The following is a 44964-nucleotide window of genomic DNA, read 5'->3' as shown; positions in this document are numbered from 1 at the left end:
AGCGCTACCGCAGGCTCGACACCCCGGCCCTGATCACCCGCCTGGCTCGAACTCGTCCCACCAGAACCATCACCACACCCCAGCAGGCCGCCACCAGCGCCCTGCACCACATGGCCCGCACCCACCAGGACCTGCACCACCGAGCCGAACGGCTCAACCAGCAGATGCATCACATCCTGACCACCCACTACCCCGGCCTATTAGCCGTCTACGGCGCCGGCACCACCGTCGCCGCACAGCTCGCCGTCACCGCCGGAGGCAACCCCGGACGCATCCACAACGAAGCCGCCTTCGCCCACCTGTGCGCCACCGCCCCCATTCCCGCATCCAGCGGTAAAACCACCCGTCATCGCCTCAACCCAGGCGGCGACAGACGAGCCAACGCCGCCCTGCACCGCATCGCCCTGGTACGCCTACGCCACGACTCCACCACCAAGAACTACGCCGACCGACGCACCCAAGCCTCGGGTTTTCATTGTTGAGGTGTTGAAAGTGGGGTGAAGGTGCTCCTTTTCCTGGGATAATGCGGATTGCTTAGGTCCGTGCATGACCAGGAGAGGAGCACCTTCGTGGTGAAGAATAGCGGGTTGTACCCGTCTGTGGTGGCGGAGTCGGGGGACGTGCCTGCGGTGGGGCTGGCCGGGGCGAGGCTGCTGACCGAGACGAGCAGGGTCACGGGCCTGGGCGACGAGCTCTCGCGGGCCCTGTCTGCGTGGCGACGGTCGTGGGCGGTGCACGACCCGGGCAAGATCATGGCGGATCTGGCGGTGTGCGTGGCCCTGGGCGGCCGGTGCCTGTCGGATGTGGCCCTGCTGCGATGCCAGGGGGAGGTCTTCGGGCCGGTGGCCTCCGACCCCACAGTCTGTCGGCTGGTGGGGACCCTGGCCGACCACGTCGAGGCGGTCGAGGCCGCCGTGAACCGGGCCCGCACAGTGGTGCGGCAGCGGGCGTGGGCCCTGGCCGGAGCGGACGCCCCCACGGCTGGTATCTCGGCGGCCCACCCGTTGGTGATCGACGTCGACGCCACCCTGGTTAATGTCCACTTAAGACAAGGAGGGCGCGGCCCCGACCTTCAAGAAGGGGTTCGGCTACCACCCCCTGACCGCCTGGATCGACCACGGAACCGGCCAAGGTGGGGGTGAGTGCGCGGTGATCATGCTGCGGCCCGGTAACGCCGGGTCGAACACCGCCGCCGACCACGTCGAGATCATCCGCCGAGCCCTGGACCAGGCCGGACTGGGACCCCGGCCCGGGCGGCGGGTCCTGGTGCGCATCGACGGGGCCGGAGGAACGAAGGAGACCATCGAGCTCCTCACCCGCCGGCGGGTGTCCTACAGCGCGGGGTTCACCCTGCCGGACCACACGCCGCAGATCTACGACACCATCCCCGAGGCGGCCTGGACCCCCGCGTACAACACCGACGGTGAGCCCAGACAGGGTGCGGACGTCGCTGAGACCCGCCGACCTGCTGGACCTGACCGCCTGGCCCAAGGGGATGCGGGTGATCATGCGCCGAGAGCGGCCCCACCAGGGCGCCCAGCTGCGCTTCGAGGACGTGGGCGGCTACCGGCTCACCGCCTTCGCCACCAACACAAAAGTGGGCCAGCTCGCCGACCTCGAGGTCCGCCACCGGCTACGGGCCCGCTGCGAGGACCGCATCCGCTGCGCGAAAGACACCGGGCTTGACCGCTTCCCCTTGCAGGGGTTCGCTCAGAACCGTATCTGGTGCCTGATCGTGGCCCTGGCCTGCGACCTGCTGGCCTTCTCCCAGCTGCTCGCCATGGCCGACGCCCCCGCCCGCGCCTGGGAGCCCCGGACGATCCGGTTGCGGCTGATGGCCATCCCCGCCGTCATCGCCCGCCACGCCCGCCGCACCGTCCTGCGCTACAAGGCCGACCACCCCTGGACCGACCTCCTGCTTGCCGGGCTCGGGCACCTCCAGGCACTCCCCGCCCCGTAGACACGCGGAACTCATCTCCTGCCCGCCACGATCCTGAAGGACCCCCCTGGCCCCTGGAAAGGCCCGACCACCGCGAGACGACACGCGGCAGACCGCCACACCCAACCGGCATAATCAACCCCACGACACCGGCAACGACGCCACCCAAACCCACTCAACCAGACGACGAAAGATCGAGGCAAGAAGGCAAAACCACCAACGAAATCATCCGCTGCCTCATCCACACCGGACGCCTCAAAGACCACCTGACAACAACCACCTAAACCAGCCGATAAGCCCCACCTACCACACCCTCAAACACGAAGAGCCACTTTGCCGATCCCCTGACGGAATGGGGAGAACTACCATTGACGTGAGTGAGTACGGGTGAGCACGATGTTCGTGAACATTCCTTCATATGTTCTCGGAAGGTGGAGCCGTCGCGGTGGCCTCGGTTGCTGTGGTCGGCTTCCGCGACGGTCGCTTCACGCGTCCAACGTCTCATCCGAGTCGCCTTGATCGGCTTGTGCTACGGCAGTTTGGGAGGCCAGACCGACTGCTACAGTGCGAGATCGATGAGGTAACGAGCATTACTGGCGAATGGCGAAGACTCGTACGGGACTCATTCTGGCACTGAGGTTCTCCGAGGATGGGACATATCCGCCGGCGAGGCTTCTGCACTCCACCGGAGTGCGGCCTCAAAGGGACTGGACGCAATGGTGACGGTAGACGGCCGGTCCTGAGTACGGACACCGAGAATCAACTAAAAGAGAGAAGGTGACAAGTAGTATCGCAAGAGCGGTTCTTGTTGATGTAACTCACTGAAGGCCGTTCGCAGGTGTAGTTATCCCCGGCGTTCGTTCAATTCAGAGGAGAGTGATTTCTGTCATGTGAATTGAGTGTCAACCACTCAAATGTTGATTGACGCAAGTACAGAATGCCGCGACATGAACGAATGTATTCTCGAACTCACTTTCGTAAGGGGAACAGGAAATCGTGCATGAACCAGAATTCAACCAGACGTCGGCCTCCGTCCCTCACGCGGCACCTCAGTGTGAGCCGCAAGTCGTGAACGAAAAGAAAATGGCGCTGAAATGCGTGCTAGATGCAGTTGAAGAAGCTGTTGAAGATGTCGGAGCGGATTCTGCTAGAACAGGAAAGAAGCCTCCATCAGAAAGTCTCACAAATGGCCTCGGTGGTGATGGTAGTGCATGGAAATCGGCACTCGCCGACAAAATTCATACCGACCTCGCCGGAGTACTCGGAACCATTTCTTCATGCTTCTCCTCGGAAGAGGATAAGGTCAGAGCTGAATGGAATAGTGAGCCTCAGTACGTCGACAAAACTGACCCCAGAGCGAAGTGGAGAGGAATATGACTTACATTTCACTCGATCCCGCGCGGTTGCAGGAACTGATCACTGACCTCAGTGAGTATGCATATAAAACGCGCAAAAATCACGATACCGTGCAAAATGTTAACTTTTTTAAGAAGTTTCCGACGGATCTCACTGACTTTCAGAACAAAGGTTCGAGTGCGATCGCATCTTTGGAGGAGAAAACAAAAGAGCTTCAGGCGCGCCTGGATTCCGCTAAAGCCGCGAATGAAAGCGGTATCACCTCCATAGGGGCGAACGGGATGATCTCCTATTTCATTCCTGATGGTGAAGAAGATACGATGAAGAATGCGCTGGAACACAATCATGTGGAAACGGTCAAGCAGGCCAAGGAAGACGCCCGGAAACTCAAGGAATACTCTACTAGCAAAAAAGGTCCTTCTGATGAGAAGTGGAACTCTTTAGTTAGGAGAATGAAAACTCATCAGGATGATTCCGCGTACGCCAATACGATTGTAGCTAACATTGACCCAAAGAATTTGCGCAACATTCCCATTCTTCCCTCTGAAGCTTTCAGCAATATTAATCTTGGTTATGGTAAAATCGGGAGTACTGCAGTATTGTATGGAGGATTGTCAGACAAACAGAGAGGCGAGTCAGCAGATGTGCTCGGACATCTTGTCTCAACCGCGTCTAATACCTGGCCTGAGAGCAAGGCTAAGAAATATGCGAAACAGCTCACTGAAAACATAGATCGTAGAGGTGTGTTGGGTTTAAATAGAATCTTCTCTTCGTCGCGAAGCGTCGATATCGATGGGGATGGGAAGAAAGAAAACATTGGCTTAAAGTATAATGATAGCATGTTGGTAGCCGTGGCAACAAAGCTTGAGAAACAGCGTGCGAGAATTTCTAGTGACGATCTGTATGGTGTACGATCCGGGGACAACTTGTACGGCGTTGTTCATGCCATGACTGGAAACACTAGTGCTGCTACAAAGTGGCTTGCGGTAAGGAAGTCCGGTAGTGGCGGCAAAGGGTCTGAAGGCGAAGTGGACGCTGAAAAGACAGCGACACGCACCAAAAAACTTGTCGAACAAAGTTCCATCGGTGATAACCAATGGACAGACGACTGGACGCTACTGGCAGCTCAGCAAGCAGTTTCAAGTAGCGATGCTCCCTCTCACGGAACCGCTCAGGCCGGAATCGTGTCAGGTGCCCTTAATGCCATTGGAGAAGATGATAATAAAATTAAGATGACTGATAAGGCGAGAAACGCTGCCTCCATCGCTATGTCAGCATATCCCTACGGCGTACAGCGGTCAGCTGAAACAGACGATCTTCCATCGATGGTGTCTGGCAATATGGGGAAGTATGGTTGGTCGAAGAATCTTCCCCGGCAACCATTACTGACAAACAAGGCACTCACCAACGTCCTTGGACAGATCGGTCAGAATGATGCAGCGCTTGCCCGCCTAACCGGTTCTCAAGAGGCATTCAACAAAATGCAGATAAGCCCCGGAAATGTTCCTCAAGGGAACAGTCAGTATCTCAGTAACACTTTAACGTCGCAAAGTAGGATGCGTGGGTTCATGCAAGGGGCGATCGCTAGGCAGGCAGAGATTGATGGGGCGGATGCCGATGCAAGAACGGCTGCCTGGGCTAATGCGGCATCGACGGCGATTGGCGGTATTCCAATACCTGGATTTGACCAGTTGGGCAAAACTCTTGAGATCGGCTCTAAGTTCGCGGCGAACGTGGGCAAGAGTGCTGCCTCCGAAGGAGCCAAGAATGGGATGACTAAACTGTATGGCGGCCAGGAACTGAAAGCCAAGGATAAGAATTCGGCGTTGAAGGCCGCCGGATTGAATGCCAATCGGCAAATCTCGGGGATGGTGCTTCTTAAAAGTGGACTGTACTCTCAAGATGAGCTGAAGGCCGTGGCCAAGATTCCGGGAGTTGATGTAGGTGAAGTGCTGTCGCCGGACGGCGAATTAAAAGTCCACACAGGGGGGCCGTTGAAAGGAACTCAGTCGGAGGCGCTTATTCATGTGGTCAAAAATTTGCCGGCAGAGAATCATGGTGCGCTGAATAATGTCGATAAGAACATGTCTGATTCGTACGAGTCTGCGTACGATGCGGCGCATGAGCAGCCGAAATGAGGACGAAGATAATCAGTCATCTGAGCCACAAACGCGTACAGCGGTACGGCGGCCCGTAGTGCACGCCCGCTCCTACGCTCTCCAGTCGCCCATGGCTCCCTCCAGGCAGCCCAGGGCGGCATCGATGAGGCTGTGGCGCTGGTCGTTAGGGCAGCCAGCGTGCACCCAGCGTAGGCAAGCGTCGTCGAGGAAGCCCAGGTAGCCCCAGAAGGCGAAGTCGTCACGGTGGCCTCGGTTGCCGCCGACGACCTCCGCCAGTGCCCTCACGGCTGCCTCGCGCGCCTCCTGCCTCACTCGGGCCGCCTCACCGGGCTCATGCCCGGCCAGAATCTGGTACGCCATCCACCCGGGGGAGCGCTCGGCGATGAAGTCCAGGTAGGTCAGTACCGAGGCCCGCACTCGGTCCCGGGCCGACGACCCCTCCGGCAGGGCGTCGTCGGCCCGACGGGTGCGCTCGGCGAGTTCGTCGACGGCGCCCTGGAGCACCTGGGCGTAGATGCCGGCCTTTCCCACGAAGTACTTGTGCACCAGCGCCTCGGAGGCCTGCGCCTCCTCGGCGATCTCGGCCAGTGAAACCTCCTCGTAGGGGCGGCTCGCGAAGGCGCGGCTCGCGGCGGACAGGATGAGCTCGCGGCGCTCGGCGGGGTCCATACGCAGGCGTGGGCGCTTGTCGGTGCGGGACGGCATCTTGACATGTTATCGGGTCCGGCGGCACCCTTAGAGGCATGACTAGTGAGTCAACTGGAATAAGCCGCCCTGCAACCCCTGCCTGGATCGATCACGCCATCTGGTGGCAGGTCTATCCCCTCGGCGCCACCGGCGCCCCCATCCGCCCCGAACCCGGTGAGCCGCTGACCGAGCCCGGAGCCCCCGCGCGCCTGGACCGCCTGGAGCCCTGGCTCGACTACGCCGTCGAGCTCGGCGCCAACGGCCTGTCCCTCGGCCCCATCTTCGCCTCATCCACTCACGGCTATGACACCACCGACCACCTGCGCGTCGACCCCCGCCTGGGGGACGACGCCGCCTTCGACCGCCTCGCCGAGGGCTGCCGCGCCCGCGGCCTTGCCCTCATGCTCGACGGCGTCCTCGGGCACGTCGGCACCGAGCACCCCCTCTTCCAATCCGCCCGCGCCGGGGGAGAGGAGCGCAGCCTCTTCCACTTCGACGACGCGGCCGGCGGGGAGGACCACGGGCAGGCCGGACCCGGCTACGCCACCTTCGAGGGCCACGAGGCCCTGCCCGCCCTCAACCACGGCTCCACCGAGGTGCGCGACCTGGCCGTGCGGGTCCTGATCCACTGGCTCAACCGCGGCGCGAACGCTTGGCGCCTGGACGCCGCCTACGGCATCGACCCCGCCTTTTGGGCGAGCGTCCTGCCCGCCGTGCGCGAGCACCACCCCGACGCCTGGTTCATGGGTGAGGTCATCCACGGCGACTACGCCGGATTCGTGGAGGCCTCCACCGTTGACACCGTCACCCAGTACGAGCTGTGGAAGGCCACCTGGAGCTCGCTGGCCGACGTCAACTTCTACGAGCTCGACTGGTGCCTGAAGCGCCACAACGAGCTGCTGGATCGCTTCATCCCGGCCACCTTCGTCGGCAACCACGACGTCACCCGCATCGCCAGCAAGGTCGGGGCCGCCAAGGCCGCGCTCGCCGTCGTCCTGCTCATGACCGTCGGCGGCGTGCCCAGCGTCTACTACGGGGACGAGCAGGCCTTCCGGGGGGTGAAGACCGAGACCCTCGGCGGCGACGACGAGGTCCGCCCCGCCCTGCCGGCCGCGCCGTCCGAGCTCGCGCCGCAGGGCGCCTGGATGCTGCGACTCCACCAGGACCTCATCGGACTGCGGCGGCGCCACCCCTGGCTGGTGCGCGCCCGCACCGAGGTCACCGAACTGGACAACCCGCGGCTGGCCTACGACGCCGTGGGTGAGCAGGGCCAGAGGCTGCACGTGAGCCTGACCCTGGATCCGGCCCCCCGAGCCGAGGTCCGCGCCCCCGGCGAGGCTCCGATCATCGTCGAGCCGCCCGCGGAGTGACCCCGTCCGGTCTCCGTCTCCCCTGTGCCGAGCCGGGCAGATTTCGCGTAGCCGGGCAGAATTTCTGTAGGGCTACGCGAGAAATGCCCGGTTCGACGCCCCGCCGCGCAGGATCGTCCCCGTCGGTGCGGCCTCAGACGTCGGTGGGGTCGGGAGAAACTGTGCGGAACCGGCGTCGGTAGGCCGACGGCGTCGTGCCGAGCACCCGGGCGAAGGCCTGCCGCAAGGTGACGGCGCTGCCGAAGCCGCAGATCGTGGCCACCTGCTCGACCGTCAGGTCCGTGCTCTCCAGCAGGCGCTGCGCCTCGCGTACACGTTGGGCGCGCACCCAGGCGGCCGGCGCCGCGCCGGTCGCCTCCCGGAAGATGCGGATGAAGGAACGGGTGCTCATCTGCGCCGTTCTCGCCAGTCGCTCCACCGGCAGCGGCTCGCCCAGGTGCTCCAGCGCCCAGGCGGCGGTGCGGCCGATCGGGTCGTCATCGGGGCGCTGCGGCACCGGATGCTCGATGTATTGGGCCTGGCCGCCCTCCCGGTGCGGTGCGATGACGAGCTGGCGTGCGACCTCGTTGGCCGCCTGCGCCCCCAGCCGCGTGCGCACCAGGTGGAGGCAGGCGTCCAGGCCCGACGCCGCGCCCGCCGAGGTCAGGACGTCGCCGTGATCCACGTACAGGACCGACTCGTCCAGCGTGATCTCCGGGTGCTCGTGCGCCAGCGGTTCGAAAGCCCGCCAGTGCGTCACGGCCCGGCGTCCGCCGATGAGACCGGCCTCGGCCAGCGGAAGCGCCCCCAGGCACAGGCCGACGATGCCGGCGCCCCGAGCGTGCGCCGCCTCCAGCAGCGAGCACAGGCCTCGTCCTGCGGGGCGCCCGTCGGCGAACCACGCCGGTACCACGACGACGTCGGCCTCCTTCGCCAGGTCTGGACCGCCCAGACCGCCGAGGACGTAGCCCTCCGAGGTGCGGATAGAAGCGGAGAACGACGATGGGGCGGACGGCGTCGGGCTCGTGCTCTCCGTATAGTCCGCAGTGCTCCCGGTGGGCGCCGTCTGCCCTGAATCGAGGGTGAACAATGAGACCCGCCAGTCGGCCAGACCCAGTTGTTCGACGGTTCTGAAAACCATCTGGGGGATCGACAGGTGGAACATGGTGATGCCGTCGAAGGCGTAGACGGCGATGTGCATACGGCCTCCCTGGGCGATCCCGGTCCGGCTCGACGTCGGGCACGCTTCGAACCGATTGGCGTGAATTCATCGGTGAATAGCATATGCGCCACTGGTGGGTGATGCTCTGTCCTCGCATCCTGAGCGGGACAATGTAATCGACGCGCCGACGCGCGTACTTCTGGAGGCACTGTGCCCGCTTCACAGGACGAATCTCGACAGACCCTTCAACCCTTTCACGCCGGGTCACGGCCGCGGCCCGGGTCCCAGACCAAGATCCCGTCGGGCCCTCGCCGGGCTCTCGTCCTCGTCGACGTGCAGAACGAGTACGCCCGCCTGCCGCTGCGCATCCGCTACCCGCGCCTGGGCGACTGCCTGGAGCAGATCGAGCGGGTGCTCGACGCCGCCGCGAACGCCGGCCTCCCCGTGGTCTGCGTGCAGCACGCCGGCCGGCCCGGCGGTGCGATCTTCGACCCCGAAGGAAAAGGCTTCGCGCTCTGCCCGAGCATCGAGCGCAGGCGAACCCCGCAGTGGAAGCGTGTCGTCAAGCACCGCGGTTCGATCTACGCGGACACGGACCTGGCGGCGTGGCTGAGTGAGCGGGGCGTCGACACTGTGACGCTCGTCGGATTCATGGCGAATAACTGCATCCTGGCCTCGGCGGCCTGGGGTGAGACGATCGGCCTGACGACGGAGGTGCTCTCCGACGCCGTCGGCGCCATCAACCTGCGCAACCGCGCCGGAAAGGCGAATGCTCGCACGGTGCACACCACGCTCATGGCGCTGTTGCACTCCAACTGGGCGGCGGTGGCCACCACCGATGACTGGTGCCGGGCGCTGACTCGTGACGAGCCACTGCCGCGCAGCAACCTCGTCGTCTCCGCAATGGCTCCGTTCTGATAGCGCTGTTGACGGTGACAGGGACAGTTGGCGCCGGCGGGTGCCATCGACGCGTACGGAGACAGAATTCCTGTTCCTGTTCGCGTGGGATATCCCCGGCCGTGGGGCTAACAGCAACGTGGATCGGCCTTGACCCTCACGTAGCGTGAGGGATGAGGCTGCGCGCATGAGCACCTTCAACGCATTCGAGATGAGTCCGGTCCCCACACCCAGCGAGGACGCCAAGCCGCCCGAGCCCTTCCATGGCATCTACGGGATGCCGATGTTCGTCACCGTTCCGACGTCGGACCTGGACGCCTCGGTGGACTTCTGGACGGAGGCGCTCGGCTTCTTCTCCCTGTTCAGCATTCCCGGCCGGCTCGTGCATCTGCGCCGCTGGGCCTTCCAGGACGTCCTTCTGGTGCCGGCCCCGCAGGAGCCCTCCCCGGTCCCTGGCCCCGCGATGAGCGTCAGCTTCGCCTGCGTCCTGTCCCAGATCGACGAGATCGCCGCGGCCTGCGAGCAGCGCCGACCGGGCAGCGTCACCGGCCCGCGCATCACGCCGTGGAACTCCTCCGAGGTCGAGGTCACCACCCCCGAGGGCGTGCGCGTCGTCCTCACCGCCGCCAGGTCCCTGGACCCTGACAGCGAGCAGGCCGACAACTTGCGGCGCGTCGGCATCGAGGTGCCCGAGGCCTGACCGCCGCCGTCTCACCCCTGTCGCAGCCGGAGGCATTCAACGCGTGGAATGCCTCCGGCCGGAAGACGGCGCGGGGTCAGGGCGCGGGATGGAAACGCGCGCCGGCGGACGGATCGGCCAGCCATGCCAGCGCCGCCTCAATGCGCCCGGGAGTCGAGCTCAGCAGCGGCTCGGGCAGTGCGTCGGGCTCGAACCAGCCCACGTGCGTCGACTCGTCGTCGGCCGCATGGGCCCGGGCCGCGGTGCCGGGCCGCGCCCGCCCCACGAAGTTGATGTCCATGAACACGCAGTTGTCCCCGTTGGGGAAGGCGAAGGGCTCGCCCGCGGTCACGTCCGTGAGCGCCAGCACCTCCACGTCCACGCCGGTCTCCTCCAGGCACTCGCGCCGGATCGCCACCGCGGGCTGTTCGCCGGGCTCGGGGATGCCGGAGACGACCGCCCACCTCCCGTTGTCTGCCCGCCGTCCCAGCAGGAGCCGGCCGGCCTCGTCGACGACGACGATGCTCACCCCCGGCAGCCACAGCATGTCGTGCCCGATCTTCTGCCGCAGGGAGACGATAAACTCAGGAGTCGCCATACCGCGAGCCTAGACGATCACTCGCCACGGATGAGCCCGGCAGGCGCGGGGTGCCTGCACGCACTGAGCACAACAAAATCTTCATAAACGACACGGCTCCGCGTCGCCTATGAAGATTCTGTCGAAGTGGGTGGGTGCAGCCCGGCCCGGGCCCGGCTGGGCCGTCTACACGAGCATGGCGACGATGAACCGGGTGAGCGTGGCCATGATCCAGGCCGTGGCAAACATGTAGGTGTAGGCGATGATCGGCCACTTCCAGGTGCCGGTCTCGCGGCGCATGGCTCCTGCCGTGGCCATGCACTGGAGGGCGTAGACGAAGAACACGAGGACCGCGATGACGGTGGCCGGGTTGAACAGCTGGTCGCCGGCCTTGTTGGTCAGCGTGTCCTGCTGGTAGGTCATGGTGGCCAGGTGGGCGCTGGGCTCCTCGGGGTCCTCGGCGGCGGCGATCTGGCCGAGTGTGGCCACGAAGGTCTCGCGCGCGGCCAGCGAGGAGAGCACCGCGACGTTGATGCGCCAGTCGAAGCCCAGCGGTTCGAAGACCGGTTGGACCGCTTTGCCCCCCTTGGCCGCCCAGGAGTTGTCCATCGTGTAGGAGGTCTTCTGGGCCTCCAGCAGCTTGTCCAGCTCCTCGGGGTCGGTGATGATCTCGCCGTCGTCGCCCTTGACCGTGGACGACGACGGGTCATCCACCGCTGCTGCCACGGCTGCGCACTCGGCGTCAGTGGCGCAGTGGGCATTGAACTGCTCCTCGGAGCGCATAGGCACGTTGAGCAGCACCCACAGGATGATGGTGGTCAGGGTGATGATCGTGCCGGCCTTCTTCACAAAGCCTTTGCAGGCGTCCCACACCATGAGCGCGACGGCGCGTGGCCGCGGCAGCCGGTAGGGCGGCATCTCCATGTAGAAGGGCAGGAGCACCCCGCCGCGGTCGGTGAGCTGCTTGACCACCCAGGCGGCCGCCATCGCCGAGACGGCCCCCAACAGGTAGAGGGCGAACATGACGGTGCCGCGTGCTCCCAGGGGCCCGATCTTCGCGTCGCCGGGCACCATGATGGAGGTGAGCAGGACGTAGACAGGCAGTCTCGCCGAGCAGGTCATGAGTGGGGCGGCCAGCATCGTGGCCACGCGGTCCTTGGCGCTGGGAAGCGTGCGGGTGGCCATGATTCCGGGGATCGCGCAGGCCAGCGAGGACAGCAGCGCCACGAAAGCCCGCCCCTCCAATCCGGCCCGACTCATGACCTTGTCCATGAGGAAAGCCGCCCTTGACATGTACCCCACGCCCTCCAGGACGGCAATGATGAGGAACATGATGATGATCTGGGGGATGAAGGTGAGCACCGCCCCCACGCCCCCGATGAGGCCGTCACCCAGAAGGCCTGCGATGAGCGGGTGGGAGTCGTCCAGCCAGCCGTGAACCAGCTGCCCCAGTGCCCCGAAGCCGTCCTCGATGGCGCCCTTGAAGGGCTCGGCCCAGGTGAAGATGGCCTGGAAGAAGACGTACATGATGGCGAAGAACACCAGGGAGCCCAGGACCGGCTGGAGCAGTACTCGGTCGATGACGGCCGTCACGCGGTCCTGCTGGGGCGCTTCGTAGGCGGCGGCGGCCAGGATTGAGTCGGCCCAGGAGGCGACTTCGCCGGGCGTCGTCGGTGGAGCCAACGGTGGGCGCTGCCAGTCGGCGACCTCGGTGAGACGCTCGCGCAGATCGGGTATGCCGATGCCCCGGTTGCCGACTACCCGCACGGCCGGAATCCCCAGGGCCTGGCCCAGGGCTGCCACGTCGAGGTGCCCGGAGCGCCGGGTGAGTTCGTCGGTCATGGTGACCACCAGGCAGGTGGGCAGGTCCAGGGCGAGGGCCTCGGCCACGAAGTTCAACCCCCGCCGCAGCGTCGTGGCGTCGACGACGACCACCAGGGCATCGGGGACGGAGACGGTCTGCGAGGAGTCGGTGAGCACATCGCGCACCACCTGCTCGTCGGGGCTGATCGGGTCCAGGGAGTAGGCGCCCGGCAGGTCCTCAATCGTCAGGTCGGTCTCGCCGATCCGGCAGGTCCCCAGCGATCGGGTGACGGTGACACCGGGATAGTTGCCGGTCTTGGCGTGCAGGCCGGTCAGGGCGTTGTAGATGGAGGTCTTGCCGGCGTTGGGGCCCCGGCCAGGGCGATGCGCCGGGCCCCGACCACCAGTGTCTTGGAGCTGGAGGAACCGCAGTGGCAGTCCGGGGCGCCGGGGACGTCATGGGCGGCGCAGTGGTCGCTCATAGGTGCTGTTCCTCTCCCAGAGGCTGGGCGACCGGCTCGGTGGAGGAGGTCTCCTCTTCCACCTCCGCCTCGGCCGCGGTGGCGGACTCCGCCTCGGCCGCGGCGTCGTCGTCGGTCTCGGCGGTGGTTTCGACCCGGACGATGCGGGCCTCGTGGCGGCGCAGGCACAGCTCGTAGTCGGCGACGCGGTAGACCACCGGATCGCCCAGCGGGGCCCGGCGCAACGGGGTGACGACCCTTCCGGGGACGAAGCCCAGGTTGCTCAGCCGTCTGATGATGGGGGCGCTGGCCGTGTCCTCCACAAGGCCGACCACGCGGCCCGTGGCGCCCAGGCGCAGGTCGGAGAGGGAGCTTTCCGCCGGAGGTGGGGTGCCCGTGGAGGCCGATGTGCTGTGCTGTGAGACTGCTGTCGTCATGATGTCCTCGAATATCGTCGGGGTTCCTCAGAGTCCTGTTCCGTCCTTGGGCTCGATGCGGAAGAGGCGCATCGCCCATATCAGTCTAAGGTGAGGCTTCTCTATGGTCAGGTTTTCAGGGCGTCCCTGACACAGATCGGAACGTGTACGCGGTGCTCACAGTCTCGAGCCGGGCGTTTTTCGCGTAGCCCAACGGAAAGACGGTAGGGCTACGCAAAAAACGCCCGGCTCGGCGAAAGGAGGACGGGCCGGCAGGATTGGCGGGGACGGGCGGCTACTCGTCGACCCGGCGGACCTCGACCAGCCAGGGGCAGCGACGCCGCAGCAGGTGCTCGAAGCGCGCGTGCATTGTGATCTCGGCGGCGGGGCAGTCGTCGCAGGCGCCTTCCATGGAGATCTCGACGACGCCGTCGCGCACCGAGCGCACGGCGAGTGAACCGCCGTGGCTGTTGACGAAGGACCCCAGCGAGCCGTCGGCGATCTGCCGCGCGGCCGCCTCCAGGGCATCGTCGGGCCCGGCGGCGTGGGCGGTCTCCCCGCCCTCCCAGGAATCCGGGGCTCCCAGGGCGTCTACCAGCGCGCTGCGCACGCGGGCGCCCTCCTGCCGCCAGCTGCGGCCGGGACCCAGGAGTGTGAGCACGGCCCCGCCGTCGACCCTCACCGAGCCCAGAGTGCCGTCGTCGATGAGCGATTGGAGCATCGCCGGCGCCTGGGCCACCTCCCCGGTGAAGGGCAGCAGGCCGTCGGGGACGACCCACCGCAGCACGTCGGGATCTGGCGTGGTCACCGGGTGCGTGGGAACGACGGGCATGACTACCGCACCTCTCCTGAACGTCCTGTTATCCGTCTGCTTTCCATTGTGACCCTCATCGAGATCATATGAATAAGGTGACGAGCGCGTGAGACACCGCCGCCATGATCCAGGCCGTGGCGAACATGTAGACGAAGGCGATGATCGGCCACTTCCAGGTGCCGGTCTCGCGGCGCATGGCTCCTGCCGTGGCCATGCACTGGAGGGCGTAGACGAAGAACACGAGGACCGCGATGACGGTGGCCGGGTTGAACAGCTGGTCGCCGGCCTTGTTGGTCAGCGTGTCCTGCTGGTAGGTCATGGTGGCCAGGTGGGCGCTGGGCTCCTCGGGGTCCTCGGCGGCGGCGATCTGGCCGAGTGTGGCCACGAAGGTCTCGCGCGCGGCCAGCGAGGACAGGATGGCAACGTTGATGCGCCAGTCGAAGCCCAGTGGCTCGAAGACCGGCTGGACCGCCTTGCCCCCCTTGGCCGCCCAGGAGTTGTCCATCGTGTAGGAGGTCTTCTGGGCGTCCAGCAGTTTGCTCAGCTCCTCGGGGTCGGTGACGATCTCGCCATCGTCGCCCTTGACCGTGGATGATGCCGGGTCCTCCACGGCCGCAGAGACGGCTGCACATTGGGTATCGGAGGCGCAGTAGGTCTCGAACTGGGCGTCGGAGCGCATGGGGACGTTGAGCAGCACCCACAGGATGATGGTGGTCAGGGTGATGATCGTGCCGGCCTTCTTCAAGAAGCCCTTGCAGGCATCCCACACCATGATGGCGATCGTGTGCACGCGGGGCATGCGGTAAGGCGGCATCTCCATGTAGAAGGGCAGCAGGATATGGCCGCGGTCCGTGAGCTGCTTGACCACCCACGCGGCCGCCATCGCCGAGACGGCCCCCAACAGGTAGAGGGCGAACATGATGACGCCGCGCGCCCCGAAGGGCCCGACTCTGGCGCCGCCATCGACCGTCAATGAGATCATGATGACGTAGACGGGCAGTCTCGCCGAGCAGGTCATGAGTGGGGCGCCCAGCATCGTGGCCACCCGGTCCTTGGTGGAGGGAAGCGTGCGGGTGGCCATGATTCCGGGGATCGCGCAGGCCAGCGAGGACAGCAGCGCCACGAAAGCCCGCCCCTCCAATCCGGCGATGCTCATGACCTTGTCCATGAGGAAAGCTGCTCGCGACATGTACCCCACGCCCTCCAGGACGGCAATGATGAGGAACATGATGATGATCTGGGGGATGAAGGTGAGCACCGCCCCCACGCCCCCGATGAGGCCGTCACCCAGGAGCCCAGCGATGAGCGGATGGGATGCATCGAGCCAGTTGTGAACCATGGTCCCCAGCGCCCCGAAGCCGTCCTCGATGGCGCCCTTGAAGGGCTCGGCCCAGGTGAAGATGGCCTGGAAGAAGAGGAACATGATCGTGAAGAACACGATCGTGCCCGGGATGGGGCGCAGCAGGACCTTGTCGATCGCCGAGGTGATCTGGTCGCTCTGGGGCGGCTGGTAGTCGGCGGCCGCGAGCACCGAGTCAGCCCAGGAGGTGATCTCGTCGGGGTCGGTGGGCGGCGGCAGGGGGGTGCGCTGCCAGGTGGCCACCTGGGCGAGCTGGGCGCGCAGGTCGGGCATGCCGATGCCCCGGTGCCCGATGACCCGTACGGCCGGGACGCCCAGTGCCTGGCCCAGCGCCGCCACGTTGAGACGGCCGGTGCGACGGCTGAGCTCGTCGGTCATGGTGACCACCAGGCAGGTGGGCAGGTCCAGGGCGAGGGCCTCGGCGATGAAATTCATCCCCCGCTGCAGCGTCGTGGCATCGACGATGATAACCAGGGCATCCGGGGCGCTGACCGTGGTCGAGGTCCCGGTGAGGACGTCGTGGACGATCTCCTCGTCGGGGCTGATCGGGTCCAGGGAGTAGGCGCCCGGCAGATCCTCGACCGTCAGGGTCTTGCCCCCGATCTTGCAGGTGCCCAGGGACCGCTGGACGGTGACGCCGGGATAGTTGCCGGTCTTGGCGTGCAGGCCGGTCAGGGCGTTGTAGATGGAGGTCTTGCCGGCGTTGGGGCCCCGGCCAGGGCAATGCGCGGGGCTCCGGCCGTGAGGGTCTTGGAGCTGCCCGAGCCGTTGTGGCAGTCGGCGCCGTCATAGTGGTGATCGCCGCGGGGCGGCTGACCGGTGGCGTGCTGCATGGTGTCGTGGGTGCTCACAGGGTCCCTCCTGCTTCTGCCGTGTCCGCGGCCGCGTGCCTCCCGGCCGGTCTGGGATGAAGGATGATGCGGTTCTCGGCCTCGATGGTGGTGACCTGGATGAGTCGGGCCTCGTGGCGGCGCAGGCACAGTTCGTAGTCGGAGACACGGTAGACCACCGGGTCGCCCATGGGGGCGCGGCGCAGGGGAGTGGCGATCCGTCCGGGGACGAAACCCAGGTTGCGCAGCCGCCTGATGAGGACTCCGCCGACGCCGTCATCGAGCAGCCGGATGATGCGTCCGCTGGTTCCGGGGCTGAGGTCCGACAGCGCGAACGTGGGGGTTCCGGGATCGGGGAGGCGGGCGGTACCGGCGGGGGCGCGGTGTCGTGGAACGTCAAAGGCCATGGTGTCCTCAGCTCGGCATGAAGGGAACTTCGTCATTGGGAGTGTAAGGCGATGCTTCTCAACCTCGCAGGAAATCAGGACAGACTCTGTGTCAGTGTCGACAGGTCACTCCGGAGATGTTACGGGGAATGAGCAGGGAATTGGGTATGCCGTGCGCCGGAGCTCTGGTGTTCGATTATCCAGTTGTTCCGAGGAGAACGGTTGACAATGGGAGAAGACGTATAAAATACTTCATGACCATTTCCCGTCACTGCAAGATATCGCGCTTGCGGCGACGGGAAATGGTCGGTAGATGATATTTCGGAGTGGTTGTGTCGGAATATTCCGATCGGAAGTCGGGAGCTATCTCGCCGCCCAGAGCCTTCTTTGGGATGTGTGGGGCGCTCAGGGGCGTCTGGCGAGGTGGGGAGTGGTTAGCGGACGGTGGGGCTGGGCATGTTCTGGGCGCCCAGGTAGTAGACGTAGCCGAGCGGCACGACGAAGATGAAGAAGGTGATACGAACCACCCAGGCGTTGATGTTCCACTTGTCGGCAAGGCCTCCGCAAACGCCAAGCCAGACCTTGTCGTTAGAACGTGCGGGCCAATCGAAACCAGAAGAATTCTGTGCTGTCATGGCAGATATTCTGCAATGCCTGAGCCCTGATGTCACATTGTGGTTCCACCCTGAATAAATCAACGTCCAATAAGGGGGTGGCGGCGTGTCGGGCGGGTGTGGTGCGAGATTTCGACGAAAGTCGGGAGCAGAAGTGTTCTTCCGGTTTTCTACGGTTTCTATGTGGTCGACCTCGAAAAATACTCCGCATCCAATAAGCGTGATGAGGCTCTCTTTATGTTCTTGCATATTAGGAATGTTGTGACTCACTAAAATAGATTAGGTGAGCCTATGTATATTGGCGACGAGGGCTCACTTCCCCGGCGGCCTGCGCTGTCATCAGGAGACTCAGCGGGGTCGGGACATGGCCACCGTGCGGGCGCGCTCGGCCCAGGCGTCGTCGAGCGGTTCGGGTTCCCAGGTGGCGCCGCTGTGCTCGACGGCCCTGGCTAGCAGCCAGTCGGCCACGGCCGGGTTCTTGGGCAGCAGGGAGCCGTGCAGGTAGGTGCCGATGACGTGGTGGACGCGCCCGCCCTCGGTGGAGTCCTTGCCGTTGTTGCCGTCGCCCACGCGCACGGTGCCGAAAGGGCGCGCGCCCGGCCCCAGGGTGGTCAGGCCGGAGTGGTTCTCATAGCCGACCACCGCGCCGAAATCCTCGGTGCCCAGGGTGATGTTGCCGATGAGGCGGGTGTCTCCGGCCACCGTGTGGGCGTCCATGAGACTGATACCGGGAATCTCCTGGCCTTTGGCGGTGGTGAAGCCGTGTCCGAAGAGCTGGTAGAGGCCGCAGATCGCCAGCATCGGGACGCCGTCGGCCGCCCACGCCTTGAGCGCGGGGCCGACCTTGACCAGGTCCTCCTTGATGCGATCCTGACCGGAGTCCTGGCCACCGCCGCCCACGAGGATGTCGACGTCGCTCGGCAGCTCGTCGCCCGGATCGTAGGAGAGGAGTTCGACGTCGTAGCCCTGCCACTGGGCGCGCCGTGCCAGCACGAGCGTGTTGCCCCAGTCGCCGTAGATGTTCATGTCCCGCGGATAGAGCTGGAGCAGGCGCAGGCTGCCGCGGGCGGGGCCGTCGGTGGTGTGCTCGTAGCGCGCGGTCATGACATGACCTCCTCAACATCTGTCATCTCGCCCAGGATCGAGCGCAGTGCCAGCATGGCGGTGTAGGTGGTGAAGATCCGCATCGGGCGGTCGGTGTCGGCGGCGACCCTGCGCATGAGGGCCACAGCTTTGCGCAGGTCGGGCTCGACGTCGGTGACTTCGACGTCGTCGTAGCGCAGCCGCAGCGCCATGTCCCAGGCGCGTACGCCGGTGACGACGGCGACCCCGCCGGGGCGCAGGGCGGAGAAATCGACGTCCCACAGCCAGGACATGTCCCGTCCGTCGGCGTACTCGTCGTTGATGGCTACGACCACGACCTCACCGGACTGCGCCTGGGCGGCCGCTGAAAGCAGGCCCATGCGGAAGCCGGCCGGGTTCTTGACCAGGGAGAGCTGGACGGGGCGGCCATCCAGAGTGAGGACCTCGCCGCGGCCGAAGGCGGCCTGTACGGTGCCCAGGGTGGTGAGCAGTCCGGGCAGGTCGGCGTCCTCGCCCAGCACCTCCAGGACCACCCCGAGGGCGGCGCAGGCGTTGAGTAGGTTGTGGACGCCAGGAATAGCGAAGTCGACCTCGTGGGAGGCTCCATCGACGCGCACGGTAGCGCGCTGACCGTCAATGGCCTCCAGAGTGACGCGCGGGCCGGGGATTTGGGATTCGTCCTGGTGCGCCCGGGGGCCGGTCTGGCCGGTGCGCAGATCGTCGTCGGACAGGAACAGGGAGCGCAGGTCCTCGCCGGTGCCGAAGGAGACGACGCGGGCGGAGACGCCCTCGAGGAATGCGGGCGCGGCCAGGCGCGGGTCGTCGCCGTTGAGGACGACGACGTCGCTGGTGGCCTTGGCGATGGAGTGCAGGAGGGAGGCCGTGTAGTCGATCTCGCCGAAGCGGTCGAGCTGATCGCGCATGACGTTGAGCAGCAGGCAGGCGCGCGGGCGGACCCTGGCCACGAAGTGCACGGCGTGGGCCTCGTCGAGCTCGAGGACCGCGATGTCGGCGTCGAGGCGGCCGGCGGCGTCGACCTCGGTCAGCAGGGAGGCGAGCACGCCGCGCACGAAGTTCGAGCCGGTCCGGTTGGTGAAGACCTTGAGGCCCTGCTCGCGCAGGAGCTGGACGACCATCTTGGTGGTCGTGGTCTTGCCGTTGGTGCCCGAGACCACGATGACGCCGCGAGGCAGGCGGCTCAGCGTGCGCTCCAGGAAACCGGGGTCGGTGCGCTCCATGACCAGGCCGGGGAAAGCGGTGCCGCCGCTGCCGCCGCCGCGCAGACGCGCCGCCAGCCGCGCCGCGTGGCCGAGGGTGACCGTGAGTCGAGAACGCATGGGACTCCTGCCGACTGAAGAGGGGCGCGCCAGGGGCGCGGACGGAGCGTTGGTGCTCATATGGGCACCAACTGCGCGCCAGTCTAGGGCAGCAGATCGGTTACGGACGCGTCACGATGCTCACGTGGAAGGTGTGAGGGATCAAGGGACGCCCCGCGTGCTCGTGCGGGCGGGCGGGTATGGAAGCGGGCGTGCGGGCCGCAGGCCGGAGCGGGCCCGGGGCGGCTCACCGGGGGACGATGACGTGCAGGGCGGCCTGATCGACCTCGGCCCGCAGGGTGCGGGTGGAGCCGGCCGTGTCTCCGTCGAGCTCGAAGGGGACGGGACGGTCGGCCTCGATGAGGACCGTCCTGGCGCGGGTGAGCGTGAAGCCCTCCATCTCCTGGCCGGTGAGGATCTGCGCGCCCAGGCGCGCCCAGTCCACGACCTTGCCGGGGTTGGCCAGGAGCAGGTCGACCATGCCGTCGGTAGGGGTGGCCCGAGGGAAGAGCGTCATGCCGGCGGTGATGGTGCCGACATTGCCCATGAGCGCCATGACCATCTGGCGGCGTACGGGAGGTGCGTCGTCGAGCGTGATGGTGGCAGTGAAGGGATCGGGGACCGCGTTCTGGACAGCGGCCACCGCGTAGGCGCCCGAGCGGATGACCTTCTTCAGGCCCGAGTCAGTGGACTCCATGATCTGGGCGTCCAGGCCCATGCCGGCCATGACGACGAAGCGCTCCTGGCCGTCGTCGAAGGTGCAGGTGACCATGTCGATGGCCTTCCGGCTTCCGTGCAGGGCCAGACGGATGGCGGCGTCGGTGTCCAGGGGGACGGAGAGGTTGCGGGCCAGCAGGTTGCCGGTGCCGGCGGGGATGAGGGCCATGGGCATGTCGGTGCCGGCGAGCTGGGAGGAGACGGCACGCACGGTGCCGTCGCCGCCGGCCACCATGACCAGGTCGACGCCGGCCTCTAGGGCTCGGCGGGCCATGGAGCGGCCGGGGTCGTCAGGTGTGGTCTCCAACCAGACGGTGGGGCGCCAGCCTGCGGCGCGCACCTCCGCGGCGACCCTGCGGCGCAGGAGCGAGAGGTCGTCGAACTTGGTGGGGTTGTAGATGACGGCAGCCCGCTTCTCGCTGCTGGAGCGCGATAGGCGGCGGTTGACCCAGCTGGTGAGGATCGCGTCGATGCCGCCGACCCACAGGGCCAGGTTCGCGAAGGCGGCGCCCAGAAGGAATCCGCCGATGAGGTCACTGAGCGTGGCCTGCCCCATGTACCACTGGCCGACGGCGCTCGCGGCGACGGCGGCGTAGCCCAGAACGGTGCCGGCGGCGACCATGGCGCTGCGGTGGTGGGCGCGCGCGAGGGTCACCAGGACCCATGAGGCCAGCGTTATGGCGGTGATGTGCGCGTTGGGGTAGGAGTAGGTGAAGGCGGCGATGGAGTCGGAGAAGGCGGAGCCCGGGGCGGGGTGAGCCAGGTGCAGGGCAATGAGGAACTGGGTGGGAATGCCGGCGGCGGCGATGGCCAGTGAGACGCTCAGACGGCGCATGCGGGCCGTGTAGGCGTAGACGACCCAGGCCGCGATGAGCCCGAGGATGATGATGGGGTGGGTGAAGGTGGCGAAGGCCTCTGCGAACTGTCCGGCGACTGACCGGGGCTGGGTGTCGGGGATCGGCAGGAGGGCGTCGATGGCGGGAGGGTGCTGTTCGGCGCAGGGGACGAGCGGCCCCGGGGCGCTCAGGTAGGTCCAGACGATGAAGGCCAGGGCGAATCCGACGCAGAGGATGGCCTCGACATACTTCAGGCGCAGTGGGGGGCGAGAAGAGGGGGCGATGCCGCGTGCGGGCCTGCTCGCGCTCATCTCGTCCTTTCTGCTGGGTGATTGTCCTGAAGGCAGCCTAGCCGGTGAGGCTGTGGACGGCATATGTCCGGGCTGAGGAAACGAGCCGGGCGGGGTGCACGAGGCGGGGCGGACGGAACGGAGCTGACGTGCCCGAAGCCTGCTGCCGAGGTCACGATGGACGGGGGAGAGGCGAGTGGGCTGGGAGGGGTGTTTCGGATGCACGACGGATGCTCGAGTTCGGTGAGTTGAGATGATGCGATGTGAACGGAGTGCGACTTTCTCGATCACTCGTGTGTGATGTCTGATGAATGCGGTGGGGTACGTGTACGGATGAATGGATAGCTCGGGCGTCAATCCCCTGCGGGGCGGCGGGGGAATGGGTACATTGTGCTGGTTGGTTGCGGGCGCCTCTCGGCGCTCGTTCCCCGATCTACCTCGAAGGACGTATGTCATGCGACAGCAGATTCGGTTCCTCACCCATGCCCTTGGCCGTCGTGAAACGATCAAGTACCTGTCGATCGCGGCTGTTGGTGCGGCTATCGCTCCTCTAACCGGATGCTCCGGATCCACTTTAGCGTTCAAGAAGTTCGCCGCCGGGACCTGGGAGATCACTGTCTCGGGTAACGAATGGAGTAACTTCAAGATGACCTTGGTCGTCGACGAGAAAGGCACGTGGAAGGCCGATGTCTCCGGCGATGACAAGCAGCCCAGCAGCTCGGCTGGAAAGTGGAGCCTGTCAGGGGGGAATCTTTCCGTTTCGGAGAACGATGCCGTGGACAGTGCTGAGTTGATGCGCGTCTACCACGGCGAAGGTACTGCCAGCTCGATCCCGGAGACGGTCGATCAAGAGAAAATGATCTCTTCCATCCACTGGGATATTGAGAATGGGGCTTTCGATGTTCCGGTGAACTGGGATCGGGATTCCCAGACCTTGACGTTGACGGGGCAGGACTATCACGACGATCCTCTTCCTATCCTCGCCAAGAAGAAGTGATCAGCCGACTATCGGTGGCAGTTCCATCTCATCGCGGATGACTTCAGACGTGTGCCCCGTCCGCTCCTATGGGCGGGCGGGGCACACGTCGTGAGATACGCGAATCGATGACCCAGTGGAGGCGAGCGAGGCGCTCCGGCCTGAGATTCGGAAGAGATTTCTCCTGCAACGGCTTGAACGGCATCAGGCCTGCTGGCGATTATCGAACCGCAGAGCGGCGGCCTGGCCCATCTCCTCGGCCAGTCGGGATTGAGCGTCGACTAGGCGGATGATGGCCTCTCTGTTGGGGAAGATGCCTACTGAGTCGGTGCGGCGGCGGATTTCTTTGTTGAAGCATTCGGCGGGGGTGTCGGACCAGGCCTGTCTCCATACCTCGACGGGGAAGGTGGCGGTCGGCTCCCTCGACCAGGCCGGCGTGGGTGACGGAGGTGACGCGCCTCGGTGAGTTCCGGCCGCCACGAAGGTGAAGAGGCCAGCCTCACCCAGGAGCCGGATGTGCTCGTCGAGCGCGGCCGCCATGCGCGAACTGTGACTCCGGGCAGAGAGCGCCCAACAGCTTGTCCGTGCGCCAGGTGGAGACTCCAGCCAGGTAGGCCAGAGCAAGAGCCCCGCTATGAAGGTACTCAGGATTGAAAATATGGAGCGTGGTCGTTGTGATGGCTCCGCTTAAGTGGGTGCGTGCGTTCCGAACTGCGTTTGCTGACATGGGTGGTCGTGTCTAAGAGCAGATTGCTGAAGGAGACGTTGTGGTGATACGTGTGCGTTGCTTTGGTGTCCAAGAAGGGGCGTTCTGCAGACCACTTCCTAGCAGTAAACGTGCAGATTTAACTGCGATCGGCATCGATCGTTTCGAAGGAGACTACATTATCGAATGTCCTGCTCACTCGCTCCCGGCGTAGCCAGGCGGCGAGCAGCTTGAACGATGGCTGCTCGCCGCCTGGCATGCTCTTCTTCGGAGAGCGGCCCACAAAGCATACGCGCGACTTGAGGAACGGTCGACCACCAGCCTGCGATCGAGAGTATGAACATCATCAGTTGTGCGGCATCAATGTCTTTGGTGACTACTCCCGCCTTCTGGCCTTCAAGGACAGCGGCAGTTTTATCGTGGTAGAACGTCCTGCGCAGGTCTTCGTCTGGTACTTCATTGTCAAACACCAACGCCTCCCAGCGGAGAAGACGGATGAGTTCAGGTCGCTCGCAATGGTAGTCATAGACACGCCCTGCGTAGTCACCGATATCCTCCGTCGCGAATGAGGTAGCTGGAACCGCTTGAGCGACCGTCGCCAATTCGTCGCGAAGTATGGTCGCGAATAATTTACGTTTGCCACCGAAATAGTTGTATACACGTTCTTTGTTGACGCCAGCCTTTTTCGCGATGTGCTCGACTGTGGTGCCGTCAGGGCCGTACTGCGCAAACTCAGCCGTCGCAGCTTCCTTGATCTTACGTTTAGTGCCTTCTGTGTCCCAAGCCAAGGGAGGCCTCACTTCCATCTCCAACGTTGTGGTTGCATCTTTTCGTTCATTATACTACACTAACTCCAACGATGGCGTTGGGAAGGAGCTTCGATATGGTCGAGCGGCCACCTCATTATGGAGACCGTATTGCGGTAGACCAACAGGAAGGCGGTGGTTATCCTACAGTAATCTATCCGGGTAATGGGGTTGCTATCTCCGTCCTGGTTATCGCCGCACTATTTGTCTTGACTCAGTTGTATGCGGCTATTCCGTTGCTTGGCCCAGTTGGGATCTCGATGGAGGCTGATGCAACCTTTGCATTATCGACGTGCTTTAGTGTGACTTATGCTGTTGGGTTCCTGATATGGGGGCCTATCTCGGACCGCTATGGACGCAAGAAGGTGATGACGGCGTCGATTGGAGTACTGGCGGTGGTGACACTCCTATGCTCGGGAGCTTCGTCGCTTCCGATACTGGCCGGGCTGCGTGCGCTCCAGGGGGCGGCTGCGTCTGGGTTTGCGCCGGTGGCGTTGGCGTATTTAACAGAGGCTGTTGTACCTCGGTGGAGGGCGAGAGCAATTGGCGCGATGTCGGCAGCATTCTTGGTGGCAGGAATTTTCGGGCAGGTACTGGCATCGACAATAGCTCTACGCGCAAGTTGGTCATGGTTTTTCTTTGCATGCGGCGTCGTCCTGGCGATGATCTTTACGATCATTCTCTTTTCTGTTGTAGAAGTTCCCAATCACACGCCATCGATGACGTTGCTGCAGCAGTTTGGTAACCTCGTCGTGCTTCTGTTTCGGCCGGCGATCGTATTGCTTGGCATAGCCCATATCACGCTGCTGTTATCGTTTGTGGCGTTATATACTGGCATTGGTCACCATCTCGAAGATCTTTATGTTGCCGCGTCAAACATCATTCTCATTCGCCTGGCTGCGCTTCCGGCGATGTTCATTAGTTTAGGGGTAGGTGCTTTGGCTGAGCGTATCGGCGCAATTCGTGTCGCTCAGGTGGGTTTTGGCTTAGCTGCAGTAGGTATGTTGGGAGGGACGTTCACGGCTCAGACGATTTCTGGTGTCGTCGCGTCCAGTATTGTCTACGTCTCGGGTGTTGCGCTGTCTATTCCCTCAATGATCATGCTGTACGGCGAGACTGCAGCGCCGCACCGGGGAAGCGGTATGGCGATCAATGGTTTCGTTCTGTTCGTCGGTGCAAGCATCGGCGCTCTGGTTGGTAAGGCGATCGGTGGGTTTGGCACTCTGACACTCACATTAGTTGCCCTGCTGGGACTAGCAGCAATTTCGCTCCTCACGCTTGGAGCTATCCAGCGAAAGGACTCGTCATCATGAAAACCATTCTTGTTCTTGGGGCTACGGGGCGGACTGGCCGTCTTATCCTTAAGTATCGGCCAGATAATGCTCCAGTTTATGCCGGACTGCGGCAGGCGAGTTATGCTGAAGGGCGACGATCATTGCCGGATGGCGCTGATGCCTCGCGGATTGTCAACATCGACGACCAAACGAGTTTGTCGACCGCGCTAGAAGGTATTGACATCGTGATCAATGCGATTCGCCTGCGAGATGATATTGCTGCATCAGCGCTGGTTGAGCTACATCAGTCTATTGTCGCCGCACGCGATACAAGCCGAGAGCTCTATGTCGTCCATGTTGGTGGTGCAGGAGCTCTGCATATGGACGATGGACGACGATTCTGGGAGACGCCAGGATTCCCGGCCGTCACCTTACCACGGGGAATCGGCCACGCACATTTGCGTGATTATCTGGAACAGCATGAACAGCAGTGCCAATGGGCGTATCTTATCCCTCCACCTCGGTATGTACCAGACGGCCCATACCAAGGACGATACAGCAGAATACCTCCAGGGAATCGCGAGCAGGCCTTCTTAACTGATGGCATTAGTTATGAAGACTTCGCCGTTGCGTTGGTTGATGCGGTGCGTGAAGAGTGGTTCGGAGTGTGGCTGATCGGAGGGTAGAAGCGACACCCCCGCAGTCCCCGCGAGACGATGACGTCACATCGAGTCGGCAGTGCAACATCGTCGTCTCGGTGCCAGAAGCACCAGGCTTGCGTGGTCTGCTGGATGATGCCCTGACTGCCACGAAATCCGGCAAGAACAAGCAAATTCTCACGTCATGGGACGTCCATGACGTGAGTTTGAGCGATGACTCCTTGGTCGGGGTGGCGGGATTTGAACCCACGACCTCTTCGTCCCGAACGAAGCGCGCTACCAAACTGCGCCACACCCCGTGTGCAGCAGGCGACAGCATAGCCTCCACCCACCGCGGGGAGGAAATCGGAGCCGCTGAGTCGTCCGTCACGTAGGCGCTCTGGCCTACAGACCGCGGTTGGCTTCCGCCCGTCCCCATGACAGGCTGCCGATGACAGGCCCGGTCACCGGCGCCCCGGGGCGCCTGCGCGAGCCCGCGACCCGGCGACCGGCCCGAGTATCCGCCACGGAACAGAAGGAACCCCATGCGCATCGAGGCCGTCGTCGCAGACATCACCACCGAGGAGGTCGATGCCATCGTCAACGCTGCCAACAGCACCCTCCTGGGAGGTGGAGGAGTCGACGGCGCCATCCACCGCGCCGCTGGCCCCCGCCTGCTCGAGGCTTGCCGGAAGCTGCGCGACACCGAGCTGCCCGACGGCCTGCCGGTCGGCCGCGCCGTCGCCACGCCCGGCTTTGACCTGCCCGCCACCTGGGTCATCCACACCGTCGGCCCCAACCGTCACGCGGGCGAGGACGACCCGGCCCTGCTGGGCGCCTGCTTCGACAGCTCCCTGGCACTCGCCATCGACCTCGGCTGCTCCTCCATCGCCCTTCCGGCCGTCTCCGCCGGCGTCTACGGCTGGCCCATCGCACAGGTCGCCGAGATCGCCGTGGCCCGCGCCTGCGCCGTCGAGCAGCGCTCCCGCACTGAGCCCGACGCCGTCGGCCGCCTCGAGCTCATCCGCTTCGCCCTGTCCTCGCAGGCCAACCACGAGGCCTTCGCCCACGCCCTCGAGCGCGCCGAGCACTGACCTGGGCTGAAGCGGCCTGCCCGTGCTCCGCATCAGCGCCTTCGGCCCGGACGATCTCCGGCCTGCTCAGGCGCCCTTCGCCTCCGCGGCCGCCTGCTCGTCGGCCCACCTGCCCAGGTCCTCGCCGTGGATCGCGGCCGCCAGCAGGCCGGGGAAGGCGTCCGGCGTGCATCCGAAGGCCGGCACCCCCATCCCTGCCAGCTGCTTGGCGACATCATGGTTGTAGGCGGGGACGCCGTCGTCACTCAGGGCCAGCAGCACGACGACCTGCACCCCGCTTCCCAGCAGCTCCCCCACCTGCGCCAGCATCCGCTTCGGGTCGGAGTCGTACAGGTCGCTGATGAGGATGAACACCGAGTCCGCGGGCTGCGTGATCGTCTGCCGGCAGTACTCGATGGCCGGTGAGGTGTCCGTGCCGCCGCCGAGCTGGGTCCCGAAGATGACGTCGACCGGGTCTGACAGCAGCGGCGTCAGATCCGTCACGGTGGTGTCGTAGGCGACGAGCGTGGTGCGAAGCGAACGGATCGAGGCCATGACCGCCGCCATGATGGAGGCGTAGACGACCGAGGAGGACATGGACCCGGACTGGTCCATGCAGATGGTGAACTCCTTCTGGATGCCCCGATGGCGCCGGCCGTGCCCGATGAGCCTCTCCGGGACGACCGTGCCCAGCTCGGGCACGTAGTTCTTGAGGTTCGCGGCGATGGTGCGGTTCCAGTCGATATCGGCCGGCAGGGGCCGAGACGTCCTCGTGGAGCGGTCCAGCGCGCCGCGCACCGACTGCTGGAGTCGGTCGGCGATCCGCTCTTCCACCTCCTTGACGACCTTGTCGACGACCGTGCGCGCCGTGGCCTTGGCCTCCTGCGGAATCATCTCCGACAGGGTGGCCAGCGTCGCCGCCAGGTGCACGTCGGGCTCCACGCCCTGGAGCACCTCCGGCTCCAGCAGGAGCGTCTTGATCCCCAAGCGGTTGATGGCGTCGGTCTGCATGACCCGTACCACCCGGGAGGGGAAGTACCTGCGGATGTCCCCCAGCCAGCGCGCCACCTTGGGGGCGGAACCGTCCAGGCCCCCGCGCCCCTTGTCCTGTGGGCCGACGTCGTACAGGTCCGCTAAGGCCGTGTCCATCGCCCTGTGCCCGTCGGACAACGAGGTGGGGTACCCGCTCGGGTCCACGCCCAGGGCCAGGCGCCAGCGCTGCTCGATGCTGGTGGGCTCGACGTCGTCGGGCCGGTCCGTCTGAACTGTCCGACCCGCCTGGTCGGAGTGGTCGCGCGCGCTCATCGGGTACCTCCAAGGATCATGCTCACCGTGTCCAGAACCGTCTCGACGTCGTCGAATCGCTCCTCGGTCGGGCCGTTCCCGTGCGGGGCGGGGGAGCCGAGGTCGCGGATCTGCCGGGCCAGGTCCACCTTCTGGGGGTTCGGCCACTGGCCGAAGGCCCGTCGCAGCGCGGGCAGGACGTCGACGAAGGACCGATCCCCGATGCGCCGAAGCCACTCGTCGAGCACCTCGAGCAGGACATTGTCATAGCTGAGCAGGAGGATGTCCCCAGCGAGGAACCCCTCGATCCACTCGGCCTGCTCCTCAGGCTGCGTGCCCTGCGACAGCGCCCGGGACAGCCTCAGAGCGGCGGCGTCGCGGGTCAGCTCCCCGGCATCCAGGAGCATCCGGGTGATGCGTCCGGCCAGCAGACCGGGCAGGCTGCGGGTGGCCAGCGCGGAGCGCAGCGCGCCGTTCCACAGCGCCGCGGCCCGTTCGTCCAGAAGACCGATGACGCTCTGGACCTCGTCGATCGTGGAGCGCAGCGTGCGGGCCATCCGGGCGTCCACGTTCGCGGCCGCCGCCGACATCCCCGCGCACCCTCGCACCAGGACGGCGCGGGTCACCGCCCCCAGGCTGGAGGCCTCCGTGCCGCGCACGTCCCCGTATCGCTGGGAGCGGGCCAGGGCCGGCACCGAGCCCAGCAACCGGACGATATCCATCTCGCGCGCGGCCTGCTCATCGAGGATCCGCAGCAGCTCGGGCACGACCCCGGACAGGCCTGCCACCAGCGCCTTCTCCACCGACCCTGTCACCTGCGGCAGCGAGTCGGTGGCGGCCAGCAGGGCGTTGCCGGCAGCGGAGGCCACGGTAGTGCCGAAGGCCGCCGCCTCCACCACCTGCACGGACATCTCCGGGTCCCACTCGAGCTCCCAGACCTCCTTGAAGGTGCCGCTCGATGAGACCCGCTGCCGCTTCCCCCAGGTGATCCCGAGGATCTCCAGGCGCAGCAGCAGCTGGGACTTGGCCAGGTCCCGGGGCTTGCGCAGGTCCAGCGTGAGCGTCTTGGGAGCCGCCGCGAAGGCCATGCGCAGACTCTTGGCGGCCGAGCGCAGATCGGCGTCCAGGGGAACCATGGGGACGCCGTCGGGCACGCTGCCGAGGGCCTCGCCGATGAGCACCTCACGGGTCGCGGCGGCGGCCCGCACCGCACTGCCCTCGCACATGACCGACAGGACCGCCTCGCCAAGCTCATCGAGGCCGGCCATGGGACGCCCGCGCAGGGCGGCGAGGCTCTGCGCCAGCCGCGCCGCCTCGATGATGTGGGCCGAGGAGACCGGCAGATCCTGGCGACGCAGGGAAGCGGCCACCTGCGTCAGCCAGCGCACGACCGGTCGATCCGGGGCGGTGAAGAGCAGGTGGTACCAGCCCGGCGACTCCACCCCGGCTCGATAACCGCTACCCCCGGCCAGGCGCCGGTGCGTCCACGGCACCCAGGTCAGGGACGTCCTCGCCTTCGCCATGCCCTTAAGCCGGGCGTTGTCCTGCGAGACCTTCGGCGGCTTGCCGACCAGCGCCGGGGCGTGCCAAGCCCCGCACACGACGGCGATTCGCTCGTGGCCCGCCCTTCTGGCCGCCCGCAGGACCTTGCGCATATGCGCTTCGCGGCGCAGCGTGGACTCGTCGGTCTCCGGGGACGCTTCCCGCAGGAGACCGATCGCCTCGGCCAGCGCGTCGAAGGGGTCGCCCTCCATGCGCAGCTCGACGACGTCCTCCCACCAGGCCTCCGGGTCCTCGTAGCCGGCCAGGCGTGCCAGTTCCGCGATTGGGTCGGTGCGCTCCGGGCGGGCGGCGTCCTGAGCCGCGGCGCCACCGTCCCCCGAACCGCCCGTCTCCCCCGAACCGTCAGAGTCGCCGGAGTCGCTGGAGTCACCCGGGTCGTCCGCATCGTCGACGTCCTCCTCGGTCCCCGCCTTGATGCCGGCCCGTGCCCGCTCGCGCTCGGCCTTCCGTTCGGCCAGGACGGCAGCCGCGGGCAGATCCATGAAATGGGCCTTGGCCCCGTGCGCCACCGCCCAGGACAGCGCCTGCCATTCGGGGGAGAAGACGGCCATCGGCCAGAAGGAGGCCTCCGAGGGATCGGTGTTGTCCCAGGCGAGCAGGGCCACCGGCGGCTCCAGGCCCCGGCCCGCCCACTCGATGAGGCCATCGGCGTCGGCCGGCCCCTCGATGAGGACGCAGTCGGGCCGGTAGGCCTCCAGCGCCGCGGCCAGGGCCCGTGCCGAGCCCGGGCCATGGTGACGGATCCCCAGAACCCTCACGGGCGGGCGCGCGTCCTCGGCGTCGTCGACGACGTCGTTCTCGGCAGCGGCTTCAGCGGTACCCTCGACGGCTCCTACGCTGACGGTCACTGCCCCACCTCACGGCAGGCGCGGTAGAAGTCCGACCAGTCGCGGCGCTCGCGGACCACGGCCTCCAGATACTCCGACCACACCACCTGATCGGCCACCGGGTCGCTCACCACCGCCCCGAGGATGCCGGCGGCCACGTCCGAGGGCCGCAGGACGCCGTCGCCGAAGTGGGCGCTCATGGCCAGGCCGTTGGTGACCACCGAGATCGCCTCCGCGGTGGACAAGGTGCCCGACGGCGATTTCAGGCTCGTGCGCCCGTCCTCGGTCGCGCCCTGGCGCAGCTCGCGGAAGACGGTGACCACGCGGCGGATTTCCTCCAGGGCGCCTTCGGCGGGCGGTAGCTGGAGCGCCGAACCGAGGTCCTCCACGCGGCGGGCCACGATACTTACCTCCTCCTCGGCCGAGGCCGGCAGCGGCAGGACCACCGTGTTGAAACGGCGCCGCAGCGCCGCAGAGAGGTCGTTGACACCGCGGTCGCGGTCGTTTGCGGTGGCGATGAGGTTGAAGCCCCCGTGCGCCTGCACCTCGGTGCCCAGCTCCGGCACCGGGAGAGTCTTCTCGCTGAGCACCGTGATAAGGGCATCCTGGACGTCGGAGGGCATGCGGGTGAGCTCCTCGACCCGGGCGATCCTGCCCGTCCCCATGGCCGTCATAATGGGGGAGGGGACGAGCGCCGCCTGCGAGGGCCCCTCGGCCAGGAGCCGGGCGTAGTTCCAGCCGTAGCGCACCGCCTCCTCGGAGGTGCCCGCCGTGCCCTGCACCAGGAGCGTGGAGGTGCCGCAGATCGCGGCGGCCAGGTGCTCGCTCACCCAGGACTTCGCCGTGCCCGGCACCCCCAGCAGGAGCAGAGCCCGGTCCGTGGCCAGGGTCGCCACGGCCACCTCGATGAGGCGCCGGTTGCCGACGTACTTCGGAGTGATGACGGTGCCGTCTTCCAGTGTGCCGCCCATGAGGTAGGTGACCACCGCCCAGGGCGACAGCCTCCAGCTCGCCGGCCGGGTGCGCTCGTCGAGACGCGCCAGGGCGGCGAGCTCCTCGGCGTAGCGCTGCTCGGCGTGAGGGCGCAGCAGGGGTGCGTTGTCGGTACCGGTGTGGCTGTTGGTCTGAGTGCTGGTCACGGGTGCTCCTCGGTGGCTGATGGGCGGGTAGTCGATGGGTGGTCGGGAAGAAACAGAGCGTGGTGCGTGCGTGCGGGCGCGGCTAGGCGGTGTGCGTGCGCAGGGCCTCCAGCCGGAGTCGCAGACGCAGCCCCTCGACGGCGTCGGTCACGAAGGCCGGTGCCGAGTCGGGACGGGAGACCTCCTCCATCAGAGCCAGTGCCTCGGGCAGGACCGTGGCGTGGCAGGAGACCGGCAGCCTGGTGGTCTCCTGGGAGGTCCAGTAGCCGATGTCCTCGGGTCGGTGCGATCCGAGGGCGGACCGGAGGAAGGAGACCATGCGGCGGGAGTGCTCCGCGGAGTAGGGGCGCGGCCAGAAGCGGCGCATGTCGGTGAAGCGATCAAGATCGCCACGTTTGAAGGCGTCGGCCGTGCAGGCCTCGATGAGGGCGCCACTGCCACGACGGTCCGCGGTGAACAGGGCGCTGCTCAGATCCAGCGGTTCGCCCTCGAAGGTCACCTCGGCCTCGAGGAGCTGACCGGCGGACAGCCCGATGAGAGCCGGCCAGCGGTCGATCGGGACGCGTCCGACCACCTCCTCCAGTAGAGCGGGCGGGTATCCGGCAGCCGTTCTCCTGGCGGATGGTGGGCCGACGTCGACTCGGGAGGGGTCCCCGGTGCCGCGCTCCCCGTACTCGTCACGCAGGACCTCGTCGGTCACCTCGATGGGTCGGCAATCCACCCGGGTGGTGCGCAGGAACCGCTTGGTGACGCTCATGTGGGAGGCGGCGAGGGCCTCGGCGCGCTGGACCAGCCCCGATCCGGGCAGGAGGAGGAGCACCTGCGCCGCCGCCTGGCGCACGCCCCCGGAACGATCCGTCAGGGCCATCTCGAGGAGGGGCAGGTCCGCCTCACTCAGGTTGGTGGCCAGCGCCTCGACGATCCCCCGGCGGGCCTCGGCCTTCTCTTCCTTCCACGACGCCACCATGAGGGTCCGCGCTGCAGCTGGGTCCTGGGCGCGCAGCCGCCTGAAGTAGGCGAGCCGCTGGGCGGTGGTGCCCAGTCTCCACACGGAGTCGTCCCCGGAGTCGCCGCCGGGCAGGGACACCAGGGGCTCGACCCGCTTGCCCCACACCGGGTGGTCGCGGAGCACCGCCGCGGCGCGCTCGTCGATGACGGCCAGGACCGCATCGCGGTCCTCGTGCCTGTAGGCGGTCTCATTGAGAACGCGCATGAGGAGCGGGGCGGGTAGCCGCCAGCCGCACTCGGCCACCATGCCCAGCGCCGTGGCGAGCAGGTGCTCCTGAGGCCTGCTGAGCAGGATCTGTTCCAGGATTGGGCGCAGGCCCTCGGGTGCCAGGGGACGCGATGAGGCCGCCCAACCGGTATCCCTTGCGGCGGAGGAGGGGATCGCCGGGATCGTGGCGCGGTGCACCGCACCGTAGGCGGCGGCCGCATCCAGGAGCGCTTCGGTGCCCTCGGACGTATCCTTTGCATCCCCCGCACCTTCCGTACCCCTCCGATGAGGCGGGAGGGCGCTCGTGACGGCGCTGGGGAGCGTCCCGGGGGAGAAGGGACGCGTGCTCGTTCCGATGACAGCGGTCTGGGCCAGTGGGGACAGATCACTCACAGGGCACGCACCTCTCCGGCGGTCAGGACGCTCAGGGCTCGCAGGCCCTCGGGGGATAGCTCGCCGGCCACGACGGTCTCATCCCCGTCGGCCAGGAGCGGCAGGCCCCATCGGGCGTCGTCGGGCGTGATGAGAGGCAGTGCCCCGTCCGCATCCCCGATCGCCAGCCGATCGCCGTCGAGCAGGCGGAAGCGTCCGGAGACCAGAATCGGTGTGGCCTCCACCCACGGGTCCGCGGCGACTGCCCGCTTCCAGATCTCCCGAGCGGCAGCCGTTCCCACGGCATCGGGCTCCCATCCGGTCACCGGCTGCGGGAGCTGCTCGTCGGACAGGGCCACGCGCACCTGGCCGCGCCCCGGGTAGAAGTGTGCGACGGCGTCGAGCCGGGTTCCCGGAACAAGAGCGGTGGAGAAGCCGCTGGAGGCGGGGGCGAAGAGGAGAACGAGCCCCCAGCGCCGCGTCGTCGTACCGTAGAGCCACAGGCGGCGCTCGGTGAGCCTGCCCTCCACGGAGTCCCGACCGGCGACGACCACCCAGGTGTCTCCGACGCCGGGCGAGGCCAGGACGTCCTCGGTGCGCATCGTGAGCCCCAGGTGGGAGCGGACAGTGGCCATGAGATCGTCGGGAAGCTGGTTGCGGCGGTTCCAGGCCCGGATGAGCAGGTGGAGCAGCCCGAGCTCGTCGACCAGCCGCTCGGGCCAGTCGGGGGAGGAATCGCTCAGCCTCGACAGGGCGGTCAGGCGGCGGGCGACTCCGGGAGCCTGGGCGTCAACCATGCGGGAGGCGAAGGAGGTCAGCTGTTTGGAGCGCTGGGCCGAACCGCTGGCCAGCCCCTCGCGGAGCTGATCGGTCAGCCACCGGTCCAGGTCCGCCAGTCCGTCGGTAATGCGCCGTTCACGGGTGCGGGCACGCGAGGCGGCGCTCTTGGCCGAGGCGGCCGCCCTGGCCGGATCGTCGGGCCGGTCCGGGGCCTCCTGCCGTGCGGCCTTCTGCCGGGCCCGCTTGACGCGGCCCTCCAGCCACTCGGCGGCGAAGGCGGCCGGCTCCCCACCCGCCACCTCGCCCCCGGCTCCACAGGTGCAGCAGGCCGATGGCATGTTTGCAGGGGAACTTGCGGCTGGGGCAGGAACACTTGAAGGCCGGGCCGGACAGATCCACGCACACCCGATAGGGCCTCTTGCCCGACCCCGCGGCACTGCCCCACACCAGCGCCTCGTGCACGCCGGCGTCCGACCAGGTGGCCGGTGAGGCCAGCTTGAGGCCCGCTGAGGCGACCTGCTTGTCCGGCGCCAGCGCGGTGACCTGCTCGGTGCTCCAGGGCGCGATGGTCGGTGTGCTCATGAGGCCGAGGATAGGTCAGGGCTGTGACGCCGATGGGCCCTCTTTGAGGGGAATACCGGTGAGCGCATGGGGAGGCCTCCCCGTGGCGAGCGTCCTTCTAAACTGCCGGTTATGAGCACTGACGCCCAGCACCCGCACGACCCCGGCGGTGACGCCCACTGCGGCGGCCGCGACCCGTTCCCCCTGGCCGGCCGCACGGTGCTGGTCACCGGCGTCAGCCGCCGCATCGGCATCGGCCACGCCATCGCCTGCCGCGCCGCGGACTACGGGGCGAGCATCGTCGCCCACCACTACCGCCCGCACGACGCCTCCCAGCCCTGGGGCGCCGACGACATCGAGGCCGTCATGGCCTCCATCCGCTCCCATCTGGTCGGCCCGGCCCGGCTCATCGACATCCCCGCCGACCTGGCCTGTTCCGGGGAGCCAGCCCGCGTCGTCGAGCGGGCCGTGGCTGCCGTGGGCCATCTCGATGCCCTCGTGTGCAATCAGGCCATGAGCAGTCCTGACGGCCCGCTCTCCGAGATGACGGAGGCCGTCCTGGATGCCCACTGGGCGGTCGACGCCCGCGCCTCCATCCTCCTGGCGCAGGCCTTCGCCGCCCAGGAGGGCTTCGTCCCGCCCGCTGTGCCGGACGCCGGCCGCCGCCGCGGTGCCATCGTGTTCCTCACCTCCGGCCAGGGCCTGGGACCCCTGCCCGGGGAGATCGCCTACGCGGCCGCCAAAGCCGCTATCGCGGGCGTCACTCTGACCATCTCCGATGAGCTCATCGACGCCGGCATCACCGTCAACACGGTCAACCCCGGCCCCGTCGACACCGGCTACGTCACCGAGGCGGACCGCGAGGCGACGGCCGTCATGTTCCCCCAGGGGCGCTGGGGCGAGGCTGACGACCCTGCCCGCCTCATTACCTGGCTGCTGACCGACGAGGCCCGCTGGATCACCGGTCAAGTCATCAGCTCTGAGGGAGGCTTCGCCCGCTGGCGCCGCTGACGGCGTGCCGAGACCCCGAAATCGACCACAACTTCATAGACGACACGGCTCCGCGTCATCTATGAAGTTGTGGTCGAAGTTGGTGACGCGCACCATCCGTCAGGCCGGCAGCAGCCGCAGCAGCGCGGCCTCGGGCCGGCAGGCCAGGCGCACGGGTGTGTAGGGGCTCGTGCCGAGCCCGGCGGACACGTGCAGGTACATGTGGTCGGCGGCCCGCGGATCCCCGAGCCGGCCCGGCCACTGCGACAGCCCCGAGGCCCGACCCCGGTCCAGGTCGCAGTTGGTCACCAGCGCTCCCGCCCCGGGCACGCACAACTGCCCACCGTGCGTGTGCCCGGCCAGGACCAGGTCGACGTCGTCGGCCGACATCGCCTCCAGGACCCGTCGGTAGGGGGCGTGCGTGAGCCCCAGTCGCAGTGCGCGACCCTCTCGGTTGCGGATCGCCGGCAGGGAGAGGGCCGAGTCCGCCGACCCGGATGATGCCGTATCGCCGCCCGCCCCGGGGGCGGGGAAGACGTCGCGGTTGGCGTGCGGGTCGTCGACGCCCACCAGTTCGATGCGCCGACCGCCCACGGTGAGTGAGTCGCGCCGGTTGGTCAGATTCGCCCAGCCGCCTGCGGCCTGCAGATCGCGGACCTCCTCCCATGGCAGGGCCTCGATGTCCTCATCGCGCACGCGACTGGAGGCCTTGCGCGGGTCGCGGTGCAGGTAGCGCGTCGGCAGGCGGAAAACAGTGGTGCGGTAGTCGTGGTCGCCCATGACGAAGGCGCCGGGCAGTCCCGTCAGCGGCTCGAGGGCCCGCCGCAACGGCTCCAGCCCGCAGGCCAGGGACAGGTTGTCGCCGGTGTTGACGACGACGTCGGGCCGCAGCTGCGCCAGCCGCTGCACCCAGGCCACCCGTGCCTCGGTGTGGTCGGTCAGGTGCAAATCGGACAGGTGCAGCACCGTGAGGGGTTCCTCATCGGCGGCGAGGACCGGCACGTCGATGCGCCGCAGAACGGGGCACCGGGCCTCGATGAGGCTGTAGGCCAACGTGGCCGCCCCCAGGGCGGCGGTGGCCCCAACGACGGACAGAGCCGAGCGTCCGGCAGGGGATGGCGTCATAGGGAGTCGGGTCCTCTTCTGTTCAGTTGTTCGCGGGTGGCTGGTGCTCACTGGTGGGAGGGGATTGGCAGAGTCGGATCCCCCTCGAGCGCCTGGGACATGTAGTCGCGCCACATCGGCACGGCGATCGTGTTTCCGTACATGATGCCGACGCTGTGCGGGCCGATCTGCTGGCCGTTGAGGGTCCTGGGGCTGCCGGCGTGGCCGATCCAGACCGCGGTGGCCAGCTGCGGGGTGAAGCCGACGAACCAGGCGTCATAGTTGTAATCCGTGGTTCCGGTCTTTCCGGCGATCGGCCGGTTGATGGCGGCCTCATAGGCCGTTCCGCCCTTTTGCGACGTGGCGGTCAAAGTCGTCGCGGTTTGGTCTGCGGCGCCCTGATCCATTGCCTGCGTGCAGTCAGCGCTGGGCACCGCCATGGAGGTGCCGCTGGCGTCCAGGATCTGGTCAATGGCGATCGGCTTGCAGTACTTGCCTCCGGAGGCGAAGGTCGCATAGGCGTTGGCCATGCTCAGCGGAGGCACGTTCTGCGAACCCAGCACGATGGAGGGGCGCGGGTCCAACGGTGTGCCATCGGCCTTCGTCACTCCGATAGAGGCGGCGAAGTTGGTGACGTCGCAGACGTTGAGGCGGCTGAGCATCTCGGCGTAGGCGACGTTGATGGACAGTTTTGTTGCCTCGGTGACGTTGGTGGCGCGGTTGAGGGAGGCGTCGACGTTCTTCGGGGCCCAGGTCGGGTCGTTGTTCTCCGGGGCGCAGGGGATGTTCCACCGGAAGGTCCTGGGGACGGCGCTGAGACTGGCGCCGGCCGGGTTCCCGTCCTTGAACCACTCGGCCAAGATGAGGGCCTTGAAGGTCGAGCCAGGCTGGAAGCCGACAGTGCCGTCACTGAGTTCGATACCGCCGTGCTTGGCGTCGGCGGCGTAGACGAGCTGGGTTTCACTGCTGTCAGGGCCGCCGTCGCCGTAGCCGTAGTTGCTGTTCTGGGCAAGTGCCTGGATCCGGCCCGTGCCGGGCTCGATCGAGGCGATGGTCGTGTCGGTGCCCGACTCGTCGCCGGTGGGGACATTGGCCTGGATGACGTTGTCCGCGGCGCCTTGCCGCTTGAGGTCCAGGGTGGTGGTGATCTTCAGGCCTCCGCGCGTCAGCAGCTGGCGCCGCGAGGCGACATCGGGGCCGAAGTTCTCCGACCCGAGGATCTCGTTGACCACGTAGGTGCAGAAGTAGGCGGCGGTACCCGCGGCGCCGCAGCCGGCCGGGGAATCCGAGACATGGAGCATGCTCTCGATCGGGGTGGCCACGGCCTCGTCGTGCTGCTCCTGGGTGATGAACTTCTCCTCCAGCATCTTGGCCAGGACCCAGTCCATGCGGTTCTTGGCCAGCTCCGGCTGGGTGACGGGGTCGTAGGCGCTGGGGGCGTTGGTGGTGCCGGCCATGAGGGCCGCCTCTGCCACTGTCAGCTCACTGGCCGACTTGCTGAAGTAGTGCCGGGCGGAGGCCTCAACCCCGTAGGTGGAGGGGCTGAAGGCGGCGATGTTGAGGTAACCCTCGAGAATCTGCTGCTTGGAGTACTTCTGCTCCAGGCTGAGGGCGTACTTCATCTCGCGCAGCTTGCGGGCCACGGTGCTCTCGGTGGCGTCCCGGATGATCTTGTGGTCATCGTTCTTCAGGCCGGTCTCGATGAGCGTGTTGCGCACGTACTGCTGCGTGAGTGTGGAGGCGCCCTGGCGCGAGCCGCCGGCGTTATTGGAGACCAGGGCGCGCACCATGCCGGTGGGGTCGACCCCCTGGTGCTGGTAGAAGCGCTGATCCTCCACGGCGACGATGGCGTTCTGCATGTTGACCGAGATCTGGCTCAGGGGCACCACGATGCGGTTCTCTGCGTAGAACTTGGTGATCTCGGTCCCATCGGACGCCAGGAGGGTCGAGATCTGGCTGGGCTGCTGGACGTTGAAGTCGCTGGGGAGCTCCTCGAAGAGCTCGGCGGAGGCCTTGGTCAGCGCCGCCGTGACGCCCACGAAGGGGGTGGCGAAGCCTGCGGACAGGACACCGCCGACGCCCGACAGTGCCAGAAAGACCACGAGCATCGAGACGACCTGTGGTGGTGTCAGAGAGCGTCCGCGCGCAGAGGAGTTCGCCATGGCGCCAGCCTACGTGGAATCGATAGGAGGATGCAGTGGCGTAGGCCCTCTTCGGCCTGAGAAGACCCTAGGAGAGTGCCGCGATCGGTCTCCGGTCGGCCCCTTTCCGGCTCGTGGTGCGGGGAGGCCCGACGACGTCGGCGCGGACCTCAGACGCGGTCGCCCGGCCGGATGGTAAGACGGCCCGGAATGCTCAGTAATTTCTTAAGAAATGCCCAGGATCGGGTCACGGTGGGATCACGGTTCGCCCGCGGCGTTCACGGTCATGAGGCATCCCCTCCGGCTGTGTGAAGCGGATTTCCCAACCTTGCGAAAGGTGAGATCCCGTTGGACTCGAAGTCCACTTAAATGGCTCGCTATCAGAGAACTCCCCTTGAATGCGGTGGTGCGGGCCGATCTTGCCGGGGTCGGGGACGCTGAAGCCGCCTGGAACACATGAATGGGATTTGGTGCGCGGCGCTCGGTTGCCATACGGTAACGGCTGTGACGTGTCTGACAACGGCGTCGGCCGTTGAATGAATCGGGAGTGAGTATGACTCAAGACGACCAGACCTGGGCGGCCCAGGCGGCCTGCGCAACCGTCGAACCCGACCAGCTTTTCGGCAAGGGAGCTGAGCAACGCGATGCCAGGTCGCTGTGCTTCGCGTGTCCGGTCCGTATGGAGTGTCTGGCCGAGGCACTCAACTCCGAGTCCAGTTTCGGTGTCTGGGGCGGACTGACTGAGCGGGAGAGGCGGGCACTGCTGCGGCGCTTCCCCGAAGTCGACGACTGGGGGCTGTGGCTCCAGCGCGAGGACGACGAGCTCGTCGCCGAGATCCACGCCCGCCGCGCCCCCCGCATCCTGGCCCGGGTGCGCTGCGCCTCCTGAAGTCTCCTGCGGCCTGGCTTCCGGTGCTCCGGGGCGGGCTCTAGGCTGAGCCCATGACTGCATCTTCCGACCACGTATCCGGCGCTCCGACCGCCTGGGAGTACGCCACCGTTCCCCTCATCACCCACGCCACCAAGCAGATCCTCGACCAGTGGGGCGCCGACGGCTGGGAGCTCGTCCAGGTCGTGCCCGGTCCGTCCGGCACGGAGAATCTCATCGCCTACCTCAAGCGCCCCCGGGCCTGACGGCGCCGCTCCGCCTCGAGCCGGTCGGCCCCGTCCGGTGCGGCCTCCCAGACCCTTGAACGGTTTCGACGTTGCGTCCGCGGTCCGTCGTGGTGGACCGCGGACGCAACGTCGTCAGTTCGGTGGATGCGGTTGTCGGCGCTCGGTAGATCGCCCGGCGTGCTGCGCGGAGGGCTCTCGTGACCCGAAACGGACCCTCAGCGGGCGCGACGGCGCAGTCGGTCGACGTCGAGCAACGTGACGGCCCGGCCCTCCAGGCGGATCCAGCCGCGGGAGACGAACTCCGCCAGCGACTTGTTGACCGTCTCGCGCGAGGCGCCCACCAGCTGGGCGAGCTCCTCCTGGGTGAGGTCGTGGGGGACGTGAACGCCGTCGTCGGTGGGTGAGCCGAAGCGGTCGGCCAGGTCCAGCAGGGCCTTGGCCACGCGGCCGGGCACGTCGGAGAAGACGAGATCGGCCAGCGCCGTGTTGGTGCGGCGCAGGCGCTGGGCCAGGGCGCGCAGCATGTCCTTGGCCAGCTGCGGGTGGGACTCCACGAAAGTCATGAGCTGGTTGTGGTCCAGCGTCAGGAGCTCGGTGGGGGCCACAGCGGTGGCGGTGGTGGAGCGCGGGCCTGGGTCGAACAGGGTCAGCTCGCCGACGATCTCGCCGGGGCCGAGCACTGCGAGCAGGTTCTCGCGGCCGTCGGCACTGGCATGGCCGAGCTTCACTTTTCCGGAGAGGAGAATGTAGAGGCGGTCACCTGAGTCGCCCTCATTGAAGAGGGTCTCGCCACGGCGCAGAGTCGTCTGCGTCATCATGGCGCGCAGTTCCTCCTGCTCATCGGGGCTGAGGCCCTCGAAGAGCGGGATCCTGGAAATAATGCTGTCTTCCACGGAGATCCTCCTGGTGGTTAGGGGGCTGGCATCCCGCATGCGGGAGCCCTCGGGTCTATCCTGCCACGGCTTGTGACCTGTGGCACGCCGTCGAGCATTGTAGCTTCCGTGTGTTGCAGGTCAAAGGGGAGTGAGCAAAATCGGGTGCGTCCTGTGACACTCTTGAACAGCGTGCGGTTGCGGACGGATGACGGGATCGATTGCAATAGCGGTCTCATGGACACAGGCCTGAATAAGGACTCCGGGCGGTGCCGGCTGTCGGTGAGAGCGCGGAAAGAGGACGAGGTGCGCAGGTCGGCGAGTAGTGAGATCGCAGCGGCATCGGCTGACGCAGTGCCCGAGGTCTCGGCGATTCCGGACCTGGCCGGGCGCGCGGGCGCCGTCGACGACGAGCTGATCGCCCTCTACCCCGACGCCGTCTGCGCCCTCGACCACGACGGCCCTTTCCAGCTCCTCATCGCCACCGTCCTGTCCGCCCAGACCACCGATGCGCGCGTCAACACTGTCACGCCCGAGCTCTTTGCGCGCTACCCCGACGCCGCCGCTCTGGGAGTCGCCCGGCGCGAGGACCTCGAGGCGATCCTGCGGCCCCTGGGCTTCCAGCGGGCCAAGGCCGGGCACCTGCTGGGCATCGGTCAGGCCCTCGACGAGCGTTTCGACGGCCGGGTCCCGCGCAGCCGCGAGGACCTCGTCTCCCTGCCGGGAGTGGGGCGCAAGACCGCCAACGTCGTGCTCGGCAACGCCTTCGGGCAGCCCGCCATCACCGTGGACACCCACGTTGGGCGACTCTCGCGCCGACTGGGGTGGACGACGTCGAAGGACCCGCTGCGAGTGGAGAGGGACATCGCGGCCCTGTGGGAGCCGTGGCGCTGGACCGACGGCTGCCATCGGCTCATCGAGCACGGGCGCCGGGTGTGCTCCGCCCGCTCGCCCCGCTGCGGTGAGTGCGCGCTGCTCGAGGCCGGGCTGTGCCCGCAGGTGGGCGTTTGATAGGCGTTTGAGAGCGGCGCTCGCGGAGGCGGCCCGGGCCGGTGTCGGGCTAGCCCCACCCCCGGTCCGCCAGATGGCAGGATGGGATGGGAGGGCCGGCGCCGTCAGGCTGGGGGCATGACTGCTCACCCGCCGCTCACGCCCTCCGACCCGACCGCTGCCTCCGCCCCATCCACGCCGCCTCCCGGGACGGCCGCCTCGTCGTCCGTCGCCATCCGACTGCGCGGCCTCACCCGCGTCTACGACGTGCCGGGCCGCCAGGACGCCCGCGTCACCGCTCTGGACCACGTCGACGCCGACCTGCCCGAGGGCAGCTTCACCGCCGTCGTCGGAGCCTCCGGCTCTGGCAAGTCGACGCTGCTGCACTGCATGGCCGGCCTCGATGAGCCCACCGACGGCCAGGTGACCATGCTCGGCACCATCACCTCCGGGATGCGGCCGGCCGAGCGCGCCCGGTTCCGTGCCCGCCACGTCGGCTTCGTCTTCCAGGAGTACAACCTCATCGCCTCCTTAAGCGTCGCCGACAACGTCTCCATGCCCTCGCGCCTGGCCGGACGCCCCCTGAGCGACGCCCAGACCCGGGCGGCCCTCGACGCCGTCGGGCTCGCACACCGCGCCGGTCTCAAGCCCCACCAGCTCTCCGGCGGGGAGCGCCAGCGCGTGGCGATCGCCCGCGTCATGGCCAGCCGTCCCCGGATCGTCTTTGCCGACGAGCCCACGGGCGCCCTCGATCTGAGCTCCGCCGCCCTCGTCCTGGACTGGCTGCGCCGGCTCACCGAGCAGGGGACCACCGTGGTCATGGTGACGCACGACGTCGAGGCCGCCGCCAAGGCCGACGCTGTTGCCGTCATGAGCCAGGGGCACCTGGTGCAGTGGACCAGCTGCCGTGACGCCCGCCAGATCGCCGAGCTCGTCCACTCGGCCCGGGCCGCGCGCGCCGCCTGAGCGAGACAGGAGCAGAAGAAGAACATGGTCACACTCATCTGGAATGACCTGAGCCACCACGCCCGCCAGTGGCTGTGGTCGCTGCTCGTCGCCACGGTCGGCGGCGCCATCATCGGCGTCATCATCACCGCCTGGTACAGCGCCCTGAGCTGGGCGCAGTCCCAGGGATCGGCGGAGCTCATCAACGCCTCCCACATCATCGGCTCCAGCCTCGTGTCCTACGCGGGGCTGGCCACCGCCGTCATCCTGTCCACGACGCTGGGACTCACCGTCTCGGCCCAGCAGCGCTCCCACGCCCTGTGGAAGGTCCTGGGCATCCCCGGCAGCCGCATCCGCCGCGTCATCCTGGCGCAGGTCGGGGCGATCGGATTGCTTGGAGGCGCCCTCGGGGTGGCGGCCTCCCTTCCACTGGCCCGCGTCTACCTGCTCACCTGGCGCGAGTTCGAGGGCTTCCCGCACGACCTGCCGGTTGTCATGCCGGGCTTTGGGGTACCGTTGACCATCGCCGTGACGACGCTCTTCTGCGTCCTGGGCGGGATGGGGCCGGCTCGGCGGGCGGCGTTGGTCCCCGAGATGCAGGCGCTGCGAGAGTCCACGGCTCCGCAGACCCGGACCCGGTGGTGGCAGTGGGTGATCGTCGGTGTCCTGGTCCTGGCCCTGGTGCTGGTTCCCTTCGACAGCGCCATGCCTCTCAACGAGGCGGAGAGGGCGGAGATGGTCGCCGCCGGTGCCAACCTCAACGACCCGGGGGAGCGCGCGGTCGTCGGCGGCTCCATGGGGCTCATCGCCGCAATCGCTGCCCTGGTCGTGCCGAACTGGACCCTGCGGCCGCTGTTGACCTGGTGGACCGCGCTCATCCCGGGCCGCAGCCCCGCCTGGTTCGCCGCCCGCGCCAATGCCCGCCACCGCGCCTCTTTGTCGATGACGACGATCGTCCCCTTCGCCATCGCCGTGGCCATGACCGGGACCGTCTACGCTGCCGTCGGCGCAGGGCAGGCCACCGGTGCGCAGGGCTCGGTCAACGGGTTCCTCACTGTCGCGGTGCCGATCTTCTTCATCGCCGGCGTCGGCGGGATCGCCAATATCGCCATGGTGGGGCGGGCCCGGCGCCAGGAGGGCGCGCTACTGGGGGTCATCGGGGCGCGGACCAGCACGGTCCTGGCGTCCACCGCACTGGAGGGTGTCATCTACGCCGTCACCGGCATCCTCTTCGGGCTGGTGGCCACCACCTTCAGTGCCGTCTACGCCGCGCTGTACTCCGGGGGCGGGATGACGGTCCTGGTCTCCTCGGTCCCGGTGGGGCTGCTGGCGCTCGTCAGCGGGATCTCGTTGGCACTGGCGGTGGCGACCACCTGGCTGCCCGCACAGCTTGACCGCCGACCTCTCATGGAGAATCTGCGCCAGCCCGTGTGAGCCGGCGCCGCGCGTCAGACTGCTGGGGCGACGTCTGCCAGGAAGGTTAGGAGGGCCCGGACGAGCTCGGCCGGAGCCTCCTCCTGCGGGAAGTGGCCCGAGCGGCGGATTGTCGCCTGGCGCAGGTTGCCGGTCACGTGGTGGGTGTCGCGCGCGTAGGCTTGGGCGGGCTGGACGGGGTCGAGCTCGCCCTGGACCGACAGGACGGGAATCGCCACCGGTTTGCCCAGCGCCGCCGTCTCCGCTCGCGACAGTATGAGGTTGCGCAGCGGTTCCAGGGCGCTGTGGGCGGCACCGGGTCGGGACAGGAGTTCGGCGTAGTAGGCGGCCTCCTCAGCCACCGCCTCCCGGGTGTACGGCCCGGCCCAGGAGCGCAGCAGGCCCTCCAGCGCACTGCGGCTGCGCAGGCGGCGTTCGGCCAGACCCGGGATCTGCAGACTCGCGTATTGCAGTGCCGGCCCCGAC

At 66.9% G+C, this 44964-nt stretch carries 36 protein-coding genes, 1 tRNA gene and 5 pseudogenes; 17 read left to right on the top strand and 25 right to left on the bottom strand.

Annotated elements, in window-relative coordinates; all coding sequences use genetic code 11:
- The 4 genes and pseudogenes from HMPREF0975_RS17315 to HMPREF0975_RS15585 all read left to right on the top strand — a co-directional run.
- Window positions 1-482, top strand: a 482-nt coding sequence (locus HMPREF0975_RS17315) for a transposase (protein ID WP_009233809.1), incomplete at its 5' end; no start/stop codon positions are given.
- An 87-nt stretch (window positions 483-569) separates the two neighbouring features.
- A pseudogene (locus tag HMPREF0975_RS08870) lies at window positions 570-1960 on the top strand (IS1380 family transposase).
- 1047 nt (window positions 1961-3007) lie between these two features.
- A complete protein-coding gene (locus tag HMPREF0975_RS15590) occupies window positions 3008-3316 on the top strand; it encodes a hypothetical protein (protein ID WP_156808233.1) in 309 nt (102 codons plus the stop codon).
- On the top strand, window positions 3313-5433 hold the full coding sequence (locus tag HMPREF0975_RS15585) for a DUF6571 family protein (RefSeq protein WP_009233806.1): 2121 nt from the start codon (window positions 3313-3315) through the stop codon (window positions 5431-5433). The genes HMPREF0975_RS15590 and HMPREF0975_RS15585 overlap by 4 nt, the downstream gene beginning before the upstream one ends.
- 72 nt (window positions 5434-5505) lie before the next feature.
- On the opposite strand, the gene HMPREF0975_RS08860 is transcribed toward HMPREF0975_RS15585, so the two are convergent.
- Window positions 5506-6120 (bottom strand): TetR/AcrR family transcriptional regulator, encoded by a 615-nt coding sequence (locus HMPREF0975_RS08860; protein WP_009233805.1) that lies wholly within the window; start codon window positions 6118-6120, stop codon window positions 5506-5508.
- 38 nt (window positions 6121-6158) lie between these two features.
- On the opposite strand from HMPREF0975_RS08860, the gene HMPREF0975_RS08855 reads away from it, so the two are divergent.
- Window positions 6159-7472 carry an alpha-amylase family protein gene (locus tag HMPREF0975_RS08855; protein WP_009233804.1) on the top strand — a complete coding sequence of 438 codons (1314 nt, stop codon included), beginning with the start codon at window positions 6159-6161 and terminating at the stop codon, window positions 7470-7472.
- A 133-nt stretch (window positions 7473-7605) separates the two neighbouring features.
- On the opposite strand, the gene HMPREF0975_RS08850 is transcribed toward HMPREF0975_RS08855, so the two are convergent.
- Window positions 7606-8652 (bottom strand): GlxA family transcriptional regulator, encoded by a 1047-nt coding sequence (locus HMPREF0975_RS08850; protein ID WP_009233803.1) that lies wholly within the window; start codon window positions 8650-8652, stop codon window positions 7606-7608.
- A gap of 255 nt (window positions 8653-8907) precedes the next feature.
- Between HMPREF0975_RS08850 and HMPREF0975_RS08845 the strand changes: the two genes are divergently transcribed.
- Entirely contained in the window at window positions 8908-9531 is a 624-nt protein-coding gene (locus HMPREF0975_RS08845; protein WP_049939708.1) for an isochorismatase family protein, read from the top strand.
- A 166-nt stretch (window positions 9532-9697) separates the two neighbouring features.
- Window positions 9698-10210, top strand: coding sequence for a VOC family protein (locus tag HMPREF0975_RS08840; RefSeq protein ID WP_009233801.1), 513 nt, complete (start codon window positions 9698-9700; stop codon window positions 10208-10210).
- Between the two features lie 76 nt (window positions 10211-10286).
- Here the strand turns inward: HMPREF0975_RS08840 and HMPREF0975_RS08835 are convergent, their stop codons facing one another.
- From HMPREF0975_RS08835 to HMPREF0975_RS08785, 10 genes and pseudogenes are all read right to left on the bottom strand, one after another.
- Window positions 10287-10787 (bottom strand): NUDIX hydrolase, encoded by a 501-nt coding sequence (locus tag HMPREF0975_RS08835; protein WP_009233800.1) that lies wholly within the window; start codon window positions 10785-10787, stop codon window positions 10287-10289.
- Between the two features lie 165 nt (window positions 10788-10952).
- Window positions 10953-13051: pseudogene (gene feoB / locus HMPREF0975_RS08830) on the bottom strand (ferrous iron transporter B).
- Window positions 13048-13467 (bottom strand): FeoA family protein, encoded by a 420-nt coding sequence (locus HMPREF0975_RS08825; RefSeq protein ID WP_009233798.1) that lies wholly within the window; start codon window positions 13465-13467, stop codon window positions 13048-13050. The pseudogene feoB (HMPREF0975_RS08830) and the gene HMPREF0975_RS08825 overlap by 4 nt, the downstream one beginning before the upstream one ends.
- 274 nt (window positions 13468-13741) lie before the next feature.
- Entirely contained in the window at window positions 13742-14278 is a 537-nt protein-coding gene (locus HMPREF0975_RS08820) for a NifU family protein (RefSeq protein ID WP_009233797.1), read from the bottom strand.
- A 64-nt stretch (window positions 14279-14342) separates the two neighbouring features.
- Window positions 14343-16471: pseudogene (gene feoB, locus HMPREF0975_RS08815) on the bottom strand (ferrous iron transporter B).
- Window positions 16468-16857: a FeoA family protein gene (locus tag HMPREF0975_RS08805; RefSeq protein ID WP_009233794.1), complete on the bottom strand. Its 390-nt coding sequence runs from the start codon at window positions 16855-16857 to the stop codon at window positions 16468-16470. The pseudogene feoB (HMPREF0975_RS08815) and the gene HMPREF0975_RS08805 overlap by 4 nt, the downstream one beginning before the upstream one ends.
- Before the next feature lie 413 nt (window positions 16858-17270).
- A complete protein-coding gene (locus HMPREF0975_RS08800) occupies window positions 17271-17471 on the bottom strand; it encodes a PspC domain-containing protein (RefSeq protein ID WP_009233793.1) in 201 nt (66 codons plus the stop codon).
- Window positions 17472-17798: 327 nt separating this feature from the next.
- Window positions 17799-18554, bottom strand: coding sequence for a type 1 glutamine amidotransferase (locus HMPREF0975_RS08795; protein ID WP_009233792.1), 756 nt, complete (start codon window positions 18552-18554; stop codon window positions 17799-17801).
- Window positions 18551-19870 carry a Mur ligase family protein gene (locus HMPREF0975_RS08790; RefSeq protein WP_009233791.1) on the bottom strand — a complete coding sequence of 440 codons (1320 nt, stop codon included), beginning with the start codon at window positions 19868-19870 and terminating at the stop codon, window positions 18551-18553. The genes HMPREF0975_RS08795 and HMPREF0975_RS08790 overlap by 4 nt, the downstream gene beginning before the upstream one ends.
- Window positions 19871-20096: 226 nt before the next feature.
- On the bottom strand, window positions 20097-21713 hold the full coding sequence (locus HMPREF0975_RS08785) for a diacylglycerol kinase family protein (protein ID WP_009233790.1): 1617 nt from the start codon (window positions 21711-21713) through the stop codon (window positions 20097-20099).
- 433 nt (window positions 21714-22146) lie between these two features.
- Here HMPREF0975_RS08785 and HMPREF0975_RS08780 point away from each other — a divergent pair, with 433 nt between their 5' ends.
- The gene (locus tag HMPREF0975_RS08780; protein ID WP_009233789.1) at window positions 22147-22689 is read left to right on the top strand and encodes a hypothetical protein; all 543 of its coding nucleotides are present in this window, start codon (window positions 22147-22149) and stop codon (window positions 22687-22689) included.
- A 216-nt stretch (window positions 22690-22905) separates the two neighbouring features.
- Here HMPREF0975_RS08780 and HMPREF0975_RS14865 read toward each other — a convergent pair.
- Window positions 22906-23076, bottom strand: a pseudogene (locus HMPREF0975_RS14865) (transposase); the annotation flags it as partial.
- A gap of 477 nt (window positions 23077-23553) precedes the next feature.
- Window positions 23554-24162, bottom strand: coding sequence for a TetR family transcriptional regulator (locus tag HMPREF0975_RS08770; RefSeq protein ID WP_049939706.1), 609 nt, complete (start codon window positions 24160-24162; stop codon window positions 23554-23556).
- Window positions 24163-24257: 95 nt separating this feature from the next.
- Between HMPREF0975_RS08770 and HMPREF0975_RS08765 the strand changes: the two genes are divergently transcribed.
- Together HMPREF0975_RS08765 and HMPREF0975_RS14855 are read left to right on the top strand one after the other, a co-directional pair.
- On the top strand, window positions 24258-25493 hold the full coding sequence (locus HMPREF0975_RS08765) for an MFS transporter (protein ID WP_009233786.1): 1236 nt from the start codon (window positions 24258-24260) through the stop codon (window positions 25491-25493).
- Window positions 25490-26140, top strand: coding sequence for an NAD(P)-dependent oxidoreductase (locus tag HMPREF0975_RS14855; RefSeq protein ID WP_009233785.1), 651 nt, complete (start codon window positions 25490-25492; stop codon window positions 26138-26140). The genes HMPREF0975_RS08765 and HMPREF0975_RS14855 overlap by 4 nt, the downstream gene beginning before the upstream one ends.
- Before the next feature lie 195 nt (window positions 26141-26335).
- Here HMPREF0975_RS14855 and HMPREF0975_RS08755 read toward each other — a convergent pair.
- Window positions 26336-26412: transfer RNA gene (locus HMPREF0975_RS08755), tRNA-Pro, on the bottom strand.
- Between the two features lie 225 nt (window positions 26413-26637).
- Between HMPREF0975_RS08755 and HMPREF0975_RS08750 the strand changes: the two genes are divergently transcribed.
- Window positions 26638-27186: an O-acetyl-ADP-ribose deacetylase gene (locus tag HMPREF0975_RS08750; protein WP_009233784.1), complete on the top strand. Its 549-nt coding sequence runs from the start codon at window positions 26638-26640 to the stop codon at window positions 27184-27186.
- Between the two features lie 66 nt (window positions 27187-27252).
- Here HMPREF0975_RS08750 and HMPREF0975_RS08745 read toward each other — a convergent pair whose 3' ends face one another.
- The 6 genes and pseudogenes from HMPREF0975_RS08745 to HMPREF0975_RS16670 all read right to left on the bottom strand — a co-directional run.
- A complete protein-coding gene (locus HMPREF0975_RS08745) occupies window positions 27253-28470 on the bottom strand; it encodes a VWA domain-containing protein (RefSeq protein WP_009233783.1) in 1218 nt (405 codons plus the stop codon).
- A complete protein-coding gene (locus HMPREF0975_RS08740) occupies window positions 28467-30860 on the bottom strand; it encodes a DUF5682 family protein (RefSeq protein ID WP_009233782.1) in 2394 nt (797 codons plus the stop codon). The genes HMPREF0975_RS08745 and HMPREF0975_RS08740 overlap by 4 nt, the downstream gene beginning before the upstream one ends.
- Window positions 30857-31978 carry an ATP-binding protein gene (locus HMPREF0975_RS08735; RefSeq protein ID WP_009233781.1) on the bottom strand — a complete coding sequence of 374 codons (1122 nt, stop codon included), beginning with the start codon at window positions 31976-31978 and terminating at the stop codon, window positions 30857-30859. The genes HMPREF0975_RS08740 and HMPREF0975_RS08735 overlap by 4 nt, the downstream gene beginning before the upstream one ends.
- An 82-nt stretch (window positions 31979-32060) precedes the next feature.
- Window positions 32061-33587 (bottom strand): DUF5691 domain-containing protein, encoded by a 1527-nt coding sequence (locus HMPREF0975_RS08730; RefSeq protein ID WP_009233780.1) that lies wholly within the window; start codon window positions 33585-33587, stop codon window positions 32061-32063.
- Complete coding sequence (locus tag HMPREF0975_RS08725; RefSeq protein ID WP_009233779.1) at window positions 33584-34684, bottom strand: hypothetical protein; 1101 nt, start codon at window positions 34682-34684, stop codon at window positions 33584-33586. Before HMPREF0975_RS08725 ends, HMPREF0975_RS08730 begins: the two co-directional genes overlap by 4 nt.
- Window positions 34685-34688: 4 nt before the next feature.
- Window positions 34689-34928 (bottom strand): annotated as a pseudogene (locus HMPREF0975_RS16670) (SWIM zinc finger family protein); the annotation flags it as partial.
- Between the two features lie 111 nt (window positions 34929-35039).
- Here HMPREF0975_RS16670 and HMPREF0975_RS08720 point away from each other — a divergent pair.
- Window positions 35040-35918, top strand: a complete 879-nt coding sequence (locus HMPREF0975_RS08720; RefSeq protein ID WP_009233778.1) for an SDR family oxidoreductase — start codon at window positions 35040-35042, stop codon at window positions 35916-35918.
- Window positions 35919-36017: 99 nt separating this feature from the next.
- Here HMPREF0975_RS08720 and HMPREF0975_RS08715 read toward each other — a convergent pair whose 3' ends face one another.
- A complete protein-coding gene (locus HMPREF0975_RS08715; RefSeq protein WP_009233777.1) occupies window positions 36018-37022 on the bottom strand; it encodes a metallophosphoesterase in 1005 nt (334 codons plus the stop codon).
- Window positions 37023-37069: 47 nt separating this feature from the next.
- Window positions 37070-39163, bottom strand: a complete 2094-nt coding sequence (locus HMPREF0975_RS08710) for a transglycosylase domain-containing protein (RefSeq protein WP_009233776.1) — start codon at window positions 39161-39163, stop codon at window positions 37070-37072.
- A 532-nt stretch (window positions 39164-39695) separates the two neighbouring features.
- On the opposite strand from HMPREF0975_RS08710, the gene HMPREF0975_RS08705 reads away from it, so the two are divergent.
- Window positions 39696-40031 (top strand): WhiB family transcriptional regulator, encoded by a 336-nt coding sequence (locus HMPREF0975_RS08705; RefSeq protein ID WP_009233775.1) that lies wholly within the window; start codon window positions 39696-39698, stop codon window positions 40029-40031.
- A 53-nt stretch (window positions 40032-40084) separates the two neighbouring features.
- A complete protein-coding gene (locus tag HMPREF0975_RS08700) occupies window positions 40085-40276 on the top strand; it encodes a DUF4177 domain-containing protein (RefSeq protein WP_009233774.1) in 192 nt (63 codons plus the stop codon).
- 197 nt (window positions 40277-40473) lie between these two features.
- Here HMPREF0975_RS08700 and HMPREF0975_RS08695 read toward each other — a convergent pair whose 3' ends face one another.
- Entirely contained in the window at window positions 40474-41151 is a 678-nt protein-coding gene (locus HMPREF0975_RS08695; RefSeq protein ID WP_003779318.1) for a Crp/Fnr family transcriptional regulator, read from the bottom strand.
- A gap of 216 nt (window positions 41152-41367) precedes the next feature.
- Here HMPREF0975_RS08695 and nth point away from each other — a divergent pair, with 216 nt between their 5' ends.
- The 3 genes from nth to HMPREF0975_RS08680 all read left to right on the top strand — a co-directional run bounded on the left by nth (window position 41368) and on the right by HMPREF0975_RS08680 (window position 44499).
- Window positions 41368-42141 carry an endonuclease III gene (gene nth / locus HMPREF0975_RS08690; protein WP_009233773.1) on the top strand — a complete coding sequence of 258 codons (774 nt, stop codon included), beginning with the start codon at window positions 41368-41370 and terminating at the stop codon, window positions 42139-42141.
- 117 nt (window positions 42142-42258) lie between these two features.
- On the top strand, window positions 42259-43086 hold the full coding sequence (locus HMPREF0975_RS08685) for an ABC transporter ATP-binding protein (protein ID WP_009233772.1): 828 nt from the start codon (window positions 42259-42261) through the stop codon (window positions 43084-43086).
- 24 nt (window positions 43087-43110) lie between these two features.
- Entirely contained in the window at window positions 43111-44499 is a 1389-nt protein-coding gene (locus HMPREF0975_RS08680; protein WP_009233771.1) for an ABC transporter permease, read from the top strand.
- Between the two features lie 14 nt (window positions 44500-44513).
- On the opposite strand, the gene HMPREF0975_RS08675 is transcribed toward HMPREF0975_RS08680, so the two are convergent.
- On the bottom strand, window positions 44514-44964 hold a 451-nt coding region (locus tag HMPREF0975_RS08675), incomplete at its 5' end, for an alpha/beta fold hydrolase (protein ID WP_009233770.1).

The sequence above is a fragment of the Actinomyces sp. oral taxon 849 str. F0330 genome (genome assembly GCF_000239715.1).
Classification (GTDB): domain Bacteria; phylum Actinomycetota; class Actinomycetes; order Actinomycetales; family Actinomycetaceae; genus Actinomyces; species Actinomyces johnsonii.
Note: the sequence above shows the minus strand (reverse complement) of the source record. Positions and strands in the feature narration are given on the sequence as shown.

Excerpts from the sequence above, each read along its gene's own strand:
- HMPREF0975_RS15585 (WP_009233806.1), top strand. The coding sequence starts at position 3,313 with ATGACTTACATTTCACTCGATCCCGCGCGGTTGCAGGAACTGATCACT.
- nth (WP_009233773.1), top strand. The coding sequence starts at position 41,368 with ATGGACACAGGCCTGAATAAGGACTCCGGGCGGTGCCGGCTGTCGGTG.
- HMPREF0975_RS08725 (WP_009233779.1), bottom strand. The coding sequence starts at position 34,684 with ATGCCATCGGCCTGCTGCACCTGTGGAGCCGGGGGCGAGGTGGCGGGT.
- HMPREF0975_RS08785 (WP_009233790.1), bottom strand. The coding sequence starts at position 21,713 with ATGAGCGCGAGCAGGCCCGCACGCGGCATCGCCCCCTCTTCTCGCCCC.
- HMPREF0975_RS08745 (WP_009233783.1), bottom strand. The coding sequence starts at position 28,470 with ATGAGCGCGCGCGACCACTCCGACCAGGCGGGTCGGACAGTTCAGACG.
- HMPREF0975_RS08700 (WP_009233774.1), top strand. The coding sequence starts at position 40,085 with ATGACTGCATCTTCCGACCACGTATCCGGCGCTCCGACCGCCTGGGAG.
- HMPREF0975_RS08855 (WP_009233804.1), top strand. The coding sequence starts at position 6,159 with ATGACTAGTGAGTCAACTGGAATAAGCCGCCCTGCAACCCCTGCCTGG.
- HMPREF0975_RS08805 (WP_009233794.1), bottom strand. The coding sequence starts at position 16,857 with ATGGCCTTTGACGTTCCACGACACCGCGCCCCCGCCGGTACCGCCCGC.
- HMPREF0975_RS08860 (WP_009233805.1), bottom strand. The coding sequence starts at position 6,120 with ATGCCGTCCCGCACCGACAAGCGCCCACGCCTGCGTATGGACCCCGCC.
- HMPREF0975_RS08820 (WP_009233797.1), bottom strand. The coding sequence starts at position 14,278 with ATGCCCGTCGTTCCCACGCACCCGGTGACCACGCCAGATCCCGACGTG.
- HMPREF0975_RS08780 (WP_009233789.1), top strand. The coding sequence starts at position 22,147 with ATGCGACAGCAGATTCGGTTCCTCACCCATGCCCTTGGCCGTCGTGAA.
- HMPREF0975_RS14855 (WP_009233785.1), top strand. The coding sequence starts at position 25,490 with ATGAAAACCATTCTTGTTCTTGGGGCTACGGGGCGGACTGGCCGTCTT.
- HMPREF0975_RS08715 (WP_009233777.1), bottom strand. The coding sequence starts at position 37,022 with ATGACGCCATCCCCTGCCGGACGCTCGGCTCTGTCCGTCGTTGGGGCC.
- HMPREF0975_RS08825 (WP_009233798.1), bottom strand. The coding sequence starts at position 13,467 with ATGACGACAGCAGTCTCACAGCACAGCACATCGGCCTCCACGGGCACC.
- HMPREF0975_RS08705 (WP_009233775.1), top strand. The coding sequence starts at position 39,696 with ATGACTCAAGACGACCAGACCTGGGCGGCCCAGGCGGCCTGCGCAACC.
- HMPREF0975_RS08710 (WP_009233776.1), bottom strand. The coding sequence starts at position 39,163 with ATGGCGAACTCCTCTGCGCGCGGACGCTCTCTGACACCACCACAGGTC.
- HMPREF0975_RS08720 (WP_009233778.1), top strand. The coding sequence starts at position 35,040 with ATGAGCACTGACGCCCAGCACCCGCACGACCCCGGCGGTGACGCCCAC.
- HMPREF0975_RS08765 (WP_009233786.1), top strand. The coding sequence starts at position 24,258 with ATGGTCGAGCGGCCACCTCATTATGGAGACCGTATTGCGGTAGACCAA.
- HMPREF0975_RS08795 (WP_009233792.1), bottom strand. The coding sequence starts at position 18,554 with ATGACCGCGCGCTACGAGCACACCACCGACGGCCCCGCCCGCGGCAGC.
- HMPREF0975_RS08800 (WP_009233793.1), bottom strand. The coding sequence starts at position 17,471 with ATGACAGCACAGAATTCTTCTGGTTTCGATTGGCCCGCACGTTCTAAC.
- HMPREF0975_RS08750 (WP_009233784.1), top strand. The coding sequence starts at position 26,638 with ATGCGCATCGAGGCCGTCGTCGCAGACATCACCACCGAGGAGGTCGAT.
- HMPREF0975_RS08790 (WP_009233791.1), bottom strand. The coding sequence starts at position 19,870 with ATGCGTTCTCGACTCACGGTCACCCTCGGCCACGCGGCGCGGCTGGCG.
- HMPREF0975_RS08850 (WP_009233803.1), bottom strand. The coding sequence starts at position 8,652 with ATGCACATCGCCGTCTACGCCTTCGACGGCATCACCATGTTCCACCTG.
- HMPREF0975_RS08680 (WP_009233771.1), top strand. The coding sequence starts at position 43,111 with ATGGTCACACTCATCTGGAATGACCTGAGCCACCACGCCCGCCAGTGG.
- HMPREF0975_RS08685 (WP_009233772.1), top strand. The coding sequence starts at position 42,259 with ATGACTGCTCACCCGCCGCTCACGCCCTCCGACCCGACCGCTGCCTCC.
- HMPREF0975_RS08840 (WP_009233801.1), top strand. The coding sequence starts at position 9,698 with ATGAGCACCTTCAACGCATTCGAGATGAGTCCGGTCCCCACACCCAGC.
- HMPREF0975_RS08835 (WP_009233800.1), bottom strand. The coding sequence starts at position 10,787 with ATGGCGACTCCTGAGTTTATCGTCTCCCTGCGGCAGAAGATCGGGCAC.